Consider the following 57,671-nt stretch of genomic DNA (forward strand, 5'->3'; position numbering starts at 1 on the left):
CTGCCGTCTATTGCGCGGTTTATGAATATCTCTATTCCTGTTGAGAATGCGCGTGAACTGGATGGCGTGCCGCTGACAGGCGCTATTTCACTGGCGCAACCTACTGCGAAGTTAGCGCAGGATCAGTTGCAACTGGGTTGGAAAGCTTATGATAAAAAGGGAACCGTAAAAATATGGGTTGCTACTACTAATCACTATAAAACCGGTGGGCACGACGACTATAAGTTACTGGGAGAAGTACCTGTATCAAAAGAAAGCGCCAGTATCAGTGTAAAGTCGCTGCCATCTTCATTTTACAAGATTGTATTGGAAGGGCCGTTAAATACGGTGAACCGGTGGGTAGTACAACAATAGCTAAAACAACGGAAAACAGGCTTTACGCAAACGCTTGCGCGGATAACGCAAGCGTTTGCGTACATGGAATGCCAAAAAAATCATGTAGAATCGTTGTAGCAATTAATCAGAAAGTGAACTAAGCTGGAAAAGCAGCAATTATAGACAGCGAACAATGAAGTCGAATAACCTGCCACGGTCAACTACTGTGGCAAGGTTATCGATAAGATAATGCCTCAGCGGTGATGTATCACCAGTTGCGACTCCATGACAGTGCGTTGAAAATCATTCAAAGCATGTTCCCCGTTCAGGAGTGATAATAACATATTAGTAGCCGCCTGGCCCTGTTCATAAGGGAACTGCTCCACAGATGCAGCAGGAGGAAAGGCTGTATACCCGCTTACCGGTGTATTGGCGTAAGATACAAAAGTTATGTCCTTATTTATTTCCAATTTTTGTTTCAGGGCATATTGTACGGCATCCATTGCTACATAGTCGTTGAAAGTAACGATGGCGGTTACTTTTCTTTTGAGCGACAGGAGGTACTGCATGGCTTCTTCTGTGCCTGCCGCGGTGAGATCCGCATTGACGATCATTTTGGGATCGTATTTCAGGCGGTGTTTCTGTAGCGCGCGGATGTAGCCGGTAGCGCGTTCCTTGCTGGCCACCATTGTTTCGGGGCCATTGATCATGCCAATTACGCGGTGGCCTTGTTTCAGCAGGAAATCCACCGCCTGCACCGTGCCTGATTCCAGGTTGCAGGATACAGCGTGCATATTCGGGAGGTTGGGAATGCGATCAAAGAAAACCACCGGGATGCGTGCCTGTTGCAGCATTTCAAAGTGTTCGTAATTGCTGGTGTTTTTTCCGATAGATACGATGCAGCCATCCACCCGGTGCTGTTTCATGCTCTGGATGATCTGCTTTTCGCGGGCTTCATCGTCGTGCGACTGCCCCAGCAATACCGTATAGTTATTGCTGTAGGCGGTGTCTTCAATACCACTGATAGCGCTGGCAAAGAATGCTTCCGACAGTTCGGGTAAAAGGATACCGATCGTGAATGTTTTACCCTGCTGGAAATAGATAGCGGTCTGGTTGCGTTCATAATTCAGTTCAGCAGCCAGTTCTTTTACCCTGGTTTTGGTTCTTAAACCTATACTGTGATGATCATGTAACGCTCTTGATACTGTGGATACAGAGATGTTCAGCCTTTTTGCAATTTCCTTTATTGTTGGTTGACCAGAAGAAACCACCTTTCTCATACATTTCAGCAATTAATAGAAAATAGATACAGCGTATACTCTGCCGGACAAGTTACTTAGATATTGGAAAATATTAACTTTTTTTTATGAATAAAGCATCTTTAGGCTGATGGTTTTATTCTTTTTAAGCGTGTCAACATCTAATGCCAGCCGGATTCTAACGATCTTCTAACGGACTGAAGGGGGCTTCGGCCTGCTATTTGCTATAGAGGGGTTGCTTTCCATTGTATCCCCCACTATTTATATATACTTATTTCTTAGATTATTAAAAAGTATAATTTTATGAAAATAGCACAACTAGCCTTGCCGGTAGCTTTAGTAACCATTTTTGCATCCTGTTCTGCCCCTCGTAAATTAAGAGAATCGCAGGCCAGGAATGCGCAACTTGATAGTCTTTACCGCGCTACCTACGGTAAGCTGAGAACCTGCGAAGAAGATGCCGCCCGTGCCGCTGCATCGTACAAGGAGAAAGTAACGAACTTAACGGAGCAACAGGAGCAACTGAAAACCAACAATACCCAGATGCTGGATCACCTGAAGGAGCTGTCTGTAATTTCCGGCGCCCAGGCAGAAAGTATCAAGAAATCCCTGGATAACATCGGCGCCAAAGACGCTTATATTAAAGACCTTCAGTCGGCCATTGCCCGTAAAGATTCGCTGAACATGCAGCTGGTAATGAACCTCAAGGGCGCTATTGGTAATATGGATGATAAAGACATCAATATTAAAGTGGACAAGGGTGTGGTATATATAGATATCTCCGATAAACTGCTGTTTAAAAGCGGCAGCTACGAAATCAACGAAAGGGCCAAAGAAGTACTGGGTAAAGTGGCTAAAGTGCTGATTGCCCAGCCGGATATTGAGTTTATGGTAGAAGGCCATACAGATAACGTGCCTTACCGTCCGAATGTATTGCTGGATAACTGGGATCTGAGTGTGAAGAGAGCGACTTCCGTGGTACGTATCCTCCAGAACCAGTACAACATTCCGCCAGCGCGCATGACTGCCGCGGGTAGAAGCGAATACCTGCCTGTTGCTTCCAATGATACCGCAGAAGGTAAAGCAGCTAACCGCAGAACAAGGATCGTGATACTGCCGCAGCTGGATCAGTTCTTCAAATTACTCGAGAAACCAGCGAATTAATGATCGCCTTCGGCGATTGTAAATTGTCTTGGAGCAGAATTAGACTGATTACACTGATTGGATCAGTTTTGATTTTTAAAGATTAGGGAAGATAAAAGCAAAAATATCCGCTTTTATCTTCCCTAATCTTTTTATAGAAAATCCTGAAAGTAAAATCAAAACATAATCAAATCAGTGTAATCAGCATAATCAGTCTAATCCTGCTCCAAGACAATTTCGTCGCCGAAGGCGATGCCTACATGGCAGGCTTGGCCGCTGGTTTTTTGCCAAAGAAATACGTGAGGCTCCCCATGAAGTATTGGGTGAGAATAGTATTCCGTTGCTGTTCTATATAAGTGGGGGATTGCATCGTGAGCAGCGATTGATTTTGTTTCGTGAGATCGTAGGCATAGAGTTTTGCCTGGAAGCTTTTGTCTTTCCCAAAAGTTTTGGCAATCCAGCTGTTGAGCACTACAAACTGCTGATGCTGACTGGTATTGTTGAAATACAGGGCTGCGCTGCCGATGCTGATATTGGCAGGAAGAAAAACGTTAGCTGAAAGCGATACATTGTACATCAGGTAATCAGCATGTTTATTATTCTGGACAGCGTAAACGCTGCTGATATACAGCATGCTCACAAACGCTTCCAGTTCCAGCACTTTTTTATACATCCAGGAGCCGTTCATCATTTGCGTGACACTCAGATCGCTGGTGCGGCTTTTGACCTGGTTGATGAATGAATTATTCCGGCTGAAATAATAGGACAATGAATAGTTAAGTGTAACAGCTGGTTTGCTGAATCTTTTACCTATTGAAAAATCCTGGTTAAAGCTAAAGTTTCCATCCACATTTACGGGTTGATTGATTTGCCGTCCGGCGGAGTCGGAGTAGATGGATTGTGTCATGGCGTTATTGGGCAAATCGGCGCCCAGGTTGGTACTGAAGGTAATGCCCTTTACACTGAACGAACGATAGCCAACAGAGGCGGAGTTATAAATAGATGGTTTCAGGTCAGGGTTGCCCAGCTGCACATACAGCGGATTCCGGGTAGATACTACCGGCAGGTATACATTGGGAGGAGGGACGCGTGTTTCCCGGTTTATTCTCAGGTCCAGGCTTTTGTAGTTGTCTATTTTATAGAAAAGCGACAGGTTGGGCGACAGGTAATGAATCCTTTGCAGGAACTCATTCCCCGCGGTGAAGTTATTGCTTTTTGAATCTGTGATGTTGTAAGCAATATTTAACTGCCCTTGTATTTTTGTTTTATTAAGAAAGAGTCCTGTACCAATTGACTGCTCATTGATGTTATTTTTAAACCGGTAGGTCAGGTCCTGGTTAACAATATCATATCCCTTCTTTTCATTGTCGAAATCAAAAGCGTCCTGGTTGTTTTTTGTGAGGTTGTTGGTTATTTTATAAGACACATTCAGGTACACGGAAGGGAAGAGCGGATATTGATAGTTGATGCGGGCCATCAGCTTACTGACATTTATTTTTGCATTTACCTGCTGGTTGATGGTATCTGCCAGGTTTACGGGAACGAAGGTGTTCAGGGTAGTATTCTGCTGTTCATCTTTTGTATTATTCTGTTCAATGTTGAAGGAAACGCTTACACTGCCCAGGGTAGGGCTGAACTGGTGGTTATATTGTGTAGTCAGGTTGATAATATTACTCCGTCTTGTTTCCAGGTTGTTGGTATTACCAAAGTTAATAGTGTCGTTATTTTTCCCGCCTATTGAAATGTACTTATTGAAAGAGCGGAAGGTGTTGCGCTGTGTGTTGGCTGACATATCTATTGAGATGAGGTTTTTTTCATCCGGTTGAATGGTCAGGTTGGTAAAGAGGATATTCATGTTGGCGGTACTTGCCGACGTATTGTTGCTGTTATAGCGGAAGTTACTGTCCGGCAGTACATTGTCGCGCTGTTGCCACTGGCTGTTATCCACGTTTTGACTTTGGTGCAGGAAGTTGGCGTTGAGCTTTATTTTTTTTGAGATGTCGGTACCGAGGTTTGCGCTGAGGTTGTTTTTGTTGGAGATGCCGCCCATCATACTTTCCGCCCTGCTCAGGTTTTCATCGGTGGAAGCGGGACCGCGGGAGGAGTTTATGTTATTGATGTATCCCATCACTACGGCTTGTTTGGTATCCCGGAACATATTGACGTTGGCGGAGGCATTGTACCGTTTGTCTGTTCCATAACCTGCGCCAGCGGCGCCATTGAGTCCTTTCTTGTATTCCTTTTTAACGGTGATGTTGATCACTTTTTCATTTTTACCTCCTTCCACCAGGCCATCTACTCTTTTTCTGTCGATGACCTGTATTTTATCAACAATATCTGCCAGCAGGTTCTGTGTTATTTTTTTTGTATCGCCGGAAGAACTGTTACCATCCTGGAAGAGGGGTCTTCCGTTTACCAGGATGGTTTTTATGGCGGTGCCCTGGAAAGACAGGTTCCCGTCGGCATCGATGGTGATGCCGGGGAGTTTATTGAGGAGGTTTCTTACAGAAGCATTTTCTGTTGTCTGGAAATCGCCTGCAGAAAATTCAACGGTATCTTTCCTGATGGTGAACGCCGATTTATTTACTTTTACGTTAACGCTGTTTAACTTGATGGGGTTGCGCTGAAGGCCGGAATAGCGAAGGTCTACCTGGAATACCTTTGCTGATTTTTCTGATATCATGATGAGTGAGGTAGCGGCATCGTATCCCATAAAACTGATCGTGATCACATAGTTGCCCAGGGGGATTTTTTTGAGCGTAAAATCTCCGGATTCACTGGTGGTGCCCTGTGCTTTAAGAATTGATCTTTCTGCGGTGAAGAGCAGTATATTTGCTCCTGCCAGTGGTCTTCTGGTGTCTTTATCATACGCATGGCCTTTTATTTCTCTTTGTGCTGAAAGTGTGAAATGATTTCCTATCAGAACTACAGTTAACAATAATGCGTAGTATTTTGCCATGCGAGGATCTTGGTTAAATTCAATACAATGATAATATTGAAGCATCTTCATTCCGTTAATCAATACCAAATGTTGTCGGAATGGTTAAAGAATTATTAATAAGATAATGTGATTAACAATTGATTTACAAACTATAGGGAAGTGATTATTGGAGTATTTTTTGATGAGATGTCTTTCTTTTTTAATCTGCGAACCTTAGTAATAAGAATTTTGTTTAGATAAATTACCATTTTATGAATACAGCTACGTTAGTAAAATCGCTGAAGGACATGTTGCTCAAACCCAATGCACACGTTACTTTCAACGATTCAGTAAAAAAACTGCCCGCCGGTTTGAGAGGTGTGGTACCAGCCGGCATGCCTTACAGCATCTGGCAACTGGTGGAACATATCAGGATTACGCAGTACGATATCCTCGACTTTTCAAGGAACCCGGACTATAAGGAAATAGCGTGGCCAAAGGCGTACTGGCCGGAGGAAACTGCTCCAAAGGACGATACCGCCTGGAAGCATAGTGTGGAGCAGGTGGATAAGGACCTGCATGCTTTCATTGACCTGCTGGAGCAGAGCGATGACCTGTTCGCACCTTTTCCGTATGGCAGCGGGCAGCACTTATTCAGGGAAGCGGTGTTGCTGCTGGACCACACCAGTTATCATACCGGTGAAATTGTGGCGCTCAGAAGAATGCTGAACGCCTGGCATTAATTAAATACATTTCCATAAACAATCCGTAAACCAGTGCCTGCGGTCGAAGAAGCGGGCCACTGGTTTGAATCCTGCGTAGGCGGCCAGCTGGTCTGTTTCTTCCAGGCTGTACTTCTGTGAGATCTCCATATAAATAGATTCGTTTTCCGCGAAGTGAATAGTGGTGTCTTCCCCGATATGCACCTGTTGGTTTGCCAGGCTGATGAGATAACTTTTACAGGCGCCGGTAACGGGATCGTAGGTAGGGAAGTGCTCAAACTTTGAGATATCAAAATCTGCGTACAATTCCCTGTTAATACGGTGTAAAAGGTTGAAGTTAAAGGCGCGGGTAATACCGGCGGAGTCGTTATAGGCATTCAGGATTACCTGCGGATGTTTTTTAAGATCGAAGCCGGTCAGCAGCAGGTCGCCGGGCTGCAGGTACTGCCGCATCTGCTGGCAGAAGCTCCTGGCGGCGCTCACGCTGAAGTTGCCGATGTTGGCGCCCATAAAAAGCAATACCTTCTTTTTGGCGGTTACTTTATTTGCCTGCTGCAGCATATGGAAATATTCCCCGTTTAAGCCATGCAGTTGCAGGCCCGGTACCTGCGAAGGCAGGTTCTTTTCCAGCTGCGTGATCACATTGGCGGAAATGTCGATCGGGAAATACGTATAATCTATACCGTTATTGATCAGCTGTTGCAGTAAGTGAACGGATTTGGTGGCATCACCTGCCCCCAGCTCCACCACATCAAAATAGCCGGCGTATAACTGTAACGCCTGTACTATTTGTGCGGACTGCTGCTGGAGGATTTCCATTTCGCACCCGGTTAAGTAGTATTCATGGCATTGCATGATCTGTTGAAAGAGTGCATCGCCGGCTGCATCATAGAAATATTTGGGGTCCAGGTATTTCTGGGGTGCAGTGAGGCCCTGCACCACGTCGTGATAAAATATATCGGTGGCTGGTTTGCGCTTGCATGGCGCAAGTACATTAGGAATTACAGTCATAAATATTTTTTGATGTTCTGAACTTGGATATCAGGAAAACAGCGGGCTGCTTTTCTGATATCCGGATCATTTCATAACGGTGTCTCAATCATCCTGCCAATCTTATCCCGGTAAATTGCCATCTCAGTGAAGGATGGAAAAAGTTACGGTAAGTGATACGGCTGTGGTTTGGAGAAGTTACTTCAGAGCCACCACGTAATACCATCTGATTGATCATGAACTTTCCATTATATTCTCCGATGGCGCCGGGCGCCTTTGCAAAGCCGGGATAGGGAAGATAAGCGCTTTCGCACCATTCCCACCGCTGGCCCCATGCTAATTGGGGCGCGGCCACTTCCCACTCAAACTCTGTTGGCAGCCGCTGTCCTTTCCAGGCGGCATATGCAGCTGCTTCGTAGTAGCTGATATGCGTAACAGGTGCATCCGGCATGATTGGCTGAAGCCCCTGCCACGTATAATGCATCCATTTGCCATCGATGTTGTACCAATACATCGGGGTGGTTACCTGGTTATTTTTTACCCAGTCCCATCCTTCCGCGTGCCAGTAACGGAAATCCTGGTAGCCACCGGCCTGGATAAAGTCCAGGTATTCCGTGTTGGAGACCAGTGCGGTACTGATCTTATAATCTGCCAGGTAAACGGTATGCCTGCCCAGTTCATTATCAAAACAAAATCCATCTCCGGCAAAGCCGATATCGTATACGCCGGCACGTATATTTAACCAGGTATCGCCGGGATTGTTCACTAAGGGTATATCTTTATGATGAATATCGTAGGCCGGGAACAGGGGATTATGCCCGAGGATATACTTAATATCTGTGTACAGCAATTCCTGGTGCTGCTCCTCATGGTTCAGGCCGAGAATAAACAGCTCCTGCAGTTCCGGTGACAGTTCTTCTTTCAGAAAAGCTATCATGGCTTCATCCACATATTTCCGGTAGCGCATAATATCCTCTACTGCGGGGCGGCTAAGGTTACCACGGTTGGTGCGGATCACCCGTGCGCCAACAGATTCATAGTAGCTGTTGAAAACATAATTGTATTGAGGGTCAAAAACCGTGTAGTCTTTGGCGTTAGGAAGCAGGATAAATGTTTCAAAAAACCAGGTGGTGTGGCCCAGGTGCCATTTAGGCGGACTTACATCCACAATAGGTTGCACTACATAGTCTTCCGTTTTTAGCGGCGCGCAAATTTTTTCGCTTCTCCGCCGTACTGTTTCATATTGTTCTTTCAATAACATAATTACAGGTGCTTACTGTTGATTCACATATTTTGTAAAGTCAGAAATGCTGCTGATATGCAGTTCTTTTGCTGCAGCTCTCCGCATCATTAATGCGTAAGTATTATTAAAGCCGATGGGTTGCAGCCATTTGATATGATATTGTTTTTCAAATGCTGCGCTTACATAGTCGTATACTTTCCGGCTGTCGCCGATAATGCTGTCGGTTACCTGTTGCGGCGCCTGGAGTAATACGAGTAAACCGGTGCCGGTATACTCCGGGTACATATCTATCTGGTCATTTACCAATGCGTCGAACACGATTTTTGTACCGCCTAATCCTGTTTTGGTGACTGCCGCAAGGCCGGTATGTCCTTCGATCAGCATCTTGTACATGGCAGCGAGGATATAGCCATCGCCGAAAATTTTTGAACCGATGCGGATACTGCCTTTGGCGCCGTTGCCAGCTGGTTTCCAGAGTTGACGGGCAACGAGAAAGTCTTTTGCCACTTTCTCGGGATTTTGTTTCAGGTAGTCGACGCGGTAGTTCAATTCCGTCATGATACTATCATTAATTGTACCAACCAACAGGTTGAGTGCCGGTTCCAGTTCCGGGTATTTCTGCAGGGTTTCTTCCCGTACGATGGGAGCGGCATAATAGGGAGGAAAAATATGTTTATCATCTTCCAGTACTACCAGGTCAAATGCTTTTACCCTGCCATCTGTGCTGCTTCCGCTGATAACGTCCAGCTTTTTTTCATAAGCAGCTTTATACATGATCATGTCGCTGATCACAAGGGTACGGATATGCAGGCCATATACAGATTTCAGTCCGAGGTTACCGTCTTTTCGGCCCATAAATTCGGGGGTAAATCCCGCCAGCATTTTACCGCTGTAAGTATCGGGCAGAAGATAGAAAGAGGAGAGGAGCAGGAAGATAAAGGGCAGCGCGTATAATGTTTTACGGGCTTTCCGGATATTGATGTGCTGGAGCAGCGACAGGAGCCAGTCGAACAGCAATGCCAGCAAAGCTGCGGGGATGGCTCCGGCCAGCATCATATTGGTATTATTGAGTGCGATGCCGCCAAAGATAAATTCCCCGAGTCCGCCTGCGGCGATATAAGCGGCCAGGGTGGCTACGCCTACGTTGATCACTGTTGCCGTGCGGATACCGGCCAGTATAACGGGCATGGCCAGTGGCAGCTGTACTTTCATCAGCATCTGCCGGCGGCTCATTCCCATGCCTGTAGCCGCTTCTGTAACATTAGGATCTACTCCGCTGATACCGGTATAGGTATTACGGATAATAGGTAGTAATGCATAAAGAAACAAGGCTACTATAGCGGGTTTGGGGCCAATGCCCAGCAGGGGAATCATGAACCCCAGCAAGGCGATGCTCGGTATGGTTTGCATTATGCCGGCGAAGCCGAGTACAGGTGCTGCCAGTCTTTTTTTACGGGTGATGAAGATACCGGCGGGTACGCCTATGGCTACGGCCAGCAGCACGGATATAAAGGTAAGTCCGGTGTGCGTGAGGGTTTGTTCCAGCAGTTTACCGGATTGTTGTTCTACAAATTCAAATAAGGTTTCGGTTGCTTCCATGCCGTTGTGTTAATTTTTATAGGCAGCTATTGCCTCCATCAGTCCATTCCCGTCAATTATTTTTTGTTCCTGTTCATGTGTTACGGTTACCGGTTGGCGCGTGATAGCTTCCAGGGCATCCCAGCAGGTGCTGGAAGCGGCTAGTTGTCCGTTTCCCGGCGCAGCGGAAGATGGCAGCCATTGCCACAGGTCTTTTATTTGCAGGGATTTCAGTTCCAATTGTAGCCGTTGCGGATCGAGGAACGACCTTACAAAATCGTTGGCCGGATGGAAGATCAGTTCCGCGGGCGTGCCCAGTTGCTGGATACGTCCTTCATTCATGAGGCAGATCCGGTGGCCCAGTTCAAAGGCTTCTTCCACATCATGTGTTACCAGGATGATGGTCCGGTGGCTGATTTCGTCGAGCGATTTAAACTCTTTCCTGACGCTGATGCGTGTGAGCGGGTCCAGTGCGCCGAAGGGTTCATCCATGAGGAGTACCGGCGGATCTGCTGCCAGTGCGCGGGCCAGGCCAACGCGTTGCTGTTGTCCGCCGCTGAGTTGTTGCGGATATACTTCAGCGTAGGTGGCAGCAGGTAAACGGAGTTTATCCATGAGCGTAGTGGTACGATCGTGGATACGTTTTTTATCCCACTTCAGCAGGGAGGGTACGAGGCCGATATTGTCGCTCACGGTGTAGTGCGGGAACAACCCGGTGTTTTGTAATACATAGCCGATGTTGCGCCGGAGTATTTCAGGAGACAGTCCCTGTATTTCTTTCCCGTTTATAAAAATCTGGCCGCTGTCGGCTTCCAGCAAACGGTTGATCATGCGGAGGGTAGTGGTTTTACCGCAACCGCTGGTGCCAAGCAGCACAAGTGTTTCCCCTTCTTTTACTTCAAAAGAAATATCATCGACCGCTTTTTTTCCCGGACCAAAATATTTGGAAACATTCGACAGTTTAATCATTCGGTATATATCAGATTGTGGAAAAAATTGCTCATTATGGAGCAGGTTTCTCCAGGGTCATAAAGAGATTGTTTAATGATTCTGCATAGAGCGGATGGGCAAACACCATTTCACGTATCTGTGTGGCGGTGATACCGCCCAGCATGGCCATTTGCAGGATGGACATGATTTCGCCGCCTTCCGTGCCTATTACAGCGGCGCCCAGGATTTTATTGGTCTGTTCGTGCACCAGCGCTTTCATAAAACCTCTTGTTTGCCCCGTTTCTATGGCCCTGGCAACTTTGTCCATACTCAGGCACGCAATTTTAAACGGGATACCTTCTTTCCGCGCTTCTTTTTCCGTGATGCCGATACGTCCGAGTTGCGGATCGGTGAACATACAATAAGGTACCTGCCGGTCTTTTATACCGGTGTTTGCATTTTCAAAAAGGTTCTTATAAATAACGAGATAATCGTTATAGGAGATATGTGTGAATGCAGGCCCGCCTTTTACATCGCCGAGGGCATAGATGCCCGGTTCGGAAGTTTCCAGCCGGTCGTTTACCTGTATAAATCCTTTTTCATCCGTGAGTACATTTGTTTGCTGCAGTTGCAAAGCTGCGGTTTGTGGTGTGCGACCAGTTGCTATTAATATATGCGTGCCCGTTATAGTGTCTTTGTCTTCGCCGGTGGTTATGTCCACGCTGAGCTTTTTCCCGTTGCGGGATATGCGGGTTACCTGTGTGCCGGTGTGGATCTGCATGTTTTCCGATTCCAGCATTTTTTTTATCACTGCCGCCACATCGGGATCTTCTTTTGATACCAGTTGTGAAGCGGATTCTATCACGGTAACGTGACTGCCTAAACGTTGGTAGAGCTGTCCCATTTCCAGGGCGATGTAACTGCCTCCGAGAATGATCAGTTCTTTAGGGATTGTTACTTCATCGAGCAGTGTGGTGGAAGTGAGATACGGTACATCCGCAAGGCCGGGGATGGACGGAATAAAAGGCGTGGCGCCGGTATTGATGAAAATGTGATCTGCTGTTAATATATTTTCTTCTCCCTTATGCCCGGTTACCGTGATTGTTTTATGACCGGTGAAGACAGCTGTTCCCATGAAGATGCTTACATTGTTTGATTGTAAACCTTTGATTGTTCCTCCACGGAATTCTGTTACGATATTATTTTTCCGGGCTACCATAAAAGGCAGGTCTACCATGAATCCGTGGCTGTGAACGCCCCAGTCTTTACTATGAAAAACGGTATGTGCCACTTTTGCGCAGGCGATCATTGCTTTGGTTGGGGTGCAGCCGTCGTTAATGCAGGTGCCACCGGGATATCGTTGTTCAATGATAGCAGTTTTCCAGCCTTTTTCTTCCAGTTTTTTCGCCAGCGGGTTTCCACCCTGACCGGATCCGATTACTATTGCGTCAAATTTCTGCATACGGAAAGATTTAGGATGCGGGGCCAAAGATTATACCAATGAAAAGTAAGTAAATTTTGCGAATGTAAGCGGATTTTGTCTTTCTCTGGATTACGCTGATTATACTGATTACTTTGATTTTACTTCTGGATTTTTTTGGATTTAAAAGATTAAGGGAGATATAAGCGGGTATTTTCGCTTATATCTCCTCTAATCCTTTAAAAATCAAAAATGATCAAATCAAAGTAATCAGTATAATCAGCGTAATCCAGAGAAAGACAAAATCCGTATCTTTGCGGCTGCTGCGAAAAAATATAGATTTTGGTAAAGATTGATAACATAACGCTTCCTGATTTTCCTTTGTTGCTGGCGCCTATGGAGGATGTGAGTGATCCGCCTTTCCGGGCGGTGTGCAAGGATGCCGGCGCCGACCTGATGTACACGGAATTTATTTCCAGTGAAGGGTTAATCCGTGATGCCATGAAGTGCCGGAAGAAGCTCGACATTTTTGAATATGAGCGCCCGGTGGGGATACAGATCTTTGGCGGGGATGAAGACAGCCTGGCGATGGCGGCCAGGATCGTAGATGTTACCAATCCTGACCTGCTGGATATCAATTTTGGCTGCCCCGTGAAAAAGGTGGCCGGAAGGGGCGCCGGCGCCGGTGTACTGAAAGACCTGGACCTGATGGTGCGGCTCACTGAAGCCTGTGTAAAGGCCACTAAGCTGCCGGTTACCGTGAAAACCAGGCTGGGATGGGACGATGACTCAAAGAATATTGAAGAAGCAGCAGAACGGCTGCAGGACGTAGGCATCAAAGCCCTGGCGATCCACGGCCGTACCCGTTGCCAGATGTATAAAGGCGAAGCCGACTGGACCCTCATCGGCAAAGTGAAAAATAACCCCCGTATACATATTCCCATTTTTGGCAATGGAGATATCAACAGTCCGCAGAAAGCGCTGGAATACAAAAACCGTTACGGTGTGGATGGCATCATGATTGGCCGCGCGGTGATTGGCTATCCGTGGTTATTCCGGGAGATCAAACATTATGTGAATACCGGTGAAATGATGGCCGGCCCCACCCTGGAAGAACGTATTGGGGTAAGTAAGAAACACCTTCGCCTGTCGGTAGAATGGAAAGGACCGGTACAGGGGATTAATGAAATGCGTGGTTGCTACGCCAATTACCTGAAGGGACTGCCTGATATCAAACAATTCCGCACCCGGCTGGTGACTATGAAAACTGTGGAAGAGGTAGAAGCCGTACTGGATGAGATTGAAGCTTACTACAAAGGTATTGAGCTGGCTGACGCCCCGATTGAATTAATTGATTATCATCAGAAGTGCCCGTTATAGACAGAAAATTTTATGATATAATAAAACTAATTATGCGTTTGTTTTGTTATATCATAAAATTTATAAGATGTCCAGATTTTTCTCATTCGCCACTGCGCTTGTTCTTAGCACCATAGGCTTCTTTTCCTGCCACACATCTCCGGAAGGAAAAACAAATACCGACAGCACTGCCGTTGTTTTACCGGGCGTTGCCAATGCCCGTGACCTGGGATACCAGGAGCAGCAACAGATTGAAAAAGTCATATACGGTTTTTGCGAGCATTTCGATAACAGCGATCTGAATAAATGCGTGGAATTTATGGATGACAACATCCGTGGTGAAATTGACGGGGTGAAACTACAAGGTAAACAAAACTGGACTGCTAAAATAGATTCCCTGCTGCTGAGTATCCGGAATACTCATTACCAGTCGAGGCACCTTATTTCCAATATGCAGTTTTATCAAGGCGCCAATGATACGGTGCGGGTAACGATGTATACCAGTAACCTCTGGACAGACCTTACCACCGGGCAGATTCAACTGATGTCCGTTGGTTATTATAAGGGAAAGGTTGTGAAGAAAGATGGAAAATGGGTTATCGCTGTATTGAATTCTTTGCCTGATAGCCGGTTGGTAAAGAAATTTTACCAGGATGTTCGCAGCGATCGGGAGGTATTACAATAGTGAATGATTTTATTGTATAAAGAAAGGGTGAAGGGTTGCCCCCTTCACCTTTTTTATTTTATTTCACCAGGTTACCGGGAACGGCCTGGTAGCTGTCGAATGTGAGCGAAGCAGTGGCTCTTCCGGAGGAGAGTGTACGCAATACCGTTATATAGCCGAATAGTTCAGACAACGGTACCATTGCGATGATGGTTTGCACAGATCCATCCATTTCCATGTGTTTGATCACACCGCGGCGCCGGTTCAGGTCGCCGGTCAGGGTGCCGGTAAATTCTTCCGGCATGGTTACCGTTACTTTCATCCAGGGTTCCAGCAAACGGGGAGCTGCTTTCGCCGCTACGCTTTTGAACCCAATGATGGCCGCGTGTTCAAAATCCAGGGCGTGGGAATCGTTGCTATGAATGGAACCATCCAGTAATCTCACGCGCATGGACTTCACCGGGTAACCTGCCAGGGCGCCGTTGTGCATAGCCGACTCGAAACCCTTACTGATCGCAGGGATGAATTCTTTTGGAATAGCGCCACCTTTGATTTCGTTGATAAATTCCAGTCCCGTTGCCTGTTCATCGCCGGGCGATAATTCAAACTGGATGTCCGCAAAGTTACCGGAGCCACCGTTTTGTTTCTTATATACTTCCCGATGGGTAACTGCCTGCGTAAATATTTCCTTGTACGCAATCTGCGGTTGTCCTTTGTTGATATCGAGATGATATTGTGTTGCCAGCTTTTCCAGTACCACTTCCAGGTGGAGTTCGCCCATGCCTTTCAAAATCGTTTGGCCGGTAGCGTTATCCACTGTTACGGTGAGCGTTGGATCTTCTTCCAGCAACCTGTTTAGGGCATCGCCCAGTTTATCATTATCTTTCGCAGATTTCGCCTCAATCGCGTACCCGATCATAGGTTCCGGGAAGCTGATTTTTTCCAGCAATACCGGGTGATCCGGATGCGAAAGGGAGTCGCCTGTTTTCACATCTTTCAGTCCTACTACTGCGCCAATATCGCCGGCGCCTATTTCTTCCACCGTTTCATATTTATCGGACATGATACGCATCAAACGGCTGATCCTGACCCTGCGGCCGGTGCGGCTGTTCCAGAGTGTATCACCATTGCGTAATACGCCTGCATATACACGTACTAACGTTAACTTCCCTACGAAGTCGTCCGTAATGATCTTAAACGCCAGTGCGGCCAGCGGCGCGCTTTCGCTAACGGGGATCATCACTGTTGCTTCCGTTTCCGGATCAGTGGCTTTTACATCGCCAATGTCTGAAGGCGCAGGAAGATAGGTAGCCACTGCATCGAGCAGGGGTTGTATACCTTTGTTCTTATAGGCTGCGCCAGCCAGTACTGGTACGGCCTCCATGCGGATGGTGGCGCCACGCAGTGCGGTGTAGATATCTTCCGGAAGGATACTGCTCGGAGCAGTAGTATATTTATTCAGTAAGGATTCATCCAGCAGGGACAATTCTTCCAGTAAATAATTACGTGCTTCCAGTGCCTCGTTCAGCAAGGCTACCGGGATGTTGAGCGTTTCATATGTTTTACCGTCTGCGGTGTTCCATACGAGCGCTTTCATGGTAATGAGGTCTATCACCCCGGTGAAGTCATCTTCTGCGCCGATGGGCAATTGCACGGGTAACGCATTAGCGTTTAGCCGTTGGCGTATGTCGCTCACCACGCGGCGGAAATCCGCACCCTGCCGGTCCATTTTATTGATGAACGCAATGCGGGGAATATTATAATGATTTGCCTGATGCCATACTGTTTCCGACTGGGGTTGCACACCGGATCGGGCGCAGAATACGGCCACGGCGCTGTCTAATACCCGCAATGAACGTTCCACTTCGGCGGTGAAGTCGACGTGACCGGGCGTATCGATGATGTTGATCTGCCAGGTATGATCCTGGTGTTGCCAATAGGTGGTGATAGCTGCGGAGGAAATGGTAATACCTCTTTTTTCTTCCTGCGGATCACTATCCATTACGGTGTTGCCTTCGTCTACATTGCCCAGTTTATGTGTGAAGCCGGTGAAGTAAAGCATGCGTTCTGTAAGCGTTGTTTTACCTGCATCCACATGTGCCATGATACCTATATTTCTAAAATCCGCTAAGCGTTTCATATATTCTTATTTAAAAAAGGAATTAAAAAAGGCCCCTCATCTGGTAATGAGCGGCCTTTGCTTTATGCAACAGGAAGTCTGCATTACCGGACAAGCCGTGTAAATGACATTGATGCTTTAATAATAAATTTCCTGTTGGTGTTCATTATGATTTATTGTTTGCTAAAGAAACTGTTGAAGATATTGGGGGAAGCAAATAAAAAGGCCTCTTCGGATGAAGAGGCCCTTGAAAAAGATTTCAGGAGTTATATATTAACCTCTCATATCCGGGATGGATTTGCCTCCCCGTCTTGAATTAAGACAATGCGGGTACTTGCAATTACCGCTCTGATAACGGTAGTTGCGTAACTGCATACGGGATATGTGAGATAGTTGTTCATATACTTTTAAAATTGCACCGCAAAGATAGGTTGTTTTTATTTAATAAACTAATCTGAACGGAAAGGTGCTTTTCTCTTATTTGTACAAAAATATCTCTTATATGTACTGGTAACTCCATCTTGTTCCGTCGTAATTTTGGGATGACGGAGTTTAGGATGATAAACAAGCCGGGCTCCCTGGCGTTTGAAACAGTAAAATAAAATCTCCATTATATGAATATTACAGACATTAACGGTACTGTGCAATTGTCGAATGGTGTACAGATGCCTTATTTCGGACTAGGTGTTTTTAAAACAAAAGAAGGACAGGAAGTGATCGATTCAGTGACTTATGCACTGGATGCCGGTTACCGGCATATAGATACCGCTGCTATTTATGGTAATGAAGAAGGGGTGGGTATTGCCATTGAAAAAAATGCCACCGGCAGAAAGGATATCTTCCTGACTACGAAGGTATGGAATGCGGATCAGGGCTACGACAGCACCCTGAAAGCTTTTGATACCTCCCTGGACAAACTGAAAACAGACTATCTTGATCTGTACCTGATTCACTGGCCGGTAAAGGGTAAGTATAAGGAAACCTGGCGCGCACTGGAGAAACTGTATGCAGATGGCCGCGTAAAAGCCATTGGCGTCAGCAATTTTTTGCAACATCACCTGGAAGACCTGTTCCAGCGTGCGAAGGTACTACCTATGGTGGACCAGCTGGAATTCCATCCTTACCTGGTACAACCATCCCTGTTGGATTTCTGTCAGAAAAACAACGTACAGTTTGAAGCCTGGAGCCCGCTGATGCAGGGTAAGGCATTTGACGTGCCATTGCTGAAAGAACTCGCGGAGAAATATAAAGTGTCAGTAGCACAATTAGTATTAAGATGGGATCTGCAGAAGGATGTGGTGACCATTCCCAAAAGCATCCGCCAGGACAGGGTGATTTCCAACGCGCAGTTGTTCAATTTTGAGATCAGTAAAGAAGATGTGTTGAAGATAGATGCGCTGGATCGCGGAGAAAGGGTAGGACCAGACCCGGATAATTTCAACTTTTAATATTTTTAGCGGAGGGGATTTCCCTCCGCTATTTTTTTATGCTTCGGCGAGCGCCGAAAATAACTTATCAATATCAGCCTTGTTGTTATAGAAGTTTAAGGCTACCGTTAATTTATTATTTTTATATCTCGCCTGGATATTATTCTTTTCAATTTTCTCATTTTGCGTTGGTGTAATTTCCAGCAGTTGTATAGCAGAAAGATGTTCCGGCGGATAGTCAGACAGCAGCCGGATACCGTTTGCAGCCGCCTTTTCCGCCAGGTAGGTGATTAGCTCCCCGACATATGCCTCTATATCTGGAATGCCCGTACGATGAAGATATTTCAGCGCTTCTCCCAATAAAAGTATATTCACAAACGGCGGTGTGCCGGGCTCAAATACTGTGGCATTTTTTTTAGGTGTGAAGTTCGTATAGTCCTTCACCGAATCGAAATCGGCCGTTTCATAATCCACATTATACCAGCTCATTACCTGTGGCGGGTATTGATCCAGTATTTTCTGCGACACATACATCGCGCCGGTACCATAGCCGGCAGTTACCCATTTGTACGCGTGGAAGATGAGGATATCGATATTACATTCCTGTACATCAATGTCGTTTACGCCAAATGATTGTGTAGCATCTACTATATGGATCAGCTGATGTTGTTTGCATAGTTCGCCAATGGCTTTCAGGTTTTGCCGGAAGCCGGTTCTGAACATTACGTGGCTGGTGATCAGGATACGGGTGGCCGGGGTGATTTTGGCGGCAATGTCTGCAACCGGGATCTGGTTGCGATTATCGCTATCCACGAAATGGAGGGTGTGGCCGTTGTGCATCCAGCCTACAAAGCTGCTGGGAAATTCATCCCGCATAGTGATGATTTCATAGTGTTTTGGAAACATCCCATACAGGAGAATCATAGCCTGCGAGGTATTGGTGATGAAAGCAATTTCACTGGCCTTTGCGCGGATCATTTCGCCAACGAGCGCCTTTACTTCATTGGACTGGTTATCCCATTCCGGCATCACTCCGCGGCCTTTTTCACTGAGTTCCGTGAAAAGCTCCGTTGCCCTTTGCACAAAAGGGGTGCTTACTGGTCCGCCGCCGTTGGTAAAAAAATACGTAGCGTTGTCACATACTGGGTAATCGGCCCTGATCTTTTCCCATTTAGTCATACTATTTTATTAATTTCTTCACGATAATAAACAAAATAAACCATTGTCCGGATACCGCCATACGATTATGTTTTTTATATGATAACTTGCGCAGAGGTGGAATATCTTATAGAAAAAAATCAGGTTTAGCATGTGGAGAAAACAGTTTTTCATTTTTGGTGCTTTCATACTTTTATTTACGTTAAATGCAGCGGCGCAGCCGCCGGCACTGTTCTGGCGGGCGGATGCGCCGCTGAACGACCGGGTGAGCGATCTGCTGCATACCCTTACCCTGTCTGAAAAAATATCATTGCTGGGGTATAACAGTCCGGCGATAGACCGGTTACAGATCCCAGCTTATAATTGGTGGAATGAGGCATTGCATGGTATTGCGCGAGGCGGTGAAGCCACCGTATATCCGCAGGCGATAGGGCTGTCGGCTACCTTTAATGCGCCGCTGGCCAGGGAAGTGGCTAACACCATTTCCACGGAAGCCCGAGCTAAATATAACCTCGCCGTGCAGCAGCACCGGCATGTGCAATATATGGGGCTTAACTTCTGGACGCCTAACATCAATATCTTCCGTGATCCCCGCTGGGGCCGCGGCCAGGAAACATACGGTGAAGATCCTTATCTCACTGCTACAATGGCGGGCGCTTTTGTACAGGGGTTACAGGGGGATGTTCCCGGTATGCTGAAAACGGCCGCCTGTGCCAAACACTTTGCCGTGCACAGCGGCCCGGAGGCCGACCGGCATAGCTTTAATGCCATCATCGATGAAAAAGACCTGAGGGAAACTTATCTCTATGCATTTAAAAAACTGGTGGATGGCAAAGTAGAATCGATCATGTGCGCGTATAACCGGGTGAACAGCCAGCCTTGTTGCACCGGGAATACGCTGTTGCAGGATATCCTGCGGCATGAATGGAAGTTCGGTGGACAGGTAGTTACTGACTGCTGGGCGCTGGATGATATCTGGCTGCGTCATAAAGCCATTCCTACACGCGAGGAAGTAGCAGCAGCAGCGGTGAAAGCAGGCATTAATCTCGACTGCGCCAATATTTTACAGGATGATGTGATGAAAGCCATCGACAAGGGCTGGCTCACCAGCGCGAACGTAGACAGCGCCCTGAGCGCCACCCTGCGTACCCGTATAAAGCTGGGGTTACTGGATGCCCCGGCAGAAAGCCCTTACAGCGCCTATGGCGCCGATAGCGTGAACAACGGCTATCATGCCCGGCTGGCCCGCGAAGCCGCCAGGGAAAGCATGGTATTGCTGAAAAACGATGGCGTATTGCCTTTAACTGCCGATAAATATGCCTCTATGCTGGTGACCGGCTCCAACTCCGCATCGCTGGAAGCCCTGATGGGCAACTATCACGGCGTATCGGGCGATATGGTTACTTTCGCCGCGGGCCTGGCCAAAGCTGCCGGTCCGGGTATGGCCATGCAATACGACCAGGGGTGCGACTTTACAGATACCCTGCATTTTGGCGGTATCTGGGCTTCGCAGAATTGTGATGTGACTGTAGCGGTGATTGGCTTAACGCCTTTACTGGAGGGAGAAGAAGGAGATGCATTCCTTTCCCCTTCCGGCGGCGATAAAAATACACTGAGCCTGCCCCGCTCACAAATCCTGTTCATGAAGAAATTAAGGGAAGCGCATAAGAAGCCTATTATTGCTGTAATTACTGCGGGCAGCGCTGTAGATGTGTCGGCCATTGCGCCCTATGCAGATGCGGTGATCCTGGCGTGGTATCCGGGAGAACAGGGCGGTAACGCCCTCGCAGATATCATCTTCGGAAAATATTCGCCCGCAGGGCGGTTGCCGGTTACTTTTTATCAATCCCTGCGGGACTTACCGGACTACAAAGACTATAGCATGAAAAACCGCACCTACCGGTATTTTAAAGGTAAAGCAGCGTATCCTTTTGGCTACGGCCTCAGCTATACGAAGTTTGACTATGCCTGGCATACTGTGCCTGCAAAGGAGTACCGCAGCAAAGATACCATTCGTGTATCCGTAGCCGTTAAAAATACCGGCGCCTTTGATGGCGATGAAGTAGTGCAGGCCTATATTACCTATCCGGATATGGAACGTATGCCGGTAAAGGAATTGAAGGCATTCAGGCGGGTGCATGTAAGCAAAGGCGGAGAAGAAATAGTAGAACTGGAGCTGCCGGCAACGGAGTTACAGAAGTGGGATTTACAGCAACATGCCTGGAAGTTATACAAAGGCACGTATAAAATCAATGTAGGAAAGAGTTCAGAGAACTTCCTGCTATCGCAGGAATTTAAGGTGAAGTAATAAATGGCAGCAGGGAAGTATTTAATGCTTCCCTGCTGGAAAATCCGCTATACCACCATACGGTCTACCACTTTCTTCAGCGTGAGCCCCTGTACAATAATAGAGAACAATACCACAAAGTAACTGGCCGAGAGGATAACTTCCTTGTAGGGCGACTCCGGTAATGACAGGGCCAGTGCAACGGAGATGCCCCCACGTAGTCCTGCCCACACCAATATAGTAATGCTTTTATAATCCGTTTTCAGGGAGCGCCTTAATACAATGGCGGGGATGGTAATACTCAACGTCCGCGCGATCAGTACAAATGCAGTGGCCATCAAACCGGTGAACCAATAGTTTTGCAGGAATGGCATGATCACAATCTGCAACCCGATCATCACAAACAGGATGGTATTCAGCAGCTCATCGATGAGGCTCCATACGTTATGAAAATAGTGTTGTATTTCTTCCGCATTTTTTGTACCCAGGGAAGTATTACCCAATATCAGGCCGGCGGAAACAGCCGCCAGTGGAATGGATACATGCAGCATAGCGCCCACTACAGAAATCACCATTACCATCGATAAAGACACCATTACAATGATATTGAAATCATCTACACGTTTCATGGTTCTGTAAGCTACAATGGCGGAAACAACGCCCAGCAGGATGCCGCCGAATACTTCCTGTGAAAACAACGCCGCAGCATGTGACAGCGAAACATGACTATCCGCCTGTCCGGCTACTTCTTTCAGGATCACAAATAACAGGATACCGGTACCATCATTGAGTAAAGACTCCCCACCAATAATGGTTTCAAGCGCAGGAGGGACCTTTGATTTTTTTAAGATAGACAATACTGCTACCGGATCGGTAGGAGAAATGAGTGCGCCAAACAAGAGGCAATATACCAGCGGGATATCGATGTGGAGTAGTGCTGTGGTCCAGTACAGCAGGAATCCGAATATAAAGGTAGAGCCGATAACCCCTACGGTACTCAGTACCAGCACGGGATACCGTTGCGCTTTTAATTTGTTGAAATCGAAATGCAATGCGCTGGCAAAAAGCAGGAAACCTAACATCACGTCCAGCAGGGCGCCAGTAAAATCAATACCGTTGGTTACATCCTTAATAAATGCAAATGCCTCGGGGAAAATTTTACCTGTCAGCGAAATCAGTAATGACAACAGGAGCGAAACCACGATCACGCCTATGGTTCCGGGCAGCTTAATGAATCGGTTGTTGATGTAGGAAATTAATGCGCTAATGGTAACTAAAGCCGTTATCAGCGTAAATGTGTTCATAAGTAATCGAATAATGCCGGTTAAAAAATCAGGTTCCTAATGTTGCTATAGTGGTTTTAAAGATAGAAAAAAAAGTAGCAAATCAAAGTCAGACCGGCATTAAGGGATTATTTTTTCCTGGAAGACTTAGCATTTACGTTAAATTCTAATGCCATTTTAATCCAGTGTTGTAATTGTTTTTTTGTGTGGAGTTCATTTTCATCTACAAAAATAAATCCTTTCATCTCCTTACTGCCATGAACCATTACTTCAGCGCCTGCAGAGGATTCCACCATCTCGTCCGATCTGGCCGGATCAATCCGTACCATCATTTTATCGGGTCGTACGCCCACACACATTTTGTCGTTTACCATGAAGCACAATCCACCAAACATTTTCTTTTCGGTGATATTGTCGGTGGAGGCAGAAAGAATTTCGCGTACCCGGTCAGCGAGTTTTTCATTATATGCCATTGAGATATTTTTTGGGAGATGTTAAAGGTACGACTTCCTTTAATTTCCGTATTGTTTTTCCATTGTTTCTCTCAGCAGGGAGAGTGCCGGAAAAAACAAATATACCGGCCTGGCAGGTGCCACCATACTAGGCAGCTATCTCGAAGAAACGCCATCCCCTTATGTACTGGAGGCAGTGTGTGATGCCGATGTCATTGTATTACATAAGGAATACCTGTTGCTGCTATACGAAAAAGTTCCTTACCCAAAAGAAACCGGATATTGTTTCCCGCGTACCATTGAGTACCATTGCTTCTTTCCTGGGTATTACGCAGCAGTCGCTCAGCAGGATCCGGAAAAATGGCCGTCGTTGACGCTTTTTACCATTTGTTAAATGGCGCCTGCCAGCGGCTGCCGAATTTTGTGTTCATAAAAAATACAATTATGAATACGGATCTGACAGGAAAAAAAGTATTGGTATTAGGCGGTTCGGCCGGAATCGGTTTAGCAACAGCACAGGCGGCAGCAGCGGCAGGAGCAACGGTGATCATTGTTTCCAGTAACCCCGGAAGAGTTAAGAACGCCTTGACTACGCTACCGGAAACGGCGCAGGGCTTTTCGTTGGATCTTGGGAATGAAGCAGCAGTGCGTGATTTCTTCCGCACTTCGGGCGCCTTTGACCATTTAGTATTTACAGCTGGTGGTTCTTTTCCATTCGGACAGGTGGAAGATCTTACCGGCGCTGAGTTGCAGGAAGCATTTCAATTACGTTTCTTCGGCGCATTCAATGCGGTAAAATATGGCAGTAAGAACATATTGCCGGGAGGGTCTGTGGTATTGACTACCGGTATTGCCAACCTGCGTCCTCAGAAGGGTTGGGCTGCCGGAGGCCGACCGCGAAGCCATGTATCAACAGGCAGCAGGCGTGCTCCCGGCGGGCCGTGTGGGGCAACCGGAAGATATTGCACAAACGTATTTATATCTGATACAGAATGGATTCAGCACCGGGCAGATAGTGGTGGTAGATGGCGGCGCTATATTGGTTTAATGCGCAATGGTAGCAGCGCCCGGCGTCGCTGCTACAGCCGTTTTAATATTCCGGCGGCACACCAGTAATATAAACAGCGCCAGCAGCGAGGTGCCGCACATGGTGATAGCCATTGGTGTTGCCGTATGCGTATTGTACAAGCTTACTACTGTAGAAGCAAGCGCACCTATTCCCATTTGTGTGGCGCCCATCAGCGAAGATGCGCTGCCCGCATTTTTACTAAACGGCGCCAGCGACAACGCAGAAGTGTTGGGATTGATAAAGCCCAGGCAGCAAAGGTATATGAACAGCAGCACGATGATACCAGGTAATGATAAAAAGTTATTCCAGGCGCATACAATAAAAATAAGCCCGGTGATGGTCTGACAAACCAGCGCCACCGGCACTATCTGCTGACTGCTGAACCGTTTCAACAACTGGCTGTTCACCTGGCTGGAACCTATCAGTCCTACGGAGAGGCCCGCAAAAATCCATCCATACGCTTTGTCACTGAGCTTGTAAATATCCATAAACACCTGCGGCGAGGCCGACACATAAGCGAACAGTCCTGAAAAAGAAACGGCGCCCGCAAAGGTGTAGGTGTAAAACTGCGGCTCGCTTACCACCGACAGGAAGTTGCTGATAATGGGACCGGGCTTCAGCGACATCGACGTGTCCGGCTGATAACTTTCCGGGAGCCAGAGGATGGTGGCGACCAGGATCAGCGCACCCATGATACCTAATATAAGGAATACCGTGTGCCAGCTAAAGGCGCTGGTTACATAACTGCCTACCGTAGGCGCAATCATGGGGGAAGTGCCTACTACCAGCATCAGCAATGCAAATACTTTTGCGTTGTCTTTTACAGGAAAGAGGTCACGCACCATTGCTACCGAAGCCACTGCCGCGGCACAGCTGCCTATGGCCTGGATAAAGCGGAGTATGATGAGCCCGTTCAGAGACGATACATACATACAACCGATAGAAGAGATCACATACAGCACGAGTCCTATATACAACGGCTTCTTCCTGCCAAACCGGTCCAGCAGTGGGCCATACAGCAATTGTCCCGCTGAAATACCAATAAAAAAACTGGAAAGCGACAACGCCACCCTGGTGGGGTCTACTCCCAGATCCTTTCCTATAGCCGGAAAGCCGGGAAGATACATGTCGATCGAAAAGGGGCCTAATGCTGTGAGCGTACCGAGAATCAGAATAAGAAAGAAATATTTCGATTTCGAAAGTCCGTTGGTCAAAATAATATGGCTTTTAAAAATTTCCCTGCAAAAGTAAGAAGAAATATGCCCCTTCCGGTGATGTAGATGTTATCTTCTCCTGATTTTACCCGGGGAAGACAAGGACCTGCATTTATCCCTGCGTAATATTTGTGAGAAAATCATACAGCCCTGTTTCGCCGGGTATGTTCAGTTTCTTGCGAAGCCGGTACCGGCTGGTTTCCACACCACGAACGGAAATGCCCATCGACTGGGCTATTTCTTTGGTGGTAAGATTAATGCGCAGGTAGGCACAGAGTTTAAGATCGGTGGTGGTTAGATCCGGATACTGTTTTTTAAGGGTACGCAGGAAATTATTATGCACTTCATCAAAATGTTGGGAGAACTGTGCCCAGTCTTCTTCGTTATTTTCTGCTTCTTCAAACAACCGCATTACTTTTTTGAAAGAAGGAAGCGCTTCCGGGTCATTGGTTTTCTTTACGCTTTGTATCAGCTCCTCACGGATATTGGAAATCAGTTTGCCTTTCTGCACGAGGTGCATGGTGGCAGTAGCCAGTTCTTTATTTTTATGTTGCACATCTGATTCCAGTTTTTCATTGCGCAACCGGATCAGTTGTTTCTCATTTCTTTCCAGTTCCAGCTGATGTTGAAAAATGAGATGTTGCTGTTCCCGCAGATGTTTATCTTTCTGCGCAGCAAATTTTTTCTTTTGACGCCTGTACAGGTACCAGATCAGCCCGGTGAGCAGCAATAGGTACACCGCCTTCGCCATAAAGGTTTGATACCAGGCGGGCAAAATGGTAAAAGAATAACTGGCGGCCGCAGAGATATTGCCGAGGTTATCTTTCGCCTTTACCGAAAAAGTATATTCTCCGTAAGGCAGATTGGTGTATTCTTTTTCAGTTTTAGCCGTCCATTCGCCGGGCTGGTTATCGAATCCGGCCAGCTCATGGCTGTAAGTGATGTGATTGCCCTGCTCCGCGGGAGGAACGGTGTATTCAAAATGAAAACTGTTAAACGCATTCGGCAGCACTACTGGTGGCTGCGGACCGGCAGCCTGGTAGCCGCCGTACAGCAAAGTATCTTTCCGGCTGGTGGCTTTTATTTGCCCGAGTAGCACCGACAGGCCGGCGTCATGACGGGAATATTTTTTATAGTTGAGATGATAAATGCCTTTGTCGCCCCCAAAAAAGATATTCTCCTCGTTAAAGGGATAGATGAATTCAAAGCCGCCTACTATTTTCCCGGCGAGTTCGGGAAACCAGGTAATTGTTTTCTGTTGCGGTTTCAGTACGCCCGGCTTTTTATCCGCCACCAGCCAGATGTTGCCGCTGCTGTCTTCCGAAAGGTATTGCACCGCCACATTTTTCAGCGGGGCAAATACGCCCGTTGACGGAATAAATTGCTGACGGACTTCATCAAATTCATAGATACCTTTCATGGTAGCGGCTACCATCCGCTGTTGAATACGGAAAACGTAATTATTGTAAGTAGAAGGCAGTCCGTCTTTTTGCGTGAACAGCCGGTAGTTCAGGGCAGTATCATTTTTGAGTGTGAGCAGGTACACGCCGCGATAGGGGTGGGAGGACCAGATACGTTGCTGCGGGTCTACGGCCAGGAAGCGCAGGGACTCGTACAAACCGGACACGTGCCGGGTAACGTTCACCTGCGAACCGTTGTAGCGTATAAGGGCCAGGCCGTTGTAGCAGCCGGTGAGGATGTTGTTGGAGAGCGGCAGGTATGCCCAGCAGCCCTGGTCTTTCAGCACTGCGGCGGCTTTGTTGCCGGTAATTTCAAATGTTCCTTCCTGGTGGGCCATCAGCAGGTGGGAGCCGATAGCAGAAAGGTTCCATACCTGGCCACGGGTGTTGGCTACGGGCTGGAAGTTGCCTTTGGAATAGCTGAGGTCTGTAACGGTGTCCAGTGGCGTGCTGTATAACCCGTCGGATGTGCCGATGTAAAGGCGCTGATTAAACACTTTCGCGGCGTAAGTGGTAAGGGAATTATGTTTGGCGGGTAGTATCTGTTTAATAGCGGTGTTGTACCGGAGCTGATCAATGCCGTTGTCCAGCGCCAGCCAGATGTTGTGGCGGGGATCAGCAAACAGCCGGAGCACATTATTATTCTGAAGGCCCTCGTCCATGCTGAATTGCTGGATCACTTTGCCGTTGGCAGCGTTGATCATAAAGCATCCTTTGGAGAAGGTGCCTACGGCCAGCTGGCCGTTATCCAGGGGGATGGCACAGTAAATACGACTGCTCCGGAAAACAGTATCTGCTTCCGTTTGCAGCGGGATCAGCTGCTGATGCACGATGCGGAAGAGGCCATCCTTGAGGGTGGCTACCAGGAGGGTATCATTTTTTTCTTCGAGGAAAGCGGTGATCAGAAGGGATCTGCCTTTGGCTCCGGCGCAAACGGGTTGCCATTGGCCGTTGACCAGTTTCAGTAATCCCTGCTGGAGGTCCTGTGCATAGAGGCCGTGGGCAGTATTGCCCATTATTTTCCATTCTCCCGGAGCATTGTATACTTCCATCTGCCGGTTACGCCAGCCGAATATTTTATTGTTGCTTTTGAAATAAACGCCGTTGTTGTGGAGGGCAATATTCCAGATATCCGCGAATTCTGTTTGCCCTGCGGGGATATTTTTTTTGAGAGAAGTATATTCCAGGATACCATTCTTATTGGGCAGATAATACCCGAAGTCGTCCTGTGCGCCTACATAGATCTTCCCGTCCGGCGCCACCTTTACTGCACGCAGCCGGGTATTGTTGGGTACAGGATAAAGCTTCCAGTAGTTGCCGTTGAAGGTAAGGAGCCCTTCATTGTTGGCGAAATACAGGATGCCTTTGCGGTCGATATCGATGTCCCAGGTTTGGCCATTTCCCTGGTATTGGGCTTTGCTGAAATTTACAACAGCGGGTAGTCCGATCGTATTCTGGGCTAATAATATTTTTCCGTGGAATAAAAGGGCCAGCAACAGCAAATGCTTCATCTAAAAAGCGTTTTACTAAATGTAAAATTTTTTTGCTGATGTAGGTAGGAAGTAATGAAGATAGATTAGCAATCAATGGTTTAATATCATCTGAAGTAGAAATGACGTAGTTCAGGAAATGATTTTTTCCTTTTAAATACTGATCTTGGTGGGCGTTATTTTTCTTTTTAAAGACACATCTTACATGCTGAAATTCCACGTTATAGTACTCACGTTATTATTTGCCTCCCTGCTGCCTGCTAACGGGCAGGGATATCTGAAAACCCGGGGCCCCGTTATTGTTAATGAAAAAAACGAGAAAGTGATCCTCCGGGGAATGGGCCTCGGCGGCTGGATGTTGCAGGAAGGATATATGTTCCGCCTGGGCAATATTGGCCAGCAATACAGGATCCGCGAAAAGATCCGGGAACTGATAGGACCGGAAAAAACACAGGCATTTTATGACGCGTGGCTTACCAGTCATACCACCAGGAAGGATATTGACTCAATGGCGGCATGGGGATTTAATTCCGTTCGCCTGCCCATGCACTTCGATCTGTACACGCTTCCGGCAGAGGAAGAGCCGGTAGCCGGGCAAAATACCTGGCTGGAAAAAGGGTTTGCCCTCACCGATTCCTTACTGAACTGGTGCAAGGCCAATCATATGTACCTGATCCTCGATCTGCACGCCGCACCCGGAGGGCAGGGGAACGATTTGCCTATCTCCGACAGGCACCCTGAAAAACCATCTCTCTGGGAAAGCGAAGCTAACCGGAATAAAACTATTGCCTTATGGCGCAAGCTGGCAGCACGCTATGCCAACGAGCCCTGGATAGGCGGTTATGATATTATCAATGAGCCCAACTGGGGATTTGAAGAAGCCGGAGACAAGAGAGGCGCCAAAGAAACAAAGAACATTCCCCTGAAACAGCTGATGACAGCTATCACCAAAGCCATCCGGGAAGTAGACCCAAAACATATCATCATTATAGAAGGAAATGGTTTCGGGAATAATTACAATGGCATTTTGCCTGCCTGGGATAGTAATATGGTGATCAGCTTTCACAAATACGGCAATTTCACCAATGTAGCTTCCATCCGGAATTTCCTGGATTTACGGGAGCAATACAACCTCCCTTTGTGGCTCGGAGAATCCGGGGAAAATTCCAACAACTGGTTTACTAATACCATCAGTATGGTGGAAAGCAATGACATTGGCTGGGCATGGTGGCAGCTGAAAAAGATGGGGACCAACAACCCGCTGGAAATAAAGCTCACTCCCGGCTACCAGGCACTCCTGGACTATTGGAACGACAAAGGACCCGCACCGGCAGCAGACGAAGCTTACCGCGCACTGATGGAATTTGCCGGCAACACCCGGATTGAAAATAATATTTATCATAAAGATGTGACAGATGCCATGTTCCGGCAGGTGGTTTCCGGTAAGACCATTCCTTTCAGGGAACATATCGTAAAAGACCAGGCCGTGATCCGCGCAGCGGACTATGACCTGGGACGAAACCTTTCCGCTTATAACGACCTCGATACCGCGAGTTACCATTACACGCCCGGCGTGAATACACAGGGGAACCGTGGCCATGCTTACCGCAATGATGGCGTGGATATAAAAAAGGAAAACAGTGAGTTCGTGGTATTTAATATTGAAAGCGGCGAATGGTTGCAGTATACCATCCGCGTAGCCGCTGCGGGGAACTACACCCTTACCATAAAAATAAAAGCAGATACCGGTAGCATCGGCGCCAGGTTTAACATCAGCAGTAATGGCAAAGTACTGGCAGCGGATCTCGCCGTGCCATCCGATGATCAGCCGGTGATAGTGAAAAATATCCGCCTCGCAAAGGGTGAGCAGCGGATCCGGATAGAATTTGTACAGGGCGGAGGTGTGTTTAGTAAGATGATCTTTGAAAGAAAGTAAGCGCGCATAAAAATAACTCCACGTTGATCCATCAGCCTTATTTGTTCACCTTTTATTAATTGTACTTTCCATGAAAGAAAAACTGATCTCCATTAGCGTAGGTTCCTTCCTGTTAATGGTAATGATGACCGCCTGTAAAAAAGAGGCGAAAACAACCAATAATCTGCAACCTTTGGATGCCCAGCCAGCTGCGGCAGCAGTGCAGGCCGCCGCAGCTTATATGCTGATCTGGTCCGACGAATTTGACGGTACCAGCGTAAACACTTCCAAATGGTCTTTTGAAACCGGTCCGGGTGTTAATAATGAGAAGCAGTATTACCAGTCGTCCAATGCCAGTGTGAGCAACGGCAACCTGGTGATCACGGCAAGGAAGCAGTCGGTGAACGGCTGGCCTTATACATCCGCACGCATGAACACTGCCGGGCACTTTACCACACAGTATGGCCGTATTGAAGCGCGGATTAAACTGGCCTCCGGGCAGGGTTTGTGGCCTGCGTTCTGGATGCTGGGCAACAACATAGGCTCCGTAGGCTGGCCCAAATGCGGCGAAATAGACATTATGGAGCAGGTAAATACCAGCAACACTATTTATGGCACCATTCACTGGGATGCCAACGGTCATGTTTCCTATGGCGGCACTTCCAGTACCACTATTACAGATTACCACGTATATGCGGTAGAGTGGGATGCCAGCGCTATCCGCTGGTACCTGGATGGTAACCAGTTTGCAACAGCCAATATCCTGAACAATATCAACAGCACAGAAGAGTTCCATAACCAGTTCTTTATCATCCTGAACATGGCTGTGGGAGGCGATTTCCCCGGGCAAACGATCGATGAAAGTAAACTGCCCGCCAATATGTATGTTGACTATGTGAGGGTGTACTCCATTTCCAACAGCGGTGGCAATGCGCCCATTGGCAGCACTATTACCCTCAAAGGATTTAACAATGCCTTTGTAAGCAGTGAAAACGGCACACAGGCTATGACCTGCAACCGTGCTACTGCACAGGGCTGGGAACAGTTTACGGTGGAAGATGCCGGCGGTGGCAAGGTGGCGTTGAAAAGCCAGGGTAAATATGTTTCATCAGAAAACGGCGTTAACCCAATTACGTGTAGCCGTACCAGTGCGGGCGACTGGGAAAAATTTGACTGGGTGGTAAATACAGACGGCAGCATTGCTCTCCGTGGAAATAACGGGCGATACGTATCGTGTGAAAACGGCACGCAGGCCATGACCTGTAACCGTACCACTATTTCCGGCTGGGAGTCATTCCGGTATTGATGTATATAGGTTGATGGATCCGGCCGGCCGTGTTTACGGCCGGCATTTTATTGATCCGGTAAAAAAGATCAGTTGTTCCACGATACTTCTTTTACGCCGGTATCTGCCTGTATATCTGCGATCAGCTTGCCTACAATGGCTTTATCCATGCTTTTAAAGCGAACGGAAACCATCATGGTTAAAGCCGCACCCACAGACACCATCATGTGCGTCCTTAACCCGGCCGCCCAGTCCTTGCGTTCCCTTTCCAAACCTATTATACCGCCAAAAACCGCTGCCAGTGATAATCTTATTAATATTTCCGTCCAGGGTATTATACTACTAATTTACGCAATAAATTTCCTTTCATCCTGATTTACGTATAGTCGTACTGTTAAAGAAGGTCAAAATTTGTATCTTGAAATCAATTCATTTATACTTTTCGCATGCTTCCAACAAAACCACGTTTACTGATTGCCACCGCGCTGCTTTTTTCCGCTGTAACCCAGGCGCAGGTGAAGTTCCGAACCATAGCGCCTGGAGCAACCCAGCAGGGGTTAAAGACCGTGCATACCCCGCACCTCGCCGCAGAACCCGCTGCGGGAAACAACCGCCATCAGCTGATAGTGATGATTCCCGGTACCGGCGGCCGGGCAGCCGACTTCCGTACGTTCGACAGCTCGTTTGCCGCTATGGGCTACTATGTAGTAACCCCTGATTATGTGAATACGGTGATCACCACGGTATGTTCCAAAAGTGAAGACAGCACCTGTTTTGATCATTTCCGCCAGGAGATCATGTTTGGTACGCCGGTGAGTGATAAAGTAGAAGTAGACTCCGCCAATAGCCTGCTGAACCGGTTTACAAAGCTGCTGGTATACCTGGCTGCGCAGGATCGTGGCTGGAGTGAGTTTGTACGTAACGGACAAGTGCGCTGGGATAAAATTATTGCGGCAGGTCATTCACAGGGAGCCGGGCATGCAGCGTATTTCGGGAAGCAGTTCCGTTTGCGTGGTGTGCTGATGTTTTCCGGACCACAGGACTACCTGCAGTATTTCAATGCGCCGGCGCATTGGCAGCAGGAGCGTGGCCGCACACCGGTGAACAGGTATTATGCGTTTCTGCATGCTGCAGATCCGTTTAATTACCAGTACCAGGTGCAGGATGTAAGTGTGGTGAGCCACCGCGCGGTCACCGATACAACGATGGTACAGCCGGGAATGCCGGTTCATTCCAGGAACAGTATCCTTGTTACGGATGTGGACCGGAAAGATAAACACGGATCTACATTGGGAACAGACTTTATAGCCGTATGGAAATATATGATCAGCGGCGCTACAGGGAATTAAAAAGAAAGCCGGTTTTCAGTGAAGAACCGGCCAAAACGTTTTCCTAACCCCAGTGGCTATACGTCGCAGTTTGGCGGATTGAAAAACGGATTGTTTTCTAAACTTAAAATATTGCTGACGCTCAGTCAGTATACAAATTTACTTGGCCCAAAAACCAAAACCAATGATGCTTCCAGTATATTATCACAACTCTTTTATTAAGGGCTGTTAAAAAACGGGGGAAGACTGGTGGTTTTCTCTGTTTTTTATTCTTTATCTTCGCGGGCGTTCGTTACCATTCTATGTCAAAGAAGAAGAGGAAAAAAAAGAAGCAGCACCAGGGATTCAGCAGTTTAGCCATTATCGTTATATTGATCATTGCTGCATTTGCAGTGACTACCTGTTCCCGGAAAATTACCGGTGACAAAGAAAAACCTCCTGCAAAGAAATCATCTCACAAAAAAAATACTACCACCCGCACCAGTACATTTTTACTGGCAGAAGATTTTGAGTCGGGGTCCAAAACAAGTTATAACAGCGGTGATGTGGAATTATCCAGCGGTACCTGGAAGTTTAAAGATGCGGTAACCGGCAACCTGGAGGAAGATCATAAAACGGGCGCACAGGCATTGCGGATCCGCGATAATGGTATGGCCGGAATGAAATTCGATATTATTGTAAAAGGAACGGTAACGGTTACACTGAAATATGCCGGGTACGCCGCAAGCAAAAAAGGAACCTGGGAGTTGTGGGCATCGGTGAACCGGGGACAAAGCTATTTTCGTGTAGGTGATCCCGTTAGTGTTAGTTCCGGTGTGCTTAAAACAGCCACCTTTACCGCGAAGAGTACGGGCGTCATCCGGTTTGATATCCGTAAAACAGACGCCGGCAACAGCCGGATCAATTTTGACGTGTTCCGGGTAATGGCCGGCGGAAAAGAAACGCCGGTTAAGCCGGTGGAGAAACCGGCAGGTGACGATGATGATAACCTGTTGCTCGGTAATCCCAGCGATGCCAGTGCATCGCTGGTGATGGCGAATAATTACCTGATGGATAAAGCGTATTACAAGTTGTCGTATAACCGCGACAAGGGCACGCCCAACTGGGTTGCCTGGCATGTATCGCGCAGGGATCTGGGCAAAATGTCGAGGGCCAACGATTTCAGGCCCGATGCCGATATCCCGGAAAGCTGGTACCAGGTATCTCAAACGAGTTATATGGGCAGCGGTTTCGACCGGGGGCATAATTGTCCTTCGGGCGACCGGACCGCCACCCGGGCGGCCAATGAATCCACCTTCCTGATGACCAATATGATACCGCAGGCCCCCAACCATAACCAGCATTTGTGGAAAAACCTGGAAGAATATACACGGGAGCTGGTCATGAAAGGAAACGAGGTATATGTGATCATGGGTAGCTATGGCAGTGGAGGAACCGGGAGCAAGGGACTGGCAAAAACAATAGATGGCCGTAAAATTACCGTGCCGGACCATATCTGGAAGATCCTGGTGGTTTTACCGGAAGGCAATAATGATTTGCAGCGTATTAATAAGAGCACCCGTATTATTGCGGTGAACACACCCAATAAAAATGATGTTAATGCCAGGTGGAGCGCTTACCTGACTTCAATTGAAGAAATAGAAAAGGCCACCCGGTATAAGTTGCTGGAGAGGGTGCCACCGGTAGTAAGACAAGAGTTAGTGAAGAAAATAGATGCGGGACAGGAGAGAATGTATCGTTAAAAAAAATATTATGTTGTTCTGGCAATTAAATTATAAATTGCATAAAATTATTATGTTTTTGTCGTTTGTAAACTAATATCCAGAAAAAAATCATGATAAGTTCCTATAAAAACCAGATTGGCATAATTTTATTGAAAGTACAGTAGCAACATGTAACTTATTGAAGCCTTAGATCGTTATTATAATTACAAAGCTAACTTAAAGTATAACTGGCCGATTATTAATGGAAATGGACCTACACTTTTCTTGATTATATGCACATATAACAAGACAAATACTGTGTACACAACGAAAGGAATGGCGTAAAATAATTAGCGATAAAATGGCGTTATACCAGAGAAGCTTAACAATATGAGCTTTTTAAACATTAATATTATATCTAACTAATATGGGTGAAAGAGTGTCGGTGGCCTTGCTTGTTACTACATACAACTGGCCGGAAGCATTGAAGCTTGTGCTGGATAGTGTACTGGTACAAACCGTCCTCCCTGACGAAGTCATCATAGCTGATGATGGTTCCGGAGACGCTACCAGGGATGTTGTAGAGGCATTCAGACGAAAAACCAGCATTCCGGTGAAGCATTTCTGGCATCCGGATGAAGGTTTCCGCAAAACTATTATCATTAACCAGGCGATTACCGGTACCTCTTCAGACTATATCATCCAGATTGATGGTGACATTGTGATGCATGAGCTTTTCATCAGAGACCATATCACGGAAGCGGAAAAGGGGTATTTTATCCGCGGCAGCCGGGTGTTGTTACAGGAAGATATTACCCGGAAGTACCTGAATAACGGGCAATTTGAGCGGGTGTCTTCTTTCAGTAAAAATGTGAGGAACCGGATCAATTCGCTTCGTATTCCTTTCCTGGCTCCTTTGCTGATTAAAAAGAGTCAGCGTTCCCGTAACTGGATTGGTTGTAATTGTGCATTCTGGAGAGCAGATTTTCTGAAGGTGAATGGTTATAATAATGAATTGAAGGGCTGGGGACACGAAGATATTGAACTGGCGGCGCGTTTTATTAACTCAGGACTTTATCAGAAGAAGGTAAAATTAAAAGCGGTATGTTATCACCTGCATCATCCTTTTAATTCCCGTGTACACGAAAATATCAACTACAGGGTTTACCTGGATACCTTAAATCATGGTATTGCCTATTGCTCTAACGGCTACAGGCATCATTTAACAACGGAGTAAATAAATAAAAAGATATTAGTAAAAAAGGCCACCAGACGGTGACCTTTTTTTATTTAGTTACTAAATGTCTGCATTTCGATGAGCCGCTTATAAATGCCGTTGTTACTGAGCAATTCCTGGTGGGTGCCCTGTTCGGCCACCTGACCGTTATCCAGCACTATAATAAGATCCGCATTTTGAATGGTGCTCAGGCGGTGAGCGATTACCAGGGAGGTGCGGTTTTTCATCAGATTATTCAGTGCGTCCTGTACCATTTTTTCCGATTCTGTATCCAGGGCGGATGTAGCCTCATCCAGCAGCATCAGTGGCGGATTGGAGAGTACCGCACGGGCAATGCAGATACGCTGCCGTTGACCGCCGGAAAGCTTGGACCCTTTATCGCCGATATTGGTATCATAGCCATTTTCAGTTTTGCTGATAAAATCGTGTGCATTGGCAATCCTGGCTGCTGCCTCCACTTCTTCAATGGTGGCGTTAGGTTTGGCAAAAGCAATATTGTTGAAGATGGTATCATTGAAGAGAATGGATTCCTGGTTTACCACACCCATGAGTGCGCGTAAAGATTCCATTGTAACGGACTTCAGGTTTTTATCATCTATAAGGACGCTGCCGGACTGGGGATCCATAAAGCGGGGGATCAGGTCCATTAACGTGGACTTTCCGCCGCCGGAAGGGCCTACCAGCGCTACAGTGGAGCCTTTGGGTATGCTGAGGTGAATGTTATTCAGTACTTTCTTCTCGCCGTAGGCGAAAGAAACGCCATCAAAACGGATCTCATCTGTAAAGCCGTTTAATGTAACGGCATCCGGCGCGTTGGTGATGGCCGATTGCTGATCGATCAACTCCAGTACCCTGTCGCCCGCAGCAACTCCTGAATGGATATTGCTGAACGCGGTGGAAATAGCTTTTGCCGGGCGCATAATCTGGGAGAAGAGGGCGATATATACCACAAAGGTAGATCCGTCCATATTCCCCTGGTTATTGATAATAAGGGAACCGCCGTAAAACACGATACCAGCCACCATCAACACCCCTAAAGTTTCAGAAACGGGCGAAGCCAGTTGCTGTCTTTTAGCCATAGAGCGGGATATTTTGGAATACTTGCGGTTTTGTTCATCAAAGCGGTTGGTAATAAATCCAACAGCGTTAAATGCTTTTACGATCCTGATGCCATTCAGCGCCTCATCGAGGTAACTGATCATCATGCCGTAGGTTTGATGGGAGGCGGTAGCCTGTTCTTTCAGTCTTTTTACGATCCTTGATATAATGAAGCCGGCCACGGGAATCACCAGCATAGAAACCAGCGTTAATTTATAGGAGATGAGGAACAGGATGACGAGGAAAGAGATCAATTGGGCCGGTTCTTTGAATAATACCTGCAGGGTGCCGGTCACTGTATATTGTACCACCTGTACGTCGGATGCAATCTTGGAAATGATATCACCCTTTCTTTCATTACTAAAATAACCCAGGTGCAGGTTCATTACATTGTTGAATACTGTTTTACGCAGGTTCAGTAAGGTTTGTATGCGTAAGCTTTCCATAGTACGATCGGCGAAGTAGCGGAACAGATTACCCAGTAATACGGAGGCGGCAATACAGGCGCAAACAAATTCCAGGCTTTTAATTTTACCGTATTCACTGGCGATGGTGGTGGTGTAATGTTTAAACACCGCGAAAATATCAAAATAGCTGTCCGGCATGGGGGCTATTTTTTGATTGAGATCTTTGTTAAACAGCGTTTCCAGCAAAGGCGCCAGCAATGCAAGGTTCAGCGTGCTGAATATTACAGATAACAGGACACAGATGATATAGGGGATCGCAAATTTATTAATAGGTTTAGCAAATGATAAGAGTCGGAAGTATGTCTTCATATTTTAACAATAATCGTATAATGATTAGACGGTGCATAAAAAAAACCGCATCGTTGCTGATGCGGTTCCTTAAGTTTTTAATTTTCTTTTTATCAATAACTTAAAGAATATTTTTCAGTCGCACATTCAAGCCTGCAGATCACCAGTAAAAACTGCAATCAGGGCTCAAAAATAGCCCTTTTGGCTTAATTGTCAAAAGATTTGATAGCCGCCCGGGCCAGGGGCGGATATCAGTGATTATTGCTGCGGAGGATTTTTAACGCCTCCGTGTCTTTATATTGAACCATGAGTTGTTCCAGGTGCTTTTTCAGGGTGGTGGTGAGTTTCTCCGTGCCTTTCCGGCCATAAAGATTGTTCACCTGGTGCGGGTCCTGCTTCAGGTCGTACAACTCCCAGCTGGCAGACTCCCCATAGAAGCGCACCAGTGTGTATTGTTCCGTACGGATACCGAAGTGCGGATATACGTGGTGAGGCTGTGGGAATTCGTAATAGTGGTAGTAGGCTTCTTTTCTCCAGGGAACATTTTTGGCATCTGCTTTCAGCAGGGGCAAAAAGGAGACGCCTTGTATATCGGCGGGCACTTTCACGCCTGCGATGTTGAGGAAAGTGGGAGCCCAGTCGATGTTCAGCATCAGCTGATTGATGGAAGTGCCGGGTTTTACTACTCCGGGGTATTTGATCACGAAAGGAGTGCGTAATGATTCTTCGTAAATAAAGCGTTTATCAAACCAGCCATGTTCTCCCATATAAAAGCCCTGATCGGAGGCATACACGACTACTGTATTTTTTGAGAGTCCTGATTTATCAAGATAGTTCAGCAGCTGGCCGATGTTCCTGTCGAGCGACTTTGCCGTGGCCAGGTAATCTTTCAGGTAGCGTTGGTATTTCCATTCCACCAATGCATCGCCGGTTAGTTTTTGTTTATCAAATTCTTTGCTGATCTTATTTTCGTAGTAATCGATAAAAGCCTTTTTCTGTTCCGGTGTGAACCGGCCATAGATCCCCTTTTCGTAATTGGCATGTACTTTCAGGTCTTCTTTCAGGCGCATGGTTTTATCGATGGTCATGTCCTGGTTTTGCGCGGCCAGGCGGTTTTTGTAATCATCTTTGAAAGTGGCCGGGAGGGCAAATGTTTTATCATCGTATGTGCCGAGGTCCTGGATATCCGGCAGCCATTCCCGGTGTGTGGCTTTTTCGCCTACCACCAGGAAGAAGGGTTTGGTCGTATCGCGTTGGTTGATCCAGTTAACAGAGAGTTGGGTGATAATATTGGTAACATAGCCTTCTATGCGGGTAGTATCGTTGGGGCCAATGATATCGGGATTATAATATTGGCCCTGGCTGTTGAGGATACGCCAGTAGTCGAATCCCTTTGGCAGGTTGCCTAAATGCCATTTGCCGATCCAGGCCGTCTGGTAGCCGTTTTGCTGCAATAGGGAAGGGAACAGCTGTTGTGCTACATCAAACTTTTTCTCGTTCAGCGTATAGCCGTTAATGTGACTATACTTGCCGGTGAGCAGGGTAGCCCTGCTGGGGCCGCAAATAGAATTGGTGACCAGCGCATTTTTGAAAATGGCGCCCTGAGCGGCGATCCGGTCGATGTTAGGCGTTTGTACCAGTTTGCTGCCATAGGCGCTGATAGCCTGGCAGGCATGATCGTCCGAGAAGATGAAAATAATGTTGGGACGTTCTTGCTGTGCATAGCTGTTGGCTGCGAACAGGAGTAATACTCCCCAGGTTTTTCTAAGATAGTTTGCGGAAAAGATTTTCATGTTCATGTGTTTATCTGTTGAAATAGCTACAAGGTATCCTCCGCTACTACTTTAAACTCCTCAAACACTACATCAAACGGCAACTTCCCAGGTGCTGCCGCCACAGGTCCTATCTGCACTTTGCCGCCGGGAGGGAAATACGCCAGCCGAAGCATGTCAAATTTCTTATTATCAAAAGAATATTCAATCTGTACATAATCTCCTTTACGCAGTAATTTCAGCCACATGCTTTTGGGGCTGTCATGACGCGGAACTACGGACCAGTCGGATACTTCACGGGTTACTACTGCGCTTACGTTTTGTACGCCGTCCACATATTCGATACCGGTTTTAATCCAGTTTTTGACATCCTTGCGGATCATCAGGCCGGCCTGATGAAACAGCTCCTTATAATGACCCGTAATTTTTACGGTAGCGGTAAAATCGCCTTCCTGTTCCTGGAAATAAAAAGGGCCGTTATCGCGGATAAAGCCGTAGTGAGTTACCTGCCAGTAGTCGGTGCCGGGGTCAACGGTCACATTTATTTTGTTATGATCTGCGGACCATTTCTGCGGAGTGTTATACCATTGCATAGTTTGTGCTTTTAGTCCCATACTCATCGCTATGAAAGCGGATAATGCTACCAGTTTTTTCATGATGTTTCCGTAAAAATTTTATGTAAGATGATAAATATTCTCCGGAATGGATAATTTTTAGTGATGGGTAGCTGCTTTGGATTTCTTAACTTTAAGAACCCTCTTTAACCTGCCCGTTAAATGTTATGAATATGAACGAAGAAAACCCTCATGTAACAAAAAGAAAGTCCGCTGCCGTTATTGTAGCCCATCCCGATGATGAAACCCTGTGGGCCGGGGGTACTATCCTGTTTCATCCGCAGTGGAACTGGACTATCATCAGCCTGTGCCGCGCCGGTGATACAGACAGAGCCCCTAAATTTTTTAAGGCACTACAATTGTACGGAGCACAGGGTGTAATGGGAGATATGGACGATGGCCCGGAACAAACGCCACTTCCGGAAGAGGTGGTGGAAAACCAGGTGCTTGCCCTGTTGCCGGTACAGCATTATGATTTGGTTATCACTCATCACCCACGGGGGGAATATACCCGGCATCTCCGCCACGAAGAAGCAAGCAGCGCGGTGATCCGGCTATGGCAACAAGGCAGGATCACTGCAGATGAGCTTTGGGCTTTTGCTTATGAAGATGGGTTAAAGTCCTATTTCCCTGAAGCTATTCCAGAAGCAACTATTTATCATGTGCTGGATAAAGATATCTGGCAACGGAAATATGAGGTGATCACGCAAACGTACGGATTTGAGGTCGATAGCTGGGAAGCAGCCACCACGCCTTTGGCGGAATCGTTCTGGTGTTTTAACAACAGCGGGGAAGCCCATCAGTGGCTCAACAGTTTACCGTTTGAATTATGAAAGTACTTTTGTTATTTGATTATCCGCCGGCTCCCGGCGGACTGGCAACACAAGGAAATTTATTGTACCATGGTTTGCTTGAAATAGGTGTAAATGCGCTGGCAGTACATTATGACTCACCACTGGAGAAGGAATGGTATTACAGTTCGTTTAAGCCGGATGTGGTGGTGGGCGTAGGTTATTGGGGATATTGCCCACAGCTGGTCCTGCATCCGCAGCGGTTTGGCGTGCAGCCGGTTCCCTGGCTGGTGGCCGATGGATATATCGCCAACTACCAGGAAGTGCTGAATGAGTTGCCGCTGATCCTCGTTACGTCACAGTGGGTAAAGGAAATGTATATACGCGATGGCATCAACGGCGATAAAATAGCCGTGCTGCCGGTTGGCTGCAATACCAACAGGTTTACACCGCTGCCAAAAGATCATCCGCGGGTGAAAGCCGTGCGGGAATCAATGGGCGTGGAGCCGGATGAGCTGATGCTCCTCACCATAGGTGGAGATGCCTGCTCAAAAGGAGCCAGGGAGGTGATGCAGGCGCTGTCGCAGTTAAGCGGCGAAGTGCCGGACAACTGGAAGTATATCTGTAAAGTATGGCCGCAGCCGCGCACCAGCATACAAAACAAAGCGGACCTGGAACTGGCGGAAGAACTCGGACTGGGTGGCAGGGTACAATACATCACCAGCATTGTATCAAGGGAGGAGATGCCTTATCTCATCAATGCCTGCGATATTTATGTGGCCCCTTCGCGGCTGGAAGGTTTCGGGATGCCACAGGTAGAAGCGGGCGCCTGTGAAAAACCGGTGATCGGCATCCGCGCAATGGGAATGCTGGATACGCTGGTAGATGGGGAAACCGCACTGCTGGCCGGTGTGGCAGAAAAAATAGTGCTGAACGAAGTAGTGCTGGGTAAAGAGTCGGGTTTTGAAGCAGATCACAAGGTGGTGTTTTCCACGCCCCGTACGGTCGATTACCGGGCAGATATAAATGATATCAGGCGGCATTTGCAACGGTTAATGACAGATGCCGCCTACAGGGAACAGTTAGGAAAAGCTGCAAGGAAAAGAGTAGTAGCAAATTTTGATTACCGGGTTATAGCAAGGCAGTTTGTGCAGCTGATGCGTGAAAAACTTAATATCCGTTAAACATGGAAGCTTCCTCCTGGTTAACTATCAATGCAGCCAAGGACGCCGCCCTGAAGGTTTTGCTGCATAATGTAAACGGCCCCTTTCACGGCCTTCCCCGCACTGCGGGATGGGGATATCCTGAGCCATACACGAGAGATCTTCTCCTGTCGTTTTTTGGCGTGGGCGTAACCGGCAACCAGGTGCTGATCAACAGCATCAGAAAAGTACTCGAAACACTGGCGAAAAATCAAACCCTACACGGACATATTTCTTCTCTCGTACACGACAAACAGGACCTGGGCGCCAGCGACAGCACGCCGCTCTTCCTGCTCGTGACAGGTATGTATCGCAAGCTCTCTGGGAATGAGCAGTTCCTCGAAGAAGCGGTGAACAGATCGCTGCAGTGGATGGAATATCAAAGTCCCTCGGATCGCTACCTGGTGGCGCAACAGCCTACCAGCGACTGGCGCGATGAACAATGGGTACTTGGATACGGACTGTTTGTAAACACGCTTGTATATAGTTATCTCCAGATCCTCGGATATCATGAACGCGCGGAGAAAGTACGGCAGGCAATGGGAAGGTTCACCATCACCGGCGGTGTACAGCACCGGCATGTGCACGAAGGACTGGTAGTGAAACACAAACCTTATTACGCCATGTGGTCCTACAAGGTACTGAGCAGTGAACGGTTCGACCTGCTGGGCAACAGTCTGGCTATACTCTCCGGTATTGCAGCGCCCACAAGGGCCGCGGAAATGGTATCATGGATTGAAGATGAATGTGCGGCGCTGATAAGAAACAACCAGCTGGCCGTAAAGCTGCCGCCTAACTTCTTCCCCTATACGAAACCTGGCGACAACGATTGGCACGAACGTTATACTTTTTTTAATCTCCCGGGAGAATATCATAACGGCGGCATCTGGCCTTTCATCTGCGGCTTTTATGTAGCCGCATTGGTAGCCGCAAAAAAGTACCGGCTGGCAGAAGAGAAACTGCTGGAACTCACCAGGATCATTACTATTTCCAATAGCGGAACAGTGGATTACGGTTTCAATGAATGGCTGAAAGCACAGGATGGCACAGCAAAAGGGCAGGAGTGGCAAACCTGGAGCGCCGCACTGTACCTGTATGCAGCGAAATGCGTGGAAGAAAGACGCACTCCCTTCTTTGAAGAAATGAGAATGCGGCAACCTGTTTCATGATAACTTGATGAAAGATTAGTAAAACACGTTCGCCAAATTGATGGTAACTTTACGCCCATTATCCCTGTGTTTTAAACTTATGAAGATGAATATCTACAGATCCCTGATGCTGCTGGCAGTTTTTGCCACCACACTCGTTGCCTGCGGAAGCCTTGAAATGGCCGGACCAGATAACGTTAGCCCCACCACACCACCGCCTACCACCCCACCTGTAACAGGCAATAATAAAATTGAAGGCACCTGGAACTTTGCGGGCGTTCGTGTAAACAGCGTTAGCAGCATATCGGAATCCGGCGCCAAAGCCATTGTTTACAGCGACTATACCACCTTCAATAACAAAGGCGTAGTGGTAATTGATGGAAGTACTTTCAAGATAACAGGCATGAGCTATTCTATCGATGCGGTTATCAGGAATGTGCTGTACATGAATGGACAGCTGGTCACCGATCTGCAAATGCCTTTCCAGATAGAAATGGATCCGTATAATGCTTCCAATCCCTATAAACTGGTAGGAGCAGATTCTATTTATTTCAGCGCGAGCGTAATGGAAACTCCTTCCTATGGCGGTGGTACTGTTGAAGTACAGGCTGTGGGTGGAAAAATTTCCTGGAGTGCGGATACGTTGCTGCTTACACTGAATCTTAACCAGGTACAATCCTCTGCTGTTGTAACCGGCTTTGAAGTGATGAAACTGGTGAAACAGAAATAAAAGAGTTACCGGTTATCTTTCTTCCAAAAGGTAACCGGTGATGGTCCCTATTTCTTCCGGGTATCAGCCGCCTGCCAGATGGATTTGATAGCTGCCTCATCGTTCATGCCATCCGGACATTGCGTGGAGCGGGTATTGGCCCGGTATTTCAGTCTCGTTTTTTTCCGGCCCAGGGTAACTACACGGGTAACAGGCATTTGCAAATGACCATTGGCGTCATGCGCTGCTACCCATTGATGTGCATATTGCAGCCAGTTGTGCCGGTATTGTTCCGGTTGCTGATAAAACCAGCTGATTTCATCAAAGCCCCACGGGTAAATGGTAGTGGTATCCGGCACACCCGGGTGATCACTGATACCAAAATTATCCAACTCCACCAGGTAAGGCATTGACGCGGCTTCCCAGCCACTGGGTGTAATACCGCCTTTGCTTCTCCCGAAAAGGGCATCCGTAAAACCCATTGCTAAAATACCTTCCTGCGGATGCGCTGGTACGGATTTAATACGCAGCGGGAACGAGTTAAAATCCAGTAAGCTTTTACCATTGACTACCATACCACCTGACGGCGTATGTGCATCGAGCAATACCCAGTGATGGCGGGTATGATCTTTTGCATAGGCCCGTAATTTTTCCAGGAAGGCCGCCCATTCCGTCAGCTGTGGATCTTCCATGCCTATCAGGGCAATTTGTCCGAGGTGCAGTGCTTCGCAGCCCACTTCCATATAGGTGCCCGCCAGGAACATAAACCACAGCTGCGTTTCCACGCGTGTAATATCCGGTACGCTGTTGCCTTTACTCCAATGATCTACCAGTTTTCCTTTTGTATTGAGCATGCTGGCGTACCGGAAGTGCCTGTCTTCTGCCGGTAGTCCCAACGCTTTGAATGCCCATGCCGGAACAGGAATGGTGTTTACCTGTTCACTGATCTGCTCAAACAGGGCAGCCTGGAAAATTACTTCCGGGTCATTTTTCTGCACTTCCTGTACCAGCTGTTTGGCACCACTAAGAAAATCTTTGTTGTTGAGCACCGATTCCCCGCCCCAGCGGTAAATGGCGCGGCCTATAAACTTTGCCCCGATGTTCCTGATCAGGCGGATGTCATCTTCTTTGTTGGGATAAGGCGCATCGGAGGCGTAAGGATCTACCGAAAGAAATTCGGTCATGGTAACCGCATGATCCAGGTAATGTTCCAACGCGGGCCTGGTAATGCCTTTTCCGTTGAAGGAGGGTGTTTGGGAGCGGGCGGTAATAGCCCACAAACTAATGCCTGCAGCCAGCAATGCTGCCGCCGGACGCTGAGTGAATACTAACATGTCGTGGAATAAATTTTGAAAACAAGATACTTTTTTTTGACTGGCGGGAATAACATTTTTGGTTGTGTGGTGCATTTGTTTTTATATTGGGTGTATTAAAACGACCCAACCAGCATATGAGTTTACTGCCGGATATCTTTCCCGTCTTGTCCACGCCGCGTCTTCACCTGATTGAAATTGAACATTCGCATCAGCCGGATTTGTTTTACCTGCTGACAGATAAACGGGTTACCCGGTACTATCATGTAATACCGCTGAGTGAAGTGGCCAATGTTCGCCCCGTCATCGATCTTTTTAAAAAGCGTTTTTCTGATAAGCAGGGGATCCGCTGGGGCATTGCGCTTGAAAAAAAAACAGCGCTGATCGGTTTTATCGGTTTCAATAATTATGAAACAGCAGATACAGTGCCGCTGGTGTTTGCGCTGGTCCAGGAATACTGGGGTAAAGGCTACATGGCCGAAGCCATTGAGGCGGTAGTGCAGTATTGTTTCTCCACACTGGATTTGAAAAAGATCGTGGCAGATGTATTACCCGGCAACGAAGCCTCTGAAAGGGTGTTGATTAAAACAGGATTCCACCATGAAGCGCTGGTGGTGAAAGGCATGATATGGGACGACAAAGGATACGACGTTAACCGGTATGTAAGGGATAAAACGCCGGACCTGTAAGTATCTCTATTGTCCGCCGGTTGAGGACACAACAATACTGGTTCCTGCAACCAGGAACAATAAAGACACTCACAGGAATTACAGATGCAGGATTAAGCTTTTTTAGCGGCAGTTTTCTTGGGAGCAGCTTTTTTTGGCGTCACTTTCTTGTCGGCGGCTTTGGGAGTGTTGGCTTTGGGCGCAGCGGCTTTCTCAGCAGCAGCTTTCTTCTTCGGCTTGGCAGGTCCTTTTGGTTTATCTGTTAGTCCTGCTATCATCGCTTTAGTGGCCTTTTTTACATTCCGGAGAAATTTCTTCTCTCCCAGCTTCTCTTTTAAATCGCTTAATGCGGTTAATACGTCGGCTACTTTTACACCAGCTTCTTTTTTAAGATGCTTGCCGGTCGGTTTACTCGAATCAGTCATGGAGCATTATTTATTTACAAAATATATTATATTCAAAATTAACAATTAAATAATATTGCCAATGTTAAGTTTTATAAGGCCATGATTTATAAAGAATATTCTGATCTTAGCGAAACTGAAATCAACTATAAATTCATTATATTGGGGTAGGCTACCTTCCTTGTGTCGGAGCTTGTTATTGTTTTAACCATAGGGGTATGGGTTCAAGAGATGTTATTATTATAGGTGGGGGCCTGTCGGGCCTCACCAGTGCTATTCATTTATCGAAGGCAGGATTACAGGTAACCGTGATCGAAAAAAGTAAATACCCTTCGCACAAGGTATGCGGGGAGTATGTTTCCAATGAAGTATTACCATATCTGCAGTCGCTCGGGGCAGATCCTTCGGTATTGCATCCTTCCCGGATCAACCAGTTAATTATTTCAGATCATTATGGCAAAACGCTGGAAACACCGCTTCCATTGGGAGGTTTTGGTGTAAGCCGGTATACGTTCGACCAGTTCCTGATGCAAACAATGATCGAAAACGGGGTGGAGTTAATTGAAGATACCGTTACCAACGTGGTATTTGAAAACGACCGTTTTTTTATTGATACCAACAGCTATGGCGTTTTTTCAGCGCCGGTGGTGTTGGGCGCTTATGGTAAAAGAGCTGCACTTGATGGAAAGCTTGCCCGTCCGTTCTTTAATGAAAAATCGCCCTGGCTGGCCGTGAAATCGCATTACCGTGGCAACTTTCCGCCCGATACTGTTGGGCTTCATAATTTCGATGGTGGCTATTGCGGCGTATCAAAAGTAGAAGATGATATCCTGAATATCTGCTACCTGGTAAGCTATGAGAGTTTTAAGAATTTTAAGCAGATAGAATCACACCGCGAACAGGTGTTATACCGTAATCAGCATCTGAAGGATATCTTTGAAAACAGCACCGCCTTGTTCGATAAACCTTTAACCATCAGCCAGGTATCGTTTACAGATAAAGAAAAGGTACTGAATCATATCCTGATGATCGGCGATACCGCGGGGCTTATTCACCCGCTTTGCGGCAACGGTATGGCTATGGCCATACAAAGCGCGCAGATAGCATCCGATAAGGTGCTGGAATACTTTTCAGCCACCACGCGTAACCGTTTATTGATGGAACAGAATTATATAAAAGCCTGGAACAAAATGTTCAGCGGCCGCATGCGCACCGGTCGTGTATTATCCCGGTTGTTCCGCAATGAAAAACTTTCTGCTACGATGATGAAAGGACTAATCCTCTTCCCTGGCCTGTTGCCGGGAATTATCAGGCGCACGCATGGGAAACCGCTAAATGCTGTACCGGAATGCGTGTAAAGACCCGGCACCGGAGCCAGGCTACCGAAATCATGGACGATTTCAGTATGGACGGCGATCTGCTGAAAGCCACGCTGGATAAAATAGCACAAATCAATTTCTTACTGGGAGGCAACCGCATCACCCGTAAAGGGGTAGCGGCCCTCATCAAAGATATTCCCGCCAGCCAGGAAATTACCATCGTGGATATAGGCTGCGGCAACGGTGATATGCTGCGGCAACTGTCGGATACTTTTTCATCCCAAAGAAAAATAAAGTTAACCGGCATCGATGCCAACCAGGCTACGGTAACGCATGCACGGAATTTATCAAAAGATTATCCGCACATTGAGTATTATTGCCAGGATATTACGCAGCCAGCCTTCCGGGAGCAACGCTATGATATTGTTTTGTGCACGCTTACGCTGCATCACTTTAAAGAAGCGGAAATCCGGGAACTGATGAAAGTCTTTTACCGGCAGGCCGGGAAAGGAGTAGTCGTTAATGATCTGCACCGCAGCGCATTAGCATACCGCCTGTTTCAACTGGTATGCTTTGTGTTTAATTTAAACAGTATGGTCAGGGAAGATGGACTGGTATCCATTCTCCGGGGATTTAAAAAGAAAGAATTACAACATTTATCGGCTGACCTTAATATTGATCAGTATTCCCTCAAATGGAAATGGGCGTTCCGGTATCAATGGATAATCAATAAACTATGAGCGTTAAAATTCAGACTGTCGCAAAAGCACTACCGCCTTACTCAAGAACTACTGCCGAAATTATCCCTTACTTATCCTTATGGCTCCAGGGCCAGGAAGAAAGATTTATCCGCAAGGTGATCAAGATCTTTGAAAACGCCGGCGTGGATAAACGTTATTCTATTATGGGACCTGAAGAAGTATTTACCAGTACTTCTTTTGAAGATAAAAATAATATCTACCAGCGGGAGATGATCGCCCTGGGCCGCACCTGCCTGCAAAGCGCGCTGGATAAAGCCGGTTTGAAAGGAACAGACCTCGACTATATCATCACCGTGAGCTGCACCGGCATCATGATCCCATCCCTGGATGCATACCTGATCAATGAACTGCAGCTGCGCCAGGATATTGTACGCCTGCCCGTTACGGAGATGGGTTGTGCCGCAGGAGTTTCGGGGATCATCTATGCCAAAAAAATGCTGGAGGCAAACCCAGGTAAAAGAGCGGCGGTAATAGCCGTGGAGTCGCCTACCGCCACATTCCAGCTGGACGATTTTTCGATGGCCAATATCGTCAGCGCAGCCATCTTCGGCGACGGAGCTGCCTGCGCGATTCTTTCTTCCCATGAACAGGATCCCGGCCCGGAAATTATCGCGGAAGAAATGTATCACTTCTATGATGCGGAATACCTGATGGGATTCCATCTCTCCAACACCGGTTTAAAAATGGTGCTGGATATAGAGGTACCCGAAAAAATAGAAGCGCACTTCGGCGATATCGTACACCCTTTCCTGGCAAAAAATAATCTTACTATCGAAGATATCGATCATCTCATCTTTCATCCCGGCGGGAAAAAGATCATCACCCTTGTGGAAGAACTGTTCCGCACTATGGGAAAGAAACTGGACGATACCAAAGAAATTCTGCGGTCGTATGGCAACATGTCCAGCGCTACGGTGTTATATGTATTGGAAAGATTTATGGAGCAGTCGTTGCCGGAAGGCGACAAAGGACTGATGCTGAGTTTTGGCCCGGGCTTTTCCGCACAAAGAATATTATTACAATGGTAACAGAGTTTTCATCTTACTGGGCATTAATATTGGGAGGCAGCAGCGGGCTTGGACTGGCCTCGGCACGTAAGCTGGCGGCGCATGGCATGAACATCTGTATTGTATACCGCAATACCCGCGTGGAACTGGCAGATATCCAGCAGCAATTTGAGGAAATCAGGTCACAAGGCGTGCAGCTGCTCACATTTAACACCGATGTGCTCAACACCGGGAAGCGTGCAGACATTTTACAGCAGTTACAGGGGGCGATGGGCACAGGTCGTATCCGCTGCCTGCTGCATAGCATCGCAAGGGGTAACGTCAAAGCTTTACCGGATCTGGAGGCGGATGATTTCAATACCACCATCGGACATATGGCGGTGAGCTTATACGAATGGTCGGCCGATATCCTGCACAGGCAACTGTTTGCCACAGATGCACGTATCCTTTCTTTTACAAGCGATGGTAGTTACAAAGCAATGGCGCACTATGCAGCGGTATCTGCTGCGAAGGCGGCGCTGGAATCCATTACCCGGAGCATAGCGCTGGAATTTGCGCCGCATGGCATCAGGGCCAACTGCATCCGCGCCGGGGTTACCGACACGGCATCGTTGCGGAAAATTCCGGGCAGCGAAGCATTGCTGGAATACAGCAGGGAAAGGAATCCCTTCCGGCAGCTTACCACACCAGAGGACGTAGCGAATGTAGTATACCTGCTGTGCAGAGATGAAGCCGCCTGGATCAATGGGGCCGTTATACCGGTGGACGGAGGAACACATATTCATTAGCATATGACAAAAGAAGAGATCCTGCAGCATTTACCATATGCACCGCCTTTCCTGTTTGTGGATGAACTGGAATATATTGATGAAGAAAAAGTAACGGGTGTATATACCTTCCACGCAGATATGCCTTGTTATAAGGGCCACTTTAAAGGGCTTCCTGTTACGCCGGGCGTGTTGCTTACAGAAGTAATGGCGCAAACAGGGCTGGCCTGCCTGGGTATTTATCTTTTGAGAGATGAGATTGAGATACGGGAGCAGTTACCCACGGTAGCTATGACGGCTACCCACATCGACTTTTATTTGCCTGTGGCGCCCGGTGAAACGGTGAAGGCGCAGGCTACGAAAATATATTTCCGCTTTAACAAGTTAAAATGCCGCGTGGCATTATATAATGCTGCCGGTGCTTTAGTGTGTGATGGAACGATGGCCGGCATGATCATCAATAGTAAAAATGAATAACAGGGTTGTCATAACAGGTTTAGGAGTAGTAGCGCCAAACGGTACAGGTATTGCCGCTTTCAGCGAAGCGATCAAAAAAGGTATATCCGGTATCCGTTATGATGAACAACTGGCCGCGCTGAAATTTTCCTGCCAGATTGCAGGCAAGCCGGATGTGCCGGAAAGTTTGCAGCAACAGTATTTTGAAGAGTTGGAATTAAAGCAGCTGAGTAGTTCCGGCATCATTTACGGCGTAATAGCCGGCATGCAGGCATGGGCAGATGCGGGTTTGGCTATCGCATCGGAAACCCCCGACTGGGACAGCGGCGCCATTTTCGGCGCCGGCACTTCCGGCGTGGATAAATTCCGCGAATCCGTTTATAAGGTAGATGAACTACAGGTGCGTCGTTTAGGCAGCACCGCAGTTACGCAAACCATGACCAGCGGCATCAGCGCTTTCCTCGGTGGAAAACTGGGCCTCGGCAACCAGGTAACCACTAATTCCTCTGCCTGTACCACCGGCGCAGAAAGCGTACTGATGGCTTATGAGCGGATTAAACACGGTCATGCTAAACGCATACTGGCTGGTAGTACCAGCGATAGCGGCCCTTACATCTGGGGCGGCTTCGATGCCATGAAAGTAAGCACCTTTAAATTTAACGAACGCCCGGAGGCAGGTTCCCGGCCCATGAGCGCCACCGCCAGCGGTATTGTTCCCGGCAGCGGGGCAGGAGCGCTGGTACTGGAATCACTGGATAGCGCGCTGGAACGCGGCGCTACTATCTATGCGGAAGTATTGGGCGGCAATATCAATTCCGGCGGGCAACGGAACGGTGGCAGTATGACGGCCCCCAATCCGGTTGCAGTGCAGCGTTGCATTGCAGCGGCCCTTCAACAGGCAGGTGTGCAGGCTGCTGATATTGACCTGATCAACGGTCACCTTACCGCTACCGGCAAAGATGCAGAAGAAATAGCCAACTGGTGTACCGCACTTCAGCGCAACGGGAAAAACTTTCCTTATATCAATGCGTTGAAATCAATGGTGGGCCATTGTCTTAGCGCCTCCGGGAGTATTGAACTGGTAGCTGTGGCATTGCAGCTAAAGGAAGGATTTGTATCTCCCAATATCAACTGCGAAGATCTTCACCCTGATATTCAGGCACGGGTACACCGCGAAAGAATTCCGGAACAGCTATTGTATAAAGACATAAATTTAGCAGCGAAAGCGAGCTTTGGTTTTGGAGATGTAAACGCTTGTATTATTCTGCAAAAATACCTGCAACCTTAAACAAAATAATATGGATAAAGAAACATTCATTGAGCAGTTGAGAGAAATAGTAAGGCCCTATGCTAAAAATCAGGAAGCGCTGGCAACCATCAACACTTCCACTGATTTTATCCATGATCTCAAAATTAATTCTGCCAACCTGGTAGACGTGGTACTGGATGTAGAAGAGAAGTACGATATCGTGATCCAGAACGAAGAAATGGAACGCATGCTGAACGTGCAGGCCGCACTTGATATTGTGGAAGCAAAGCTGAACGAGAAATGATCGGCAACGACATTATAGATCTCCGGGCTGCTGCCATCGAAAGCCGCATTTATCGCAAAGGCTTCCTGGAGAAATTGTTCCTGCCGGAGGAAATCAGGATGATCCGTGATGCCGCCGCCCCCGCAGTGCTCACCTGGTTGCTATGGAGCTGCAAGGAAGCGGTGTATAAAATAGTGCATCGTAATACCGGCGAAAGAAAGTATGCGCCGCAAAGGTTTTGCTGCCAGGTAGAGCAGGACGTTACTTCAGCCGGGTGCTATACAGGCACCGTGTTATATGATCAACACACTTATTGTTATCAGAGTTTTATCACTGATCATTGTATCCATACCTGTGCGGCCGAAACCCCCCGGCTGATGCAACACGCTGCCGTATTTACAAAACAGGCTGCTGGTGAAAACTATGCGAATTTTATGCAGGAAGTACTTTCTTTACAGGAGTTATTTTATAAAGATGATAATGGAATACCGTATATCCTTCACCGTGAAGACGGCAGGAGTATGCCGGTTTCTGTGAGCCATCACGGAAAATATTGTGGCATCGTAAAACTGAACGGGTACCAGTGCCTGAAAGCCCCTGGCATGTACCACCTTTAACCCACCCCGATTTAAAAATAACAGCGGACGTTTGAAATCATGTTCTTACCCTCATCATGATTAATTTGTAGGTATGTATATACATAATGCTAATAAAATACCATCATGCGGCAAAATACTATCAAAATAGCGTGTTATTATACCCGATATTTACCATTAATAACAACCAGATAGCTATAGTAATGATTGACGGGCCTCCCCGTCGTACAAGTACAGTGCACAATTAATTGCAGAAAATTATGTTCCAACGTTGTGTCAGACTCACCGTCTGCTCTCTTGCCTTTTTATACGCGTGTAATAATGGCGATACACCTGGTAATCAGCAGGAGAAATTACCTGAAATTGTAGACTACAATTTTGACATACGCCCTATCTTATCAGATAAGTGCTATGCCTGCCACGGTCCGGATGCCAATAAACGGGAAGCCGGCCTGCGCCTCGATATTGCTGACAGCGCCTATAAAGCGTTGCGTGAAACACCGGGTGCACACGCACTGGTACCGGGTAACCCTATGGCTTCTGTATTGTATCAGCGCATCAGCACCACAGATACTTCAATGCGCATGCCGCCGCCATCCTCTAATATGTCGCTCAGCAACCACGAAGTAAAACTGATTGAAAAATGGATCAAACAGGGCGCAAAGTATAAACCGCACTGGGCTTTCGTGGCGCCGGTAACACCTGCCCTGCCCAACGTAAATAAAGAGAAATGGGCGCGTAACGAAATAGACCATTTTGTATTGGCCCGCATGGAAGAAAAAGGGCTGGAACCCAACCCGGCAGCGGATCATGAAAGACTGCTCAAACGTCTTTGCCTTGACCTTACCGGCCTGCCTCCCTCTCCTGAAAGAATGGAACGCTTTGCAAAAGACACCAGCGACGCGGGTTATGAACGCATGGTAGATGAACTGTTGCAGGACAGCGCCTATGGCGAAAAGATGGCTGTACACTGGATGGACGTGGCCCGTTACGCTGATTCGCACGGCTACCAGGACGATAACTATCGCACCATGTGGCCCTGGCGTGATTGGGTGATCCACGCATTCAATGAAAACCTGTCTTACAAAGATTTTATTACCTGGCAGATAGCAGGAGACATGATCCCCGGCGCTACCCGCGAACAACTACTGGCATCCGGCTTCAACCGCAATCACAAAATCACGGAAGAAGGCGGCGTAATAGATGAAGAATACCGTATAGAATATGTTTCCGACCGCACCAACACATTCGGTAAAAGCATGCTCGGCATCACCATCGAGTGCGCTCATTGTCATGATCACAAATATGATCCGTTCTCACAAAAAGAATACTATGAACTCTTCGCCTTCTTTAATAATGTAAAGGAAGTAGGACTGCAATCCGTAGTGGGCGGCCCGGAAACCTACGCCAAAACGCCTTACATGGAGATCACGAAAGAAGATCTCAAAGGCGTGCTGAAATTCATTAATAAACAGGACAGCAACAGGCTGATCGTATCTGTAATGGGCGAAAAGGATACTACCCGGAAAACGTATATCCTTGGCCGTGGTAACTATGATAACCCTACGCTGGAAGTGCAGCCGGAAACGCCACATGCAGTGTTGCCGTTTGATGTGAAACAATATCCGGCCAATCGCCTCGGACTGGCCAACTGGCTGTTCGATAAACGAAACCCGCTCACCGCAAGGGTTTTCGTTAACCAGCAATGGCAGGAAATATTTGGCAGGGGCATCGTGAAAAGCACCGGCGACTTCGGTATGCAGGGAGACCTGCCCACCAATCCGCAACTGCTCGACTGGCTTGCAGTGGACTTTATGCAGCACGGCTGGAATATTAAACGCCTCGTGAAACAAATGGTGATGACGACTACCTACCGGCAGTCGGCCGCCGTTTCCAAAAACAAACTAAAAGCAGATCCTGAAAATATTTACCTCTCCCGCGGACCACGGTTCCGCCTCCCCGCGGAAGGTGTGCGCGACCTGGTACTGAAAAGCAGCGGCCTGCTGGTACCGGTAATCGGCGGCCCAAGTGTAAAACCTTATCAGCCTAAAGGCTTATGGGAAATGGCTACCTCCGGCAGGGGAATTCTTGCCAGCTATAAACAGGATCATGGCGAAAGCCTGTATCGCAGAGGATTATACACCTTCATTAAACGTACGGTGCCGCCGCCATCCATGATGATCTTTGATGCCAGTAACCGTGATCAGTGCGAAGTGAAACGCGCCAGCACCAATACGCCGCTGCAGGCGCTCATCATGCTCAATGATCCTACTGTGCTGGAAGCCTCCAGGGTACTGGCTTCCAGGCTGCTGCAAAAAGATGATAACACCTCCAGGAATATTCAGCAGGCGTTCCGTTTGATTGTTTGCCGCACACCGCAGCCACAGGAACTAACCTTGCTGGAGAAGTATTACGAACAGCAGCAACAGCTGTACAAACAACAGCCGGCCAGCGCAGCAAAGCTGCTGCAACACGGCGAATACCCGATGGCGCAACATCTCGATAATGCCTCATGGGCGGCCATGATGCAGGTGATTACCACCATCTATAACCTGGAGGAAACGCTTTCAAAAACGTAAAGTCACGCATAATAAAGGACGATGAAAAACGAATTCATAGAACACCACCTGAATATGAACCGCCGCAAGTTCCTGTCGCGCCTGAGTCTTGGCGTGGGCAGCCTCGCGCTGGGTTCATTGCTGGTACCTGATATCTTTGGCAAAAACAGCGGGGAAGAGGCGCCTTTTATTCCCGGTATGCCGCACTTCGCACCCAAAGCAAAAAGGGTGATCTACCTGTTCCAGAACGGAGCGCCTTCACAACTGGAGAGCTTCGACTACAAACCCAAACTACGGGAAATGATGGGACAGGAACTACCGGCATCTATCCGTATGGGACAGCGTTTAACAGGTATGACCTCCGGGCAGTCGTCTTTCCCGCTGGTAGGCTCGCACTATGATTTTCAACAGTACGGCGAAGCGCGCGCCTGGATCAGCGACCTGTTTCCACATACCGCTAAAATAGTGGACGACATCTGTATTGTACGTTCCATGTTTACGGAAGCGATCAACCATGATCCGGCCCTAACCTTTTTCCAGACAGGAGCGCAACAGGGCAACCGTGCCAGCTTTGGCTCCTGGATGAGCTATGGCCTCGGCAGCGAAAATAAAAACCTGCCTGCATTTTGTGTGCTGTTGTCGAGAGGGAAAGGAAACGGGCAAGGTGTATACTCTAAGCTATGGTCCAACGGATTTTTAGACAGTATCCACCAGGGCGTTCAGTTCAGCAGCGGTGAAAGCCCCGTGCTGTACCTGAATAACCCCGAAGGCATTGATATGGCCAATCGCCGCCAGATGCTGGATCAGCTGGCCGCATTGAATGATCAGTCGTATAAAGAATTTGGCGACCCGGAAATCAATACCAAGATCCAGCAATATGAAATGGCCTACCGCATGCAAACGGCCGTACCCGAACTCACTGACCTCTCTAAAGAGTCAGACGATATCATTAAACTGTATGGACCGGATTGCCTGGTGCCCGGCACTTTTGCCGCCAATTGCCTGTTGTCCAGGAAGCTCTCTGAAAGCGGCGTGCGCTTTATCCAGCTATACCACCAGGGCTGGGATCAGCATGGCAACCTGCCTAATGAAATGGCCGGACAGGCAAAGGACGTAGACCGCGCTTCCGCAGCATTGATCACCGATCTGAAACAACGGGGTTTACTCGATGAAACACTGGTGATATGGGGCGGCGAATTTGGCAGAACCAACTATTGCCAGGGTAAAATGACCGCCGATAACTATGGCCGCGATCACCATCCCCGCTGCTTCTCCATCTGGATGGCCGGCGGCGGCGTAAAACCCGGCATCGTATACGGTGAAACAGATGAATTCGGATATAATATTGTAAAAGACCCGGTACACGTGCATGATTTCCATGCAACCATCTTACACCTGATGGGACTGGATCACGAGAAATTAACTTTTAAACACCAGGGACGCCGCTATCGCCTCACAGACGTGGCTGGCAAGGTAATCCCGGGATTGATGGCCTGATAAAACACTGTTATAATGGAAAGAAGAAAATTCATACAGACGTCGGCGTTAGTAACCGCCTCCTTTTATATTTCCCGCGATCTTTTTGCCAAACCAAAAGGACCGGTATATGGCCATAATAATATGCGTTACGCACTGGACACCAAATGGGGCACGCTCGACAGCAGCCGGTATCCGGTGAAAGATTGCCATGAAATGGTGCAGGACAAAAAAGGACGCATTATCCTGCTCACCAACGAAACAAAGAATAATATCCTCATCTATAATAAGTCGGGCAAACTGCTGGAAAACTGGGGCCATGAATTCCCCGGTGCGCACGGACTTACACTCAGCAACGAAAACGGTACAGAGTTTCTGTTCATTACTGATACCGAAAAACACCAGGTATATAAAACGACGATGGAAGGTAAAATCCTGCTGACCATCGACTATCCCGCTGAAACAGGCGTGTATAAAAAGAAAGAAGAGTTTGTGCCTACAGAAACCACGGTAGCAGACAACGGCGACTTTTATATCGCAGACGGTTATGGCGCACAATACGTAATGCGTTATGACCGCAACGGTAAGCTGCTGGGTTATTTTGGAGGAAGGGGTCAGGGAGATGAACACCTGGACAATGCCCACGGTATCGTGGTAGATCATCGCAAAGGCACGCCTACGCTTATTGTTACCGACAGAACACGGAATTGCTTTAAACGCTTTAGTCTCGATGGACAACTGCAGGAAGTAATTGC

At 47.5% G+C, this 57,671-nt stretch carries 49 protein-coding genes and 1 pseudogene (2 of these 50 running past the window's edge); 31 read left to right on the plus strand and 19 right to left on the minus strand.

Annotated features, from left to right (window positions below):
- Positions 1-354, plus strand: the 3' end of a protein-coding gene (locus tag ACMXI2_RS08155; protein WP_483781193.1) for an alkaline phosphatase family protein. It extends 876 nt beyond the left edge of the window; only the last 354 of its 1,230 coding nucleotides appear in the window; its start codon lies off the left edge, out of view; its stop codon occupies positions 352-354.
- Between the two features lie 215 nt (positions 355-569).
- Here the strand turns inward: ACMXI2_RS08155 and ACMXI2_RS08160 are convergent, their stop codons facing one another.
- On the minus strand, positions 570-1,595 hold the full coding sequence (locus ACMXI2_RS08160) for a LacI family DNA-binding transcriptional regulator (RefSeq protein ID WP_483781194.1): 1,026 nt from the start codon (positions 1,593-1,595) through the stop codon (positions 570-572).
- A 282-nt stretch (positions 1,596-1,877) separates the two neighbouring features.
- Here ACMXI2_RS08160 and ACMXI2_RS08165 point away from each other — a divergent pair, with 282 nt between their 5' ends.
- A complete protein-coding gene (locus ACMXI2_RS08165) occupies positions 1,878-2,738 on the plus strand; it encodes an OmpA/MotB family protein (RefSeq protein ID WP_483781195.1) in 861 nt (286 codons plus the stop codon).
- 235 nt (positions 2,739-2,973) lie between these two features.
- Here the strand turns inward: ACMXI2_RS08165 and ACMXI2_RS08170 are convergent, their stop codons facing one another.
- Positions 2,974-5,676 (minus strand): outer membrane beta-barrel protein, encoded by a 2,703-nt coding sequence (locus ACMXI2_RS08170; RefSeq protein WP_483781196.1) that lies wholly within the window; start codon positions 5,674-5,676, stop codon positions 2,974-2,976.
- 233 nt (positions 5,677-5,909) lie between these two features.
- Between ACMXI2_RS08170 and ACMXI2_RS08175 the strand changes: the two genes are divergently transcribed.
- Positions 5,910-6,380, plus strand: a complete 471-nt coding sequence (locus ACMXI2_RS08175) for a DinB family protein (RefSeq protein WP_483781197.1) — start codon at positions 5,910-5,912, stop codon at positions 6,378-6,380.
- Here the strand turns inward: ACMXI2_RS08175 and egtD are convergent, their stop codons facing one another.
- From egtD to ACMXI2_RS08200, 5 genes are all read right to left on the minus strand, one after another.
- The gene (egtD, locus tag ACMXI2_RS08180) at positions 6,381-7,370 is read right to left on the minus strand and encodes an L-histidine N(alpha)-methyltransferase (RefSeq protein WP_483781198.1); all 990 of its coding nucleotides are present in this window, start codon (positions 7,368-7,370) and stop codon (positions 6,381-6,383) included.
- A gap of 88 nt (positions 7,371-7,458) precedes the next feature.
- Positions 7,459-8,610: an ergothioneine biosynthesis protein EgtB gene (gene egtB / locus ACMXI2_RS08185; RefSeq protein ID WP_483781199.1), complete on the minus strand. Its 1,152-nt coding sequence runs from the start codon at positions 8,608-8,610 to the stop codon at positions 7,459-7,461.
- Between the two features lie 12 nt (positions 8,611-8,622).
- Positions 8,623-10,191: an ABC transporter permease/substrate-binding protein gene (locus ACMXI2_RS08190; protein ID WP_483781200.1), complete on the minus strand. Its 1,569-nt coding sequence runs from the start codon at positions 10,189-10,191 to the stop codon at positions 8,623-8,625.
- A 9-nt stretch (positions 10,192-10,200) separates the two neighbouring features.
- Positions 10,201-11,139, minus strand: a complete 939-nt coding sequence (locus ACMXI2_RS08195; RefSeq protein WP_483781201.1) for an ABC transporter ATP-binding protein — start codon at positions 11,137-11,139, stop codon at positions 10,201-10,203.
- A 34-nt stretch (positions 11,140-11,173) separates the two neighbouring features.
- Complete coding sequence (locus ACMXI2_RS08200; RefSeq protein WP_483781202.1) at positions 11,174-12,562, minus strand: mercuric reductase; 1,389 nt, start codon at positions 12,560-12,562, stop codon at positions 11,174-11,176.
- A gap of 300 nt (positions 12,563-12,862) precedes the next feature.
- Between ACMXI2_RS08200 and dusB the strand changes: the two genes are divergently transcribed.
- Both dusB and ACMXI2_RS08210 read left to right on the plus strand, forming a co-directional pair.
- Entirely contained in the window at positions 12,863-13,900 is a 1,038-nt protein-coding gene (gene dusB / locus ACMXI2_RS08205) for a tRNA dihydrouridine synthase DusB (RefSeq protein ID WP_483781203.1), read from the plus strand.
- A gap of 67 nt (positions 13,901-13,967) precedes the next feature.
- Positions 13,968-14,564 carry a nuclear transport factor 2 family protein gene (locus ACMXI2_RS08210; RefSeq protein ID WP_483781204.1) on the plus strand — a complete coding sequence of 199 codons (597 nt, stop codon included), beginning with the start codon at positions 13,968-13,970 and terminating at the stop codon, positions 14,562-14,564.
- A gap of 58 nt (positions 14,565-14,622) precedes the next feature.
- Here ACMXI2_RS08210 and fusA read toward each other — a convergent pair whose 3' ends face one another.
- A complete protein-coding gene (gene fusA / locus ACMXI2_RS08215; protein WP_483781205.1) occupies positions 14,623-16,683 on the minus strand; it encodes an elongation factor G in 2,061 nt (686 codons plus the stop codon).
- A gap of 593 nt (positions 16,684-17,276) precedes the next feature.
- On the opposite strand from fusA, the gene ACMXI2_RS08220 reads away from it, so the two are divergent.
- Entirely contained in the window at positions 17,277-18,110 is an 834-nt protein-coding gene (locus ACMXI2_RS08220; RefSeq protein ID WP_483781206.1) for an aldo/keto reductase, read from the plus strand.
- 36 nt (positions 18,111-18,146) lie between these two features.
- Here ACMXI2_RS08220 and ACMXI2_RS08225 read toward each other — a convergent pair whose 3' ends face one another.
- On the minus strand, positions 18,147-19,268 hold the full coding sequence (locus tag ACMXI2_RS08225; protein WP_483781207.1) for an aminotransferase class V-fold PLP-dependent enzyme: 1,122 nt from the start codon (positions 19,266-19,268) through the stop codon (positions 18,147-18,149).
- A 130-nt stretch (positions 19,269-19,398) separates the two neighbouring features.
- Here ACMXI2_RS08225 and ACMXI2_RS08230 point away from each other — a divergent pair, with 130 nt between their 5' ends.
- Positions 19,399-21,555 (plus strand): glycoside hydrolase family 3 N-terminal domain-containing protein, encoded by a 2,157-nt coding sequence (locus ACMXI2_RS08230; RefSeq protein WP_483781208.1) that lies wholly within the window; start codon positions 19,399-19,401, stop codon positions 21,553-21,555.
- 47 nt (positions 21,556-21,602) lie between these two features.
- Here ACMXI2_RS08230 and ACMXI2_RS08235 read toward each other — a convergent pair whose 3' ends face one another.
- Together ACMXI2_RS08235 and ACMXI2_RS08240 are read right to left on the minus strand one after the other, a co-directional pair.
- The gene (locus ACMXI2_RS08235; RefSeq protein WP_483781209.1) at positions 21,603-22,838 is read right to left on the minus strand and encodes a cation:proton antiporter; all 1,236 of its coding nucleotides are present in this window, start codon (positions 22,836-22,838) and stop codon (positions 21,603-21,605) included.
- A gap of 107 nt (positions 22,839-22,945) precedes the next feature.
- A complete protein-coding gene (locus ACMXI2_RS08240; RefSeq protein WP_483781210.1) occupies positions 22,946-23,290 on the minus strand; it encodes a TfoX/Sxy family protein in 345 nt (114 codons plus the stop codon).
- Positions 23,291-23,451: 161 nt separating this feature from the next.
- On the opposite strand from ACMXI2_RS08240, the gene ACMXI2_RS08245 reads away from it, so the two are divergent.
- From ACMXI2_RS08245 to ACMXI2_RS08255, 3 genes and pseudogenes are all read left to right on the plus strand, one after another.
- Complete coding sequence (locus ACMXI2_RS08245; RefSeq protein ID WP_483781211.1) at positions 23,452-23,643, plus strand: hypothetical protein; 192 nt, start codon at positions 23,452-23,454, stop codon at positions 23,641-23,643.
- A gap of 70 nt (positions 23,644-23,713) precedes the next feature.
- A pseudogene (locus ACMXI2_RS08250) lies at positions 23,714-24,094 on the plus strand (SDR family NAD(P)-dependent oxidoreductase); the annotation flags it as partial.
- Positions 24,095-24,173: 79 nt separating this feature from the next.
- Positions 24,174-24,317: an SDR family oxidoreductase gene (locus tag ACMXI2_RS08255; RefSeq protein WP_483782393.1), complete on the plus strand. Its 144-nt coding sequence runs from the start codon at positions 24,174-24,176 to the stop codon at positions 24,315-24,317.
- Here the strand turns inward: ACMXI2_RS08255 and ACMXI2_RS08260 are convergent.
- Positions 24,314-25,552, minus strand: a complete 1,239-nt coding sequence (locus ACMXI2_RS08260) for a multidrug effflux MFS transporter (protein WP_483781212.1) — start codon at positions 25,550-25,552, stop codon at positions 24,314-24,316. The two genes, ACMXI2_RS08255 and ACMXI2_RS08260, sit on opposite strands and share 4 nt — an antisense overlap.
- Positions 25,553-25,664: 112 nt before the next feature.
- On the minus strand, positions 25,665-28,523 hold the full coding sequence (locus ACMXI2_RS08265) for a triple tyrosine motif-containing protein (protein WP_483781213.1): 2,859 nt from the start codon (positions 28,521-28,523) through the stop codon (positions 25,665-25,667).
- 184 nt (positions 28,524-28,707) lie between these two features.
- Between ACMXI2_RS08265 and ACMXI2_RS08270 the strand changes: the two genes are divergently transcribed.
- Positions 28,708-30,438 carry a cellulase family glycosylhydrolase gene (locus ACMXI2_RS08270; RefSeq protein WP_483781214.1) on the plus strand — a complete coding sequence of 577 codons (1,731 nt, stop codon included), beginning with the start codon at positions 28,708-28,710 and terminating at the stop codon, positions 30,436-30,438.
- Between the two features lie 70 nt (positions 30,439-30,508).
- A complete protein-coding gene (locus tag ACMXI2_RS08275) occupies positions 30,509-31,723 on the plus strand; it encodes a family 16 glycosylhydrolase (protein ID WP_483781215.1) in 1,215 nt (404 codons plus the stop codon).
- A 68-nt stretch (positions 31,724-31,791) separates the two neighbouring features.
- Here the strand turns inward: ACMXI2_RS08275 and ACMXI2_RS08280 are convergent, their stop codons facing one another.
- Positions 31,792-32,049 (minus strand): MgtC/SapB family protein, encoded by a 258-nt coding sequence (locus tag ACMXI2_RS08280; protein ID WP_483782394.1) that lies wholly within the window; start codon positions 32,047-32,049, stop codon positions 31,792-31,794.
- A gap of 99 nt (positions 32,050-32,148) precedes the next feature.
- Between ACMXI2_RS08280 and ACMXI2_RS08285 the strand changes: the two genes are divergently transcribed.
- The 3 genes from ACMXI2_RS08285 to ACMXI2_RS08295 all read left to right on the plus strand — a co-directional run bounded on the left by ACMXI2_RS08285 (position 32,149) and on the right by ACMXI2_RS08295 (position 35,970).
- The gene (locus ACMXI2_RS08285; RefSeq protein ID WP_483781216.1) at positions 32,149-33,051 is read left to right on the plus strand and encodes a BPSS1187 family protein; all 903 of its coding nucleotides are present in this window, start codon (positions 32,149-32,151) and stop codon (positions 33,049-33,051) included.
- 281 nt (positions 33,052-33,332) lie between these two features.
- The gene (locus ACMXI2_RS08290) at positions 33,333-34,772 is read left to right on the plus strand and encodes a DNA/RNA non-specific endonuclease (protein ID WP_483781217.1); all 1,440 of its coding nucleotides are present in this window, start codon (positions 33,333-33,335) and stop codon (positions 34,770-34,772) included.
- Between the two features lie 388 nt (positions 34,773-35,160).
- The gene (locus ACMXI2_RS08295) at positions 35,161-35,970 is read left to right on the plus strand and encodes a glycosyltransferase family 2 protein (RefSeq protein ID WP_483781218.1); all 810 of its coding nucleotides are present in this window, start codon (positions 35,161-35,163) and stop codon (positions 35,968-35,970) included.
- Between the two features lie 53 nt (positions 35,971-36,023).
- Here ACMXI2_RS08295 and ACMXI2_RS08300 read toward each other — a convergent pair whose 3' ends face one another.
- From ACMXI2_RS08300 to ACMXI2_RS08310, 3 genes are all read right to left on the minus strand, one after another.
- Positions 36,024-37,844 carry an ABC transporter ATP-binding protein gene (locus ACMXI2_RS08300; protein WP_483781219.1) on the minus strand — a complete coding sequence of 607 codons (1,821 nt, stop codon included), beginning with the start codon at positions 37,842-37,844 and terminating at the stop codon, positions 36,024-36,026.
- A 230-nt stretch (positions 37,845-38,074) separates the two neighbouring features.
- Positions 38,075-39,616 carry a sulfatase family protein gene (locus ACMXI2_RS08305; protein ID WP_483781220.1) on the minus strand — a complete coding sequence of 514 codons (1,542 nt, stop codon included), beginning with the start codon at positions 39,614-39,616 and terminating at the stop codon, positions 38,075-38,077.
- A 26-nt stretch (positions 39,617-39,642) separates the two neighbouring features.
- Entirely contained in the window at positions 39,643-40,251 is a 609-nt protein-coding gene (locus ACMXI2_RS08310) for a DUF1349 domain-containing protein (RefSeq protein WP_483781221.1), read from the minus strand.
- Positions 40,252-40,382: 131 nt separating this feature from the next.
- Here ACMXI2_RS08310 and ACMXI2_RS08315 point away from each other — a divergent pair, with 131 nt between their 5' ends.
- The 4 genes from ACMXI2_RS08315 (at position 40,383) to ACMXI2_RS08330 (ending at position 44,080) form a co-directional block, all read left to right on the plus strand.
- Entirely contained in the window at positions 40,383-41,042 is a 660-nt protein-coding gene (locus ACMXI2_RS08315; protein WP_483781222.1) for a PIG-L family deacetylase, read from the plus strand.
- On the plus strand, positions 41,039-42,184 hold the full coding sequence (locus ACMXI2_RS08320) for a glycosyltransferase family 4 protein (RefSeq protein WP_483781223.1): 1,146 nt from the start codon (positions 41,039-41,041) through the stop codon (positions 42,182-42,184). The genes ACMXI2_RS08315 and ACMXI2_RS08320 overlap by 4 nt, the downstream gene beginning before the upstream one ends.
- A 2-nt stretch (positions 42,185-42,186) precedes the next feature.
- Positions 42,187-43,371: a glycoside hydrolase 100 family protein gene (locus tag ACMXI2_RS08325; RefSeq protein ID WP_483781224.1), complete on the plus strand. Its 1,185-nt coding sequence runs from the start codon at positions 42,187-42,189 to the stop codon at positions 43,369-43,371.
- A gap of 85 nt (positions 43,372-43,456) precedes the next feature.
- Complete coding sequence (locus tag ACMXI2_RS08330) at positions 43,457-44,080, plus strand: hypothetical protein (protein WP_483781225.1); 624 nt, start codon at positions 43,457-43,459, stop codon at positions 44,078-44,080.
- Between the two features lie 47 nt (positions 44,081-44,127).
- On the opposite strand, the gene ACMXI2_RS08335 is transcribed toward ACMXI2_RS08330, so the two are convergent.
- The gene (locus tag ACMXI2_RS08335; RefSeq protein ID WP_483781226.1) at positions 44,128-45,393 is read right to left on the minus strand and encodes a hypothetical protein; all 1,266 of its coding nucleotides are present in this window, start codon (positions 45,391-45,393) and stop codon (positions 44,128-44,130) included.
- 116 nt (positions 45,394-45,509) lie between these two features.
- Between ACMXI2_RS08335 and ACMXI2_RS08340 the strand changes: the two genes are divergently transcribed.
- The gene (locus tag ACMXI2_RS08340) at positions 45,510-46,061 is read left to right on the plus strand and encodes a GNAT family N-acetyltransferase (protein ID WP_483781227.1); all 552 of its coding nucleotides are present in this window, start codon (positions 45,510-45,512) and stop codon (positions 46,059-46,061) included.
- A gap of 92 nt (positions 46,062-46,153) precedes the next feature.
- On the opposite strand, the gene ACMXI2_RS08345 is transcribed toward ACMXI2_RS08340, so the two are convergent.
- Complete coding sequence (locus ACMXI2_RS08345) at positions 46,154-46,465, minus strand: hypothetical protein (protein ID WP_483781228.1); 312 nt, start codon at positions 46,463-46,465, stop codon at positions 46,154-46,156.
- Positions 46,466-46,662: 197 nt separating this feature from the next.
- Between ACMXI2_RS08345 and ACMXI2_RS08350 the strand changes: the two genes are divergently transcribed.
- The 11 genes from ACMXI2_RS08350 to ACMXI2_RS08400 form a co-directional block, all read left to right on the plus strand.
- Positions 46,663-47,802 carry an NAD(P)/FAD-dependent oxidoreductase gene (locus ACMXI2_RS08350; RefSeq protein ID WP_483781229.1) on the plus strand — a complete coding sequence of 380 codons (1,140 nt, stop codon included), beginning with the start codon at positions 46,663-46,665 and terminating at the stop codon, positions 47,800-47,802.
- Positions 47,793-48,503, plus strand: a complete 711-nt coding sequence (locus ACMXI2_RS08355) for a methyltransferase domain-containing protein (RefSeq protein ID WP_483781230.1) — start codon at positions 47,793-47,795, stop codon at positions 48,501-48,503. Before ACMXI2_RS08350 ends, ACMXI2_RS08355 begins: the two co-directional genes overlap by 10 nt.
- Positions 48,500-49,552 carry a type III polyketide synthase gene (locus ACMXI2_RS08360; protein WP_483781231.1) on the plus strand — a complete coding sequence of 351 codons (1,053 nt, stop codon included), beginning with the start codon at positions 48,500-48,502 and terminating at the stop codon, positions 49,550-49,552. Before ACMXI2_RS08355 ends, ACMXI2_RS08360 begins: the two co-directional genes overlap by 4 nt.
- Positions 49,546-50,319, plus strand: coding sequence for an SDR family oxidoreductase (locus ACMXI2_RS08365; protein ID WP_483781232.1), 774 nt, complete (start codon positions 49,546-49,548; stop codon positions 50,317-50,319). The genes ACMXI2_RS08360 and ACMXI2_RS08365 overlap by 7 nt, the downstream gene beginning before the upstream one ends.
- Positions 50,320-50,322: 3 nt before the next feature.
- Entirely contained in the window at positions 50,323-50,775 is a 453-nt protein-coding gene (locus ACMXI2_RS08370; protein WP_483781233.1) for a 3-hydroxyacyl-ACP dehydratase FabZ family protein, read from the plus strand.
- Positions 50,768-52,042, plus strand: coding sequence for a beta-ketoacyl-[acyl-carrier-protein] synthase family protein (locus ACMXI2_RS08375; RefSeq protein WP_483781234.1), 1,275 nt, complete (start codon positions 50,768-50,770; stop codon positions 52,040-52,042). The genes ACMXI2_RS08370 and ACMXI2_RS08375 overlap by 8 nt, the downstream gene beginning before the upstream one ends.
- 10 nt (positions 52,043-52,052) lie before the next feature.
- Entirely contained in the window at positions 52,053-52,307 is a 255-nt protein-coding gene (locus tag ACMXI2_RS08380) for an acyl carrier protein (RefSeq protein ID WP_483781235.1), read from the plus strand.
- A complete protein-coding gene (locus ACMXI2_RS08385) occupies positions 52,304-52,903 on the plus strand; it encodes a 4'-phosphopantetheinyl transferase family protein (protein WP_483781236.1) in 600 nt (199 codons plus the stop codon). The genes ACMXI2_RS08380 and ACMXI2_RS08385 overlap by 4 nt, the downstream gene beginning before the upstream one ends.
- A 239-nt stretch (positions 52,904-53,142) precedes the next feature.
- A complete protein-coding gene (locus ACMXI2_RS08390; RefSeq protein WP_483781237.1) occupies positions 53,143-55,461 on the plus strand; it encodes a PSD1 and planctomycete cytochrome C domain-containing protein in 2,319 nt (772 codons plus the stop codon).
- Positions 55,462-55,482: 21 nt separating this feature from the next.
- Complete coding sequence (locus ACMXI2_RS08395; protein ID WP_483781238.1) at positions 55,483-56,937, plus strand: DUF1501 domain-containing protein; 1,455 nt, start codon at positions 55,483-55,485, stop codon at positions 56,935-56,937.
- 15 nt (positions 56,938-56,952) lie between these two features.
- A protein-coding gene (locus ACMXI2_RS08400) for an NHL repeat-containing protein (RefSeq protein WP_483781239.1) crosses the window boundary here: on the plus strand, positions 56,953-57,671 show its 5' portion. 307 nt of this gene lie beyond the right edge of the window; only the first 719 of its 1,026 coding nucleotides appear in the window; the start codon lies at positions 56,953-56,955; its stop codon lies off the right edge, out of view.

It is taken from the genome of Chitinophaga sp. G7 BAM 1005 (genome assembly GCF_057126945.1).

Bases quoted from the DNA above. Each gene is read 5' to 3' on its own strand.
- ACMXI2_RS08160 (WP_483781194.1), bottom strand. From the start codon at position 1,595: ATGAGAAAGGTGGTTTCTTCTGGTCAACCAACAATAAAGGAAATTGCA.
- ACMXI2_RS08165 (WP_483781195.1), top strand. From the start codon at position 1,878: ATGAAAATAGCACAACTAGCCTTGCCGGTAGCTTTAGTAACCATTTTT.
- ACMXI2_RS08170 (WP_483781196.1), bottom strand. From the start codon at position 5,676: ATGGCAAAATACTACGCATTATTGTTAACTGTAGTTCTGATAGGAAAT.
- ACMXI2_RS08175 (WP_483781197.1), top strand. From the start codon at position 5,910: ATGAATACAGCTACGTTAGTAAAATCGCTGAAGGACATGTTGCTCAAA.
- egtD (WP_483781198.1), bottom strand. From the start codon at position 7,370: ATGACTGTAATTCCTAATGTACTTGCGCCATGCAAGCGCAAACCAGCC.
- egtB (WP_483781199.1), bottom strand. From the start codon at position 8,610: ATGTTATTGAAAGAACAATATGAAACAGTACGGCGGAGAAGCGAAAAA.
- ACMXI2_RS08190 (WP_483781200.1), bottom strand. From the start codon at position 10,191: ATGGAAGCAACCGAAACCTTATTTGAATTTGTAGAACAACAATCCGGT.
- ACMXI2_RS08195 (WP_483781201.1), bottom strand. From the start codon at position 11,139: ATGATTAAACTGTCGAATGTTTCCAAATATTTTGGTCCGGGAAAAAAA.
- ACMXI2_RS08200 (WP_483781202.1), bottom strand. From the start codon at position 12,562: ATGCAGAAATTTGACGCAATAGTAATCGGATCCGGTCAGGGTGGAAAC.
- ACMXI2_RS08210 (WP_483781204.1), top strand. From the start codon at position 13,968: ATGTCCAGATTTTTCTCATTCGCCACTGCGCTTGTTCTTAGCACCATA.
- fusA (WP_483781205.1), bottom strand. From the start codon at position 16,683: ATGAAACGCTTAGCGGATTTTAGAAATATAGGTATCATGGCACATGTG.
- ACMXI2_RS08220 (WP_483781206.1), top strand. From the start codon at position 17,277: ATGAATATTACAGACATTAACGGTACTGTGCAATTGTCGAATGGTGTA.
- ACMXI2_RS08225 (WP_483781207.1), bottom strand. From the start codon at position 19,268: ATGACTAAATGGGAAAAGATCAGGGCCGATTACCCAGTATGTGACAAC.
- ACMXI2_RS08230 (WP_483781208.1), top strand. From the start codon at position 19,399: ATGTGGAGAAAACAGTTTTTCATTTTTGGTGCTTTCATACTTTTATTT.
- ACMXI2_RS08235 (WP_483781209.1), bottom strand. From the start codon at position 22,838: ATGAACACATTTACGCTGATAACGGCTTTAGTTACCATTAGCGCATTA.
- ACMXI2_RS08240 (WP_483781210.1), bottom strand. From the start codon at position 23,290: ATGGCATATAATGAAAAACTCGCTGACCGGGTACGCGAAATTCTTTCT.
- ACMXI2_RS08245 (WP_483781211.1), top strand. From the start codon at position 23,452: ATGTACTGGAGGCAGTGTGTGATGCCGATGTCATTGTATTACATAAGG.
- ACMXI2_RS08255 (WP_483782393.1), top strand. From the start codon at position 24,174: ATGTATCAACAGGCAGCAGGCGTGCTCCCGGCGGGCCGTGTGGGGCAA.
- ACMXI2_RS08265 (WP_483781213.1), bottom strand. From the start codon at position 28,523: ATGAAGCATTTGCTGTTGCTGGCCCTTTTATTCCACGGAAAAATATTA.
- ACMXI2_RS08270 (WP_483781214.1), top strand. From the start codon at position 28,708: ATGCTGAAATTCCACGTTATAGTACTCACGTTATTATTTGCCTCCCTG.
- ACMXI2_RS08275 (WP_483781215.1), top strand. From the start codon at position 30,509: ATGAAAGAAAAACTGATCTCCATTAGCGTAGGTTCCTTCCTGTTAATG.
- ACMXI2_RS08285 (WP_483781216.1), top strand. From the start codon at position 32,149: ATGCTTCCAACAAAACCACGTTTACTGATTGCCACCGCGCTGCTTTTT.
- ACMXI2_RS08290 (WP_483781217.1), top strand. From the start codon at position 33,333: ATGTCAAAGAAGAAGAGGAAAAAAAAGAAGCAGCACCAGGGATTCAGC.
- ACMXI2_RS08295 (WP_483781218.1), top strand. From the start codon at position 35,161: ATGGGTGAAAGAGTGTCGGTGGCCTTGCTTGTTACTACATACAACTGG.
- ACMXI2_RS08300 (WP_483781219.1), bottom strand. From the start codon at position 37,844: ATGAAGACATACTTCCGACTCTTATCATTTGCTAAACCTATTAATAAA.
- ACMXI2_RS08305 (WP_483781220.1), bottom strand. From the start codon at position 39,616: ATGAAAATCTTTTCCGCAAACTATCTTAGAAAAACCTGGGGAGTATTA.
- ACMXI2_RS08310 (WP_483781221.1), bottom strand. From the start codon at position 40,251: ATGAAAAAACTGGTAGCATTATCCGCTTTCATAGCGATGAGTATGGGA.
- ACMXI2_RS08315 (WP_483781222.1), top strand. From the start codon at position 40,383: ATGAACGAAGAAAACCCTCATGTAACAAAAAGAAAGTCCGCTGCCGTT.
- ACMXI2_RS08320 (WP_483781223.1), top strand. From the start codon at position 41,039: ATGAAAGTACTTTTGTTATTTGATTATCCGCCGGCTCCCGGCGGACTG.
- ACMXI2_RS08325 (WP_483781224.1), top strand. From the start codon at position 42,187: ATGGAAGCTTCCTCCTGGTTAACTATCAATGCAGCCAAGGACGCCGCC.
- ACMXI2_RS08330 (WP_483781225.1), top strand. From the start codon at position 43,457: ATGAATATCTACAGATCCCTGATGCTGCTGGCAGTTTTTGCCACCACA.
- ACMXI2_RS08335 (WP_483781226.1), bottom strand. From the start codon at position 45,393: ATGTTAGTATTCACTCAGCGTCCGGCGGCAGCATTGCTGGCTGCAGGC.
- ACMXI2_RS08340 (WP_483781227.1), top strand. From the start codon at position 45,510: ATGAGTTTACTGCCGGATATCTTTCCCGTCTTGTCCACGCCGCGTCTT.
- ACMXI2_RS08345 (WP_483781228.1), bottom strand. From the start codon at position 46,465: ATGACTGATTCGAGTAAACCGACCGGCAAGCATCTTAAAAAAGAAGCT.
- ACMXI2_RS08350 (WP_483781229.1), top strand. From the start codon at position 46,663: ATGGGTTCAAGAGATGTTATTATTATAGGTGGGGGCCTGTCGGGCCTC.
- ACMXI2_RS08355 (WP_483781230.1), top strand. From the start codon at position 47,793: ATGCGTGTAAAGACCCGGCACCGGAGCCAGGCTACCGAAATCATGGAC.
- ACMXI2_RS08360 (WP_483781231.1), top strand. From the start codon at position 48,500: ATGAGCGTTAAAATTCAGACTGTCGCAAAAGCACTACCGCCTTACTCA.
- ACMXI2_RS08365 (WP_483781232.1), top strand. From the start codon at position 49,546: ATGGTAACAGAGTTTTCATCTTACTGGGCATTAATATTGGGAGGCAGC.
- ACMXI2_RS08370 (WP_483781233.1), top strand. From the start codon at position 50,323: ATGACAAAAGAAGAGATCCTGCAGCATTTACCATATGCACCGCCTTTC.
- ACMXI2_RS08375 (WP_483781234.1), top strand. From the start codon at position 50,768: ATGAATAACAGGGTTGTCATAACAGGTTTAGGAGTAGTAGCGCCAAAC.
- ACMXI2_RS08380 (WP_483781235.1), top strand. From the start codon at position 52,053: ATGGATAAAGAAACATTCATTGAGCAGTTGAGAGAAATAGTAAGGCCC.
- ACMXI2_RS08385 (WP_483781236.1), top strand. From the start codon at position 52,304: ATGATCGGCAACGACATTATAGATCTCCGGGCTGCTGCCATCGAAAGC.
- ACMXI2_RS08390 (WP_483781237.1), top strand. From the start codon at position 53,143: ATGTTCCAACGTTGTGTCAGACTCACCGTCTGCTCTCTTGCCTTTTTA.
- ACMXI2_RS08395 (WP_483781238.1), top strand. From the start codon at position 55,483: ATGAAAAACGAATTCATAGAACACCACCTGAATATGAACCGCCGCAAG.